Origin of the sequence: Phaeobacter sp. NW0010-22 (assembly GCF_040365955.1) — a bacterium.
GTDB lineage: Bacteria > Pseudomonadota > Alphaproteobacteria > Rhodobacterales > Rhodobacteraceae > OMPR01.
This window is the reverse complement of the sequence record NZ_BAABWT010000003.1, coordinates 284,490-339,559: the sequence shown is the minus strand read 5'-3', so window position 1 is coordinate 339,559 and position 55,070 is coordinate 284,490. Positions and strand designations below refer to the sequence as shown.

Here is a 55,070-nt window from a genome sequence, read left to right as displayed (position 1 = left end):
CTTTCAAAACGTCTGCAATCAGATCGACGGTTTTCAACGACTCCGTGGCAATTGTCGCGGATCCCGGCTCAAAGGCAATTTTTGCACGACTTTGGATATCCGCGATCCGGGCTTCGCATTCTTCCGGTGCGATGTCCTTATCGAGCGGCTCTGGTGGGGCCTGATATGTGATCGAAAGCGCGTAATTCTGCGCTTCACCCAGCTTTTCTGACAGGTGGCGTGCAATTTCGGATTTCGCATCCTTTTGTTCGCTCACACCGCGCAAGCTGACCTTGTCCGGTGTCACCGTCAGGGCGCCATTCTTGAGAAAGGATAAGGCTTCCAACCCCGCAAGGACCCGTACGGGCCATTCGCTGGGCAAATCAGGGGTCAGGCGTGTCGCAGTGTACACCGAACTTGATCCAAAAGCAGCCTTTGCATAGCTGTCGACCATCCGGCGTAGGTTTTCGTCACCCAAGCGACCACGCAATTGAACCAGCCCTTCGGGGCTGCGGGTGGCTGTGAATTCCGGGGGGCCGATGGAATCTTTTGTCTCAGGTTCCGGTAAAACCGGGTGCAGAGCAAAAACATCTGGGAGCGCTGTTTCCAATTCGCCAATCACGCGATCAAAAAGCGCTGGATCTGTGCCTTGGGCCGCGATGAGAGTGATATCGGCGTCTGATATGGTTACGGAGCCCACTTTTAGCTCGGATAACGCCTGAATGCTCAATTCAGATGCGCGTGCCCAGTTCGGGGAAGGGACGCCCATTCCCACAGTGCACTCTGCGTTGCCTTCCAGACCAGCAGCGTGGGCCGCATTGAGAATGCGTTTTTTTGCAGTGTCATCCTGCGCCGAACAGGCATCAAAATGAGGGCCCGTCTCATCTAGGATAAAGCGCAGCGTAAAGGGGGTAATCACCGGGCGAGGGGCCGCAATGTCCAACCCTATCCGAAGACTGGGTGGCGCCATTTTGGTCAATTCCTGTTCCAGCTTTTCCTTTTGCGCGCGACTATCCGAGATCGCAATCACGGCGACTCGTCCAGCGCTCACCGATACTTTTGAGCGGGGCAGCACTCGAAGGGCCGCCATGGCGTAGCTCATAGCATCGTCCCAGCCCGTAGGTTTGGGATAGTCCGCCATCTCTAACAAGTCGGTGACTTTGTGGGCTTTATCCAAATCCCGCAGGGCGCGGATGATAGCGTCGCGATCAACGCTGCTTGGAATAAGGCCAATGATGGAGACACCAGAGTCATTGCGCAGAATTTCGGCTGAGAACCGAGGCGCAGCAAGATCCGCTGTGGGTGTGATTTTCATCTGGTCGATGACGCGGGATGGATCCACTTCGCCGCCAATCACGCTAAGGGCATTAAAGCGGGTGGCTTCATCTTTGGCGGTGCCGCTTACAATGACACGCAGCCCATCTGCCTGAACCTCGGCCCAGGCGTGGCCTTGTTCATCGAGCGTCCGGCGGACTGCAATTTCAGAGTTTTCTTCTACTGCAGTAACAGCAAAGCTGGCAGCAACAAGAGAGACTCCTGCAGCCAGTAGAAAGGTCAAGGCGACCACAATCGAAAGAGGGATGCGCATATTTCAGTTCTATTTCGTATGGTCTTTAAGTGTCGTCATACATTCCCCGCCCTTCGGACGCAATCATGCCAGCAGTGCAGCACAAAAGAAGATAAGCGGAATAAAGCCAGTGTCGCGGTTTACCCTGAAGAGTTGCAGCAGCTTAGCGTTGTCTTCGATATCTAATCCTCGAAGCTGCCACGTCATATGCCAGCCCATTGCCCAGGGCCCTACCAAGGCCAGACCCAGAGCCAGAAAAGAAGCGTCGGGCAGCCCGGCTTCGATCACGGCCAGTCCCATTAAGGACACGGTTGCAACCAGAAAGTACTTCATCCAGCGCGCGGTATCCTGTCCAAACAGGCGGGCTGTAGATTTGACACCAATCAGGGCATCATCTTCGGTGTCCTGGTGCGCATAGATCGTGTCATAGAACAACGTCCAGGCGATGCCTGCGGCGTATAGAAACAACGCCGGTGCGCCCAATGATCCGCTGTGCGCGGTCCAGGCCAAAAGCGCGCCCCAATTAAAGGCCAGGCCCAAGAAAACCTGTGGCCACCACGTGAACCGTTTAGCAAAGGGATAAACGGCGACGGGCAAAAGCGAGAGGACACCAAGAGCGATTGCGGCCTGATTGAAGGTTAACAAAATTGCCAAACCCAGCAGGGCCTGCAAAATCATCCATGCCAAGGCTTGGCGCACGCTTACTTGCCCAGACGGTATCGGCCGTGATCGTGTGCGCTCGACCTGACCATCAAAGTCGCGATCCGTGATGTCATTCCATGTACATCCAGCGCCACGCATCAGCCACGCCCCGAGCGCACAGCCAACCGCGATCCACAGATCAAACAGGCTCGGATTTTGGTCATCCAAGATTGCCAGCGCAAGCCCCCACCAACAGGGGATGAGCAGCAGCCACGTCCCAATTGGTCGGTCTGCACGGCTCAGGCGCAGGTAGGGGCGTGAAAACGCTGGGGCATATTGGTCGACCCAGTTGTCTTGTGGTGCGTCAGAGACCTGACCATCTGGTGTTGGGGCATTGCCTTGCATATGTAGGCTTTCATGAGTGCAAAGATCAGACTGTATGTAGAGCACCCGCTAGGGGATGGGCAATCGGTTCCTTTGGATCGCGATCAGGCGCATTACCTTTTTGGCGTGATGCGGATGACCGTGGGAGGACAGGTGTTGCTGTTCAACGGTCGAGATGGTGAATGGCTGGCCGATGTGGCCGAGGCTGGCAAACGGGGCGGGGTACTGGTGTGTGTGAAACAGACCAAACCGCTGCAGATGCCGCCGGACCTTTGGTTGCTGTTTGCGCCAATCAAAAAAACCCGAACAGATTTCATTGTTGAAAAGGCCACCGAAATGGGGGCCGCACGGATTTTGCCGGTCCATACTGCCTATACCAACTCAGAACGTATCCGACAGGACCGGCTTCAGGCTCACGCGGTTGAGGCCGCCGAACAATGTGGTGGCACCTATGTTCCCGAGGTTGCGGCGTTGCAAAAGCTGGACCGTGTGTTGGATCAATGGCCCGATGGGCGGCAATTGATGTTCTGCGACGAAGCCGAGGTTGGCGCGGCAAAACAATTGGCGGAACAAACACCGGGGCAACCTTGGGCGATTCTGATTGGGCCCGAGGGCGGGTTCTCAGACGCTGAACGCAAACGGTTGTGGGCGCAGCCCTTTGCCCATGTCGTCAGCTTGGGGCCGCGGATTTTGCGAGCTGACACGGCTGCTGTGGCCGCCATGACGGTATGGCAGCAGGCCTTGGGGGATTGGGGATGATCCGCGAAGCGACGCAAGACGACGCGGTGGCGATTGATGCATTTCTGGCGGAACACGCTGCCAGCTCGATGTTTTTGCGCAGCAACCTCGCGTCTCAGGGTGTTGGGATTAGCGACCACCCGCTTTCGTCTCGGATCTTTCTTCGGGAGGTGGAAGGCATTGTTGGTGTCTTTGGTGTGACCAAGGGCGGATACTTGATGGTGCAAATGCCCGACCTCACCAGCGACGCTGCCACTGCGTTTGCACGTTCGATTTCCGGGTCCACGGTATTGGGTATGACAGGACCAACCGCGCAGGTTGAAACGACGTTGGTAGCTTTGGGGTTGGACAACGGTGAATTTCGGTTGAACCACGATGAGCCGCTGTACCGGTTAGAGCTGTCACAAATGTCGGCACAAACCGTGGACTGTCGCCCGATGGAGCCGAGCGATGTGCCCCTGTTGGAGGGATGGTTTGCGCAGTATCTGACGGATACCAATCAAGCCAGCGCGGAAGAGGCCAAAAAAATCGCACCGGCGCGCGCGAGATCAGACCTTGAAACCGGGCGTGTGCGTCTCTTGATGAAGCAGGGAAAAGCTGTTGCCATGGCCTCTTTGAATGCCATTGTGTCTGATCATGTGCAGGTCGGTGGGGTATATGTTCCTTCTGACATGCGTGGGCGTGGATATGGGCGAGATGTGACACTGGGTTTGTTACAGGAAGCCAAAGGAAATGGGAAAAAAGTGGCGGTGTTGTTTGCCAACAACCCACCGGCTGCTCGCGCATATGAGGCGATCGGGTTTGAGCAGGTTGGTTGGTATCGGATCGCGCTACTTGGTCAACCACAGGAGATACGTTCATGAGTTTCATCCGACCCGAAGCCCGAGCTGAATTATGGCGCTGGCGCGAGGTTCTGGCTGGCATCGGATTGGCCCTGCTTGGGTTAAGCTGGATCTCTGGCCCTGGTGGATTGCTGGGCGGTATTGGCTGGGCTGTTGTGGTGATTGCCTCCGTCGTGGTTGTGGTTGGCGTGCAACGTGCCCGCTTTCGCACCGGTAGTGGCGGCCCCGGTATCGTTTTGGTGGACGAGCGGCAGATCACTTATTACGGCCCGTTGACTGGGGGGGTGATCGCGACCGAGAACCTTGAGAAACTGACGTTGGATCCAACCGCGAAGCCTGCGCATTGGATTTTGGATCAACACGGTCAACCGCCGCTGCATATTCCAATCACTGCCGAGGGCGCGGATGATCTGTTTGACGTGTTTTCCACGTTGCCCGGTCTGCAAACACAGCGGATGCTTGCAGAATTGACAGGAACAGGTGGGTTGCCGGTGGTGATTTGGGAACGAAATACTATGGAACGCCCGCCCCACATGCGCTTGCACTAGAAAGTGAAAGACAACGTTTTCCCATGGACAACGTGGATAAGAACACGCAAGCGTGAAAATCTGGTCAGACTTTGAGCTGACCATCCATTGACACCCAGCATGAATCTGCCCACTTCTCGGCATATAATGCATGCAGCGAATGACGGAGCGCGCCCTATGTCCATTCCTCAGTCCGGCGGTGGGCCGATTGAACGCCATGAACAACTGGCCGAGTATTTGGCCGATGGATGTAAGCCAAAAGAAGAGTGGCGCATCGGAACCGAGCACGAAAAGTTCGGGTATTGCAAAGACACGCACAAGGCACTGCCGTTTGAAGGCAAACGGTCGATTGTTGCGGTTCTCGAAGGTCTGCGTGACCGGCACGGTTGGTCCGAAGTGCGCGAAGGCGCGCATCTGATCGGGTTGGAAAAAGACGGGGCCAATGTCTCGCTAGAACCTGGTGGCGCGCTGGAACTGTCCGGCGCCCCGTTAGAAACGATTCACGAAACCTGCGACGAGGTGAACATTCACCTGCGTGAGGTCAAAGATATCGCTGATGAGATCGGCGTTGGCTTTATTGGTCTTGGTGCTGCACCGATCTGGAAACATGACGAAGTACCACTGATGCCCAAGGGCCGGTACACGCTGATGAACGATTACATGGAAAAAGTTGGCACAATGGGCCGTTCCATGATGCGTCGGACGTGTACCGTTCAGGTAAACCTCGATTTCGGGTCCGAGGCCGACATGGTGCAGAAGTTGCGCGTTGCTTTGGCTTTGCAGCCTGTTGCGACGGCGCTATTTGCCAATTCGCCGTTCTTTGAAGGCAAGCCAAACGGACATAAAAGCTGGCGCAGCCGGATTTGGCGGGATTTGGACGACGCGCGCACAGGAATGTTGCCCTTTGTGTTCGAAGAAGGGTTTGGCTTTGAACGATACGTTCAATATGCGCTCGATGTGCCGATGTATTTCGTCTACCGCGACGGGCAGTACATCAACGCGCTGGGCATGTCGTTCCGCGACTTCCTGAAAGGGAAACTGCCAGCTTTGCCCGGCGAGACACCAACGCTTAGCGATTGGGCGGATCATCTCACCACAGCATTCCCCGAAGCGCGTATTAAAAAGTACATGGAAATGCGCGGCGCGGATGGGGGTCCGTGGCGTCGTTTGTGTGCTTTGCCTGCTTTCTGGGTTGGGCTGATGTATGATCAGTCTTCGCTGGATGCGGCTTGGGATCTGGTTAAAGGTTGGGATGCTGAAACCCGCGAAGGGTTGCGGGTGGCTGCCAGCGAAACGGCCCTGCAGGCGCAGGTCGGCAATATCAAAATGCATGATCTTGCCCGCGAGGTGGTGGCGATTTCTGAAGCGGGCCTAAAGGCGCGTGCCAAAGAAGGTGCCGGTGGTTTGGTTCCGGATGAAACCCATTTCCTGAATGCGCTGAAAGACAGTCTGGACAGCGGAAAAGTGCCGGCTGATGAATTGTTGGAGCGTTACCACGGCGATTGGAACGGGGATCTAAGCAAGATCTACGGCGATTACAGCTATTAATCTGGGCTGGTTTCGCTCGCCTTAGAAAAACCTCTCGCGCCGCATGCCGGCGCGGAGGGAATTCAGTTCTTCGACCCGATTTTGGGTTCGGTTCCGGCCCGAATGCGCGAAATATTTGCGCTGTGACGCCAATAGACCAGCAGGGTCAAAACGATCCCCAGTATCAGATTGGTGCCATACCCTAAGCCAACGGCCCAAAGCGTTGAGCCTGCCGCCGCACACAAAGCTCCCATTGACGAAATACGCGACAGGGCGGCCCCAACGAGCCATGTCAGGCAACACGCGACGCCAACTGGCCAAGCAAGCGCCAACCAAATGCCAAGGAACGTGGCAACACCTTTGCCGCCTTTGAACCCAAGCCAAACCGGAAAGCAGTGACCGACAAATGCGGCCAGCGCGGCAATTTGAACAGCGTCTTCACCTGCGAACGCGCGCGCAACTAAGACGGCCGCTGCGCCTTTGCCACCATCAAACAACAGTGTCAGCGCAGCCGCTGATTTATTGCCAGTGCGTAAGACGTTGGTTGCGCCGATATTGCCAGACCCAATGTCACGCAGATTGCCAAGCCCCATGACTTTGGCAAGGATCATGCCGAAGGGAATCGAGCCCAGCCCGTAGCCGATAACGGCCCAAAGGATCAGTTGGGCAGATGTAGAGTCAAAAGGCGGCATCAGGCTCTCCGATAGATTTCATGTCCGGCAACATATGTTGCCTGCACTCTACCTTGCATCCGCTGACCATCAAAAGGTGTGTTCTGCGATTTGGATTTTAAAGTGGCGCGGTCCAGAATAAAGGGCACATCAGGATCAAACAGAACCAGATCAGCAGGGGCGCCAGCGGACAGCCGTCCACTGTTTAGACCAAGGCGATTTGCAGGATTTAGCGACATGGCGCGGAACAAGGTTGGCAAATCCAATTGGTCAGAGTGGTAAAGACGCAGCGCAGCTGGCAGCAGCGTTTCCATTGCAACCGCCCCGGCTGCGGCCTCTTCAAACGGTAGACGCTTGCTTTCTTCGTCCTGTGGGGTGTGCATCGAACTGATGATGTCGATCAGGCCCGTTCGCACGGCTTCAATAACGGCCTGTCGGTCGTCTTCGGATCGCAGTGGTGGTTTAACCTTGAAGAAGGTGCGATAGTCGGAAACGTCCAGCTCATTCAACGTCAGGTGATGAATCGATGTCCCGGCGGTAATGTCGAGCCCGTTGTTTTTGGCACGTTCCAACGCTGGCAAGGCACGGGCTGTCGTGATTTGATCGGCGTGGTAACGGGCACTGGTCATTTCCAGCAGAGCGATATCGCGATCCAATCCCATGCGTTCGGCCATCGGTGACACAGCAGGAAGCCCACGCAGGGCGGCAAATTTGCCACTGGTGGCGGCAGTACCCGCGCTCAGGATCGGTTCTTGTGGATGGGCCATAACCAGCGCCCCACAGGACCGTGCGTAGGTCAGCGCGCGTGTGAATACCTTGGTGTTGCTGATAACGTGATCGCAATCGGTAAAGGCCACTGCGCCTGCATCCATCAGGAACCCGATTTCTGTCATTTCGCTGCCTTCGCGCCCTTTGGTTAACGCCGCCATCGGCAGAACATTGACTGGGGCTTCGGCTTGGGCCCGACGGGTCACGAATTCTAGCGTTTCAGGATTGTCGATTGTGGGCGTGGTGTCTGGGCGCGTGACCATCGTCGTAACGCCACCAGCGGCTGCAGCGGCCCCGGCAGACTTATAGCTTTCTTTGTGCCGTTCACCGGGTTCGCAAACCTTGACGCCAATGTCGACGATGCCGGGGGCCAGGCATTTCCCCCGACAGTCAATGATGGTGTCGATGGACGGCGGTATATCCGATCCTTGCCTTTGGATGATGCCATCGCGCACGTGTAGCCATCCAAGCGTGTCGGTATTGGCTTCGGGATCAATAAGGCGGGCATTTGTAAAGAGGAGGTCGCTCATGTCAGTGCCCTTTCGATGGCGGTTTTGGTCGCGGCTGGATCAGCTTGGTATTTTATCAGATGCTTATCACCGGATTTTGTGATGATCTGTACAAAGCTGCCAATGGTTTTGACCGCTTCGATTTGAGACAATTGTATCGTGCGTGGGCCGGGACCTATCAGGGCACCTTCTTTGACTTCCCAAACGGCTGATAACTCTTCACTGGCGAGATACCAGCCGCGGATCGCGATTGCGGCCAATCCTGCGGGCGCACCTGTCCAGACGTATGGGTTGCCAACGATCCAAAGAATAGCCATCGCCCCCCCCATCCCAAGGGCTGCGAGCCATGTATGGGATCGGATATAGGCAGCACGGTCTGCGGTGAAACGGGTCATAGGGCCACCTTTAACACTGCCAGTATGATCAAGGTCATGATCACCGCAAACAGGCCAAATCCGATGCGCCGGGCGTCTGATCGGATCTGGCGCGGTGATTTGCGCTGTGCTGAATAAGGTTGGGCGCTTTTGGTGGGGATGTGTTGCGCGGTCCAATCGGTGCCGTCTTCGGTATAGACGCCGACCAGTAAAACGTTTGGGTTGGGGCGCAACTGCATGGATTGACCGTCAAAGGCTTTGCTGCGCAGGAGCATGACCCACCCTGTGAGGGCGTCCAACTTTGCGATGTCCAATTGATCTAGCGAGAGGCCGCACCCTTCGGTCAGGTATCCAACCAATCCTAGATCCTGTAGGTCAGTGAGGGGAAAGATTTCGACTTGATCTGGGTCCAAGCCACAGACACCCAAAATTTGAGCGGCAGCACCGGGTTCACGTAGAAACCGCGCCTCTTCTGGTCGCATATCCAGTGAAAACAAACGCAGAACCGCGTGTTCACCTGCGGCAACGACCAGCGGATCAGTCATGTTGACCCCTATGATTTCGGGCCAGCAGTTCCATCGCGGCCATACGGACGGCAACGCCCATTTCGACCTGTTCCTGAATGACCGAGCGGTTTATGTCATCGGCAAGCTGGCCGTCGATTTCAACGCCCCGGTTCATCGGGCCGGGGTGCATGACAATCGCATCGGCTTTGGCCAATGAGAGTTTCGCTTCATCCAGACCGTACCGATGGTAGTATTCACGCTCGGATGGGATGAAACCACCGTCCATCCGTTCCTTTTGGAGGCGTAGCATCATCACCACGTCGACGTCTTTCAGGCCTTCGTGCATGTCGTCATAAATTTCAGCCCCGAAATCAGCGAACTGGCTAGGCACCAAAGTGGGTGGTCCAACCAATCGGATGCGATTTTCCATCTTGCCCAACAGGATCAAATTTGAACGGGCCACGCGAGAGTGAGCAACATCTCCGCAAATCGCGATGTTCAGCCGGTGCAGGCGTCCCTTTGCCCGGCGAATGGTAAGCGCATCAAGCAATGCCTGCGTCGGGTGCTCGTGTTTTCCATCCCCGGCGTTCAACACGGCGCAGTTCACTTTTTGCGCCAACAGATCAACCGCGCCCGAATGGGGATGCCGCACCACCAGCAAATCCGGGTGCATCGCGTTCAGTGTCATAGCCGTGTCAATCAGGGTTTCGCCCTTTTTGATCGAGCTGGCCTGCATGGCCATATTCATTACATCCGCGCCCAGTCTCTTGCCGGCCAACTCGAAAGATGCCTGTGTCCGGGTCGAGTTTTCGAAGAACATATTAATTTGGGTCATGCCTGACAGAACATCGGCATGCTTGGTCGATTGTCGGTTCAGATCGACATAGGTTTCCGCCAGATCCAGAATGGCGGTAATATCGCTGGGGGAAAGATGCTCGATGCCAAGAAGGTGACGGTGGGCAAAACTCATGGCGCAGCTCCGATCTGACAATTTTCCCGCTTATAGAAAGGTCCCGCCAAAGGGGCAATATGTTGTGGCAGGGTTAATCACCCTCTTGTTTGGGCGGTGTTGGAAGACATGTTCCGTCAGATTGACAGGTGAACCCCAATTCGCAAAGGGGGCCGCCCTGACAGCGTGTCGCCCCGATCGAGGAACATGCCCCATCCTTCAGGCATAGCTGACCTGGTTTGCACCATTTTCCATATCCGCAATCCACAGCATTTTGCGGAACACACCCGCGGATCAGCGAGCATTTGAAACCAGGACGGCATTGCGACCCGGTTTCGCACAAGAACTCACCCGGTCTGGTACAGCCTCCGTTGGGCAGACAGGTTGTTCCTACGGGGCAGGCGGAGCCATTCCGACAATCAGTGCGGGCCTTTGGGATGCAGGCCCCGGTCGCCGAGCACTTTGTTCCGGGCGGGCAAACAAGACCACTGGTGCATTTGCTAGCGCCGTGTGCCTCACACCGTGTGCCCCCGTCGCTACAGTACTGACCAACGGGGCAGGAGCGCCCGCCGCCGCAGTAGGTGCCCCCTAGCGGGATACAGTATCCATCCCAAGAACACCGCTCACTGAGGGCGCAACATCCACTCGCCCCGCATTGGTGGGTGCCAACAGGGCATTGAGTGTGAAATCCTACACGAATTTCGCCAGCAAAGGATTGGGCCGTAAAGAAAAGGGCCATCAGTCCGCTAGCAAGAAGGCAAATGAAGCTACGCATGGGTTTTGATCCGGTTTTTTGCATCGTCGGTGCCAGATACGATCCTGGCAAGTGCCAATCCGCTTTCCCTCACCGCAGGGCAGGATAAAGTGGGCGCCATGGAATCGGCCATCGACTATTATACCGCGCGGGCACTGCTGGATTGGCAGATAGAGCTGGGCGTCACTGAAACCATCGGCGATAGCCCGGTGGATCGATATGCGTTGCCCGATACCACAGCCAAGCCAAAACAAGCTGAACCGGGTGTGATCCCGATAAAACCAGCGGCAGAAGATCCGGCTGCGGTTGCGCAGAAACTCGCACTCAAAGCTGGATCACTGGAAGATCTCAAAGCGGCAATGGCCGATTTTGAGTTGTGTGAGTTGAAAAAGGGCGCACGCAATCTGGTGTTTGGGGGCGGCAACCCGGCGGCTAAAGTGATGATCATCGGTGAGGCCCCGGGGCGAGAAGAGGATCGAGCCGGTCGACCATTTGTGGGGTCCGCAGGCAGTTTGTTGGACAAGATGCTTGCCGCGATCAATCTGGATCGGGAAACGTCCGTCTATATAACGACCGTTTTGCCATGGCGACCGCCACAGAACCGAGACCCGCGGCCCGATGAAATCGGGATGCTCAAACCATTCCTTGAGCGACATATCGAACTGGTGCAGCCCGACGTGTTGGTTTTGATGGGGAATATCAGCTGTCAGGCCATTCTGGGCAAACGAGGGATTACCCGATTGCGTGGGAAGTGGGAGCAGGCGCTGAAGCGCCCTGTATTGCCAATGCTTTCACCAGAACAATTGTTGCGGCAACCACAGGCGAAACGACAGGCTTGGGCGGACCTCTTGGAATTACAAGCAAAGCTGAAAACTGGAACCTGAACCATGTCACGCATCGACGAATCCAAACCCTTTATCCCAGTCCGCATTGCCGTTTTGACGGTGTCTGATACGCGTGCCGTTGCAGATGATAAATCGGGCAAGACGCTGGTGGATCGGATCGAAAAGGCCGGTCACACCGTTGCTGCTCGCAAAATCTTACGCGATGAGCGGGCTGAGATTGCAGACCAATTGCAGGCTTGGGTAGCGGATTCTGAAATTGATGTGGTGATTTCCACTGGCGGCACCGGATTGACGGGGCGGGATGTGACCGTCGAGGCCCATCGCGATGTCTATGAAAAGGAAATGGATGCATTTGGCACCATCTTTACTTTTATTTCGATGGAAAAGATCGGCACGTCTGCGGTGCAGTCCCGAGCCACAGGCGGTGTTGCCGGAGGAACCTACCTGTTTGCACTGCCCGGCAGCCCCGGGGCTTGCAAGGATGCTTGGGATGGCATTCTGGAGAAACAGCTCGATTACCGGCATCGTCCTTGTAATTTTGTCGAGATTTTTCCGCGATTGGACGAACATCAGCGACGGAAGTAATCTGACCAGACGTTGAACCCAAAGTGACCGCCTTGTGGCTTGGCATTTCATGGTGCCCGGCTACATTGAAGGTACGGCAGCTTAATGCGACCAGAAAAGGGAATTGAATGCGGTTTCTCCGGCAGAGCCTTGTAGGCGTGTTTTTGGCGTCTTTGACGCTTGCGCTGTTAATTTATGCCGGACAATTGGTTCTAGGCGCCGTTCAAACCCGATTGGCCGACGAAAAGCGAGCTCCGCAGGCCCGTGAACGCATTTTTGCAGTGAATGTTCTAACGGCAGAACTGGCTACGATCACACCAATTTTGGAAGCATTCGGTCAGGTCAGTAGCCGACGCACGCTGGAACTGCGCGCGGCGGCGGGGGGGCGGATCATTGCCTTGGCCGAGACGTTTGAAGAGGGAGGATCAGTCAAAGAGGGCGATGTATTGGTTCGAATTGATCCCGCAGATGCGCAATCAGCTCTGGATCGCGCCAATTCAGATTTTCTGGACGCCAAAGCCGAAGAACGAGACGCAGGACGTGCATTGATCCTTGCCGGTGATGAATTGCAAGCGGCTGTAGATCAGTCCGATTTGCGTGCGCGCGCCCTGAAGCGACAGATTGATTTGCAAGATCGTGGGGTTGGAACAGCTGCGGCAGCAGAAACGGCAGAATTGGCGCTGGCATCGGCCCGACAGGCAGTCTTGGCGCGGCGTATCGCGGTGGCTCAGGCTGAATCTCGGGTTGATCAAACCATCACGCGTTTAGCACGGGCTCAAATCGCGTTGGATGCCGCTGAACGTGATGTTCAGGAAACCACTGTGACGGCAGGTTTCAGTGGGACACTCGGATCGGTAAACCTAGTCGAAGGGCGCTTGGTATCAGCCAACGAAAAATTGGCCGAATTGGTCGACCCCATGTCGCTTGAGGTCGCGTTTCGGGTGTCGACTGCGCAATATGCGCGGTTGCTGGATGAAACAGGACAGTTGATCCCAGCGCCAGTTATTGTCGCTTTGGATGTCACCGGTGCGGATCTACGAGCTACGGGTGTAATTAGCCGCGATGCAGCCGCTGCAGGGGATGGCCAATCGGGTCGTCTGATTTTCGCGCGCCTCTCTGATGCGCCGGGGTTTAAACCCGGCGATTTTGTCACGGTTTTGGTGGATGAACCGCCTTTGTCCGGTGTCGTTCGATTACCGGCTTCTTCGCTGGATGCGACGCATTCGGTTCTTATCTTGGGCGAGGAGGAGCGGTTGGAAAGCCTGAATGTGGAGTTGGTGCGCCGGCAAGGGGATGAAGTTTTGTTGCGCGGCGTTGGTTTGGCGGGGCGCGAAGTGATCGTTGGGCGCACACCATTGCTTGGGGCGGGTATCCGTGTGCGCCCATTGCGCGACGGGCCGCAAACCCAAGCCCAGCCCGAAGCGGCGATGTTGGAACTGACGGACGAGCGACGGGCTAAATTGGTTGCTTTCGTGGAAGGCAACAAAAAGATGCCCGAAGCGATGAAAGCCCGTGTTCTGGAAAAATTGACCGAGGCAAAAGTGCCTATGAAACTGGTCAAACGCATTGAATCTCGGATGGGGGGATAAGGCCCCATGATGCGCGAGATCCCAAGTGCTGCGGGCGGTATTCTAAGTTATTTTACACGTCACCGAACGGCGGCGAACCTGTTGTTGGTTGTCTTGGTGGTGCTGGGAACCGCTTCGATCCCGAACATGCGTGCGCAGTTTTTTCCGGATGTCATCGTTGAAAACGTCAGCGTTGGGGTGGTTTGGGACGGTGCAGGCCCCGAAGACGTAGACAGCGCGATTGTACAGGTTCTTGAACCTGCTTTATTAGCTGTGGACGGGGTGGAAAGTACGGAGTCCACCTCACGCGAAGGGACGGCCTCGATCAAGCTTGAGTTTGAACCGGGTTGGGACATGTCTCGAGCTGGTGATGACGTGCAATCTGCTGTGGATGGGGTGACCACCTTGCCTGCGGATGCAGAGGATCCAACCGTTCGGCGCGGGGTCTGGCGCGACAGGGTAACGGATGTTGTCGTCACCGGTCCGATCGGGCCAGAGCAACTGGGCCTGTTCGCGGATGAGTTTATTACTCGGCTGTTTGCCGAAGGGGTGACGCGTACTTCGATAAGAGGGGTGGCCGCGCCTCAGACCATTGTCGAAGTGCCATCTGCTCAGCTGATTGCGAATGATATCGGGATGTCCGACATTGCTTCGGCAATCGCCGCCGAGGTGAATGCGGATCCAGCCGGGGATGTGTCGGGGGCAAATGCCCGTGTCCGCACGGGCGTAGCCAAACGCACACCGGAAGAGATTGAACAGATTGTATTGCGATCCAATGCAGATGGTTCAAAATTGACGATTGGGGATGTGGCGACCATTCGGGTCGAAGGGGTCAACCGCAACCGCAGTTATTTTGTCGGTGAAGACCCGGCAATGTCGATACGCATTGACCGGTCGACTCAAGGGGATGCGATCAAGATTCAGGCCGCGGTGCAAAAGGTTGCAGATGAAATGCAACTCAGCTTGCCACATGGCGTAACACTGGAGCTGATCAGAACGCGAGCGGCGGCGATCACCGGACGTCTGGACATTCTGGTCGACAATGGCCTGATGGGGTTGGTGTTTGTCGTTGCATTGCTGTTCTTGTTCCTGAACGCGCGCATTGCATTTTGGGTCGCCGCAGGGATCCCGGCGGCGATGTTTGCGGCCATAGCGCTCATGTATGTTGCAGGTCTGACGATCAATATGATCTCGCTGTTTGGTCTGATCATTACGTTGGGCATTGTTGTCGATGATGCGATTGTGGTCGGCGAACACGCAGATTTCAGGGCGCGGCGTCTGGGGGAGCATCCGGTTGTGGCGTCAGAGCGCGCCGCGCAGCGGATGGCGATGCCTGTCTTTGCGGCCACGCTCACGACCGTGATTGCCTTTTTCGGGCTGATCTCGATTGGCGGTCGGTTTGGCGATTTGATCCGGGATATCCCGTTCACAGTCATTGTCGTTCTGATTGCATCGCTGGTCGAATGTTTCCTGATTTTGCCCAACCACATGTCCCACGCCATTGCGCATTCGACCAAAGAGCATTGGTATGATTTGCCGAACCGGGTCGTGAACCGGGGGTTCCGCTGGGTGCGGGATCATCTTTTCCGCCCGCTTATGGGATGGGTCGTGTGGGGGCGCTATGTGGTTTTCGCCAGTGCATTGGTCATCCTAGCAAGTCAGGCGGCACTTTTCATTCAGGGAGATGTGAAGTGGCGATTCTTTAATGCCCCCGAACGCGGCTCTGTGACGGGGAATTTCGCGATGGTCGAAGGGGCCACACGTGCAGATACCCTAGAGATGATGCGGGAGATGCAACGCGCGACCGAGGCATTAGGCGCCCAATACGAAGAGGAATATGGGCGCAACCCACTGGATTATGTCATGGCCGAAGTTGGCGGCAATGCAGGCTGGGGGTTGTCTGGCGTAGATACCAAGGAAAAGGATCTTCTGGGCGGTATTTCTATTGAGTTGATTGACGCAGATCTGCGGCCCTATTCCAGCTTTGCTTTTGTGGGCGAGTTGCAAGACATGGTCGTGCGTCATCCAATGGCTGAGATTGTCACCTTTCGAGGATGGCGGTCTGGACCCGGTGGCGATGCTTTGGATGTGCAATTTTATGGGGCAGATGTTGCCACGCTGAAGGCGGCGTCGGAGGATCTGCAAACTGCGGTTTTACGGTATCCCGAAGTGTCAGCGGTTGAGGACAACCTAGCCTACGACAAAGAAGAGGTTATCCTGGATTTGACTGCTCAGGGGCAGTCTCTGGGCTTCACGATCGAAACATTGGGCCGTGCGCTGCGCGCCCGGTTGAACGGGATCGAGGCTGCGACGTATCCTGAGGGTCCGCGCAGTGCTGAAATTCGGGTTGAGTTACCTGATGGGGAGTTAACCGCGGACTTCCTTGAACGCACTCTGTTGCGATCTCCACAAGGTGTTTACGTGCCGCTTGCGGATATCGTGTCGGTTACCCAACGCACAGGATTTTCAACGGTGCGACGCGAAAACGGTGTTCGCCTGATTTCTGTCACTGGTGATATTTCCGAGGACGATCCCGCCCGCGCCAGCGAAATTACCGAAGCTCTGCGAGCAGAAATTCTGCCTAAAATTGCCAGCGAAAGACAAGTTGAATGGCGCATGTCTGGCCTCAGTGAACAAGAGGATGATTTCCTCAATGATGCGCGTACGGGTTTGATTTTGTGCCTGACCGGAATCTATCTGGTGTTGGCGTGGGTATTTGCCAGTTGGACGCGCCCGCTGGTGGTCATGGCAATCATTCCGTTTGGATTGGTTGGCACCATTTGGGGACATTACGTTTGGTCTGTCCCGCTCAGCATGTTCACGGTCGTGGGATTGCTGGGCATGACCGGCATCATAATCAACGATTCAATTGTTCTGGTCACCACGATTGACGAATACGCAGAAGAACGCGGTTTGGTCCCATCTATCATTGATGGGACTGCCGACCGCTTGCGACCTGTGATGCTGACAACTTTGACAACGGTTTTGGGTCTTGCTCCACTGCTTTATGAAAGTTCGCAGCAGGCTCAGTTTTTGAAACCAACCGTGATCACGCTGGTTTACGGATTGGGTTTTGGCATGGGCTTGGTGTTGTTGGTTGTCCCGGCCCTGATCGCAATTCAGCGCGACGTTTCACGCCCTCTGACTGCTCTGCGCCGGGCCATCCGTAGTCCTGACCGGGGTATCCGCGCGATTGCTTTTGGAGCGTCTATTGCCGTTGTTGGATGGCTTGCTGCGACAGTGGCTTGGGCGGCATTTTTTGGGCACTTGCCTGAAACCATTCTGGCTGCCCTACCGCAACTTGCAGATATGGATGCGATGCGCGCTGGCTTGATTGCGTTTGTGATTGGAGCACTGGCTATTGTGTTCGTGATCTATCTGCTGGCCGTGATGTTTTATTGGCGCGCGTTTTCAAGGGCTAAAGGCGTGTAAGGGCCAGTTCCATCAGGTCGATGACCCGCGCACTCATCGGAAGGGTGTTTGCGCGGACTTCTTCAATAGGGAACCATTTTGCATCGCTGACGTCATCCGCAGCAAAGGGGGTGCCTTTAACGAAGGTGCAGGCAACGCCAACCAACAGGTAATGGGTGGTGACTTGCCCCCGAACATCCGTGCGCAAAAGATCATAGTTGGTTAGGTAATCGACAGGATCGGCTTGCACACCGGTTTCTTCGTGCAATTCACGTGCCGCCGCAGCCAATGCGGTTTCTCCCCATTCCACATGTCCGCCGGGAAACCCCCACATGCCTGCATCGGGTTGTTTCTTGCGCTTCGCCAGAAGAACGTTGCCGTCATGGATGACAACAGCAATCGCGCCAAGAAGTGGGGTCTGTGACATGGATCGCTTTTACCTTAGCTGGGGGTGCAGCCTAGAATGTCGACAGCGTGTTTACTGCCCAGCACGGTGATGCGCATTTCAGAACGGTCCAGTGCAAAGGTGCCACCAGAATTGTTAACCAGCTCTGAGGTCGCAATCAAAGTATTCCCTTGCCGTCGGGTCTGCGCCTCGGACGCCCAGAGTTGCGGGTTGCCGGGTTCGAACACCAAAACCTCGGGCCCACCAGCAGAGGGCATTGCAATGCGGGCTTCGATCTTCAAGCCATCGGCCGTGGGGGATAGGCGGCAGGTCGCAGACTTAACCCCGGCTTCGCGCTTGGAATAGGGGCGCTGTGCCATCGCTGCCGCAATCGCTGGGTTGCGGGCAGCAGTGGCATCCAATCGGTGATCGAAATCCAGATTTCCGGGTACACAGACATCCTTGCAAACACCAAAGGCAACTTCGCCGCGCAACCGGACCGGTTCACCTGATCGTTTCGGTGTGATTTCAACTGGCAGTACAAGTTGGTTTTTATATCCGATAGAGCGCAACCCGTTTTGGTCAAAGACATGAGGGGCTGGCCAAGTAATCGAGACTTCGCCAACGTTCTGAGATTTGCTCCAATCGATTTCAGGCGGAATGCCTGCATCACCGGGTGCGCGCCAATAGGTCTTCCACCCCTCCGACAGGGTAAGGCGAATTGCACCCATATAGGTTCCGCGTTTGGTGACGCCGCCATCCAGAACATCAAGCTGCACCAGATCATCCATGCCCCCAGCAAAAGCCGAAGTTGAGAACGCAGCACACAGGGCGAGGGCGGTAGAGGTCATCTTGAACATATCTCATAGATGCGTTGCCAATTCCGAAATGCCAAGTCACGTTGACGTCACACCGGCGTTTTTCGCTATTTTTGGATGTGTTCCCTTGCGCATGTGGCAGGGCAGCGCCATTCTTAAAAGGAGCTAGAAGGACTGTACGAAAATGATGGATCTGACCGGTAAACTGCTGATCGCCATGCCCGGCATGGAGGACCCACGGTTTGATCATTCGGTAATCTATATGTGTAGTCACACCGCAGACGGTGCCATGGGGCTGATTGTCAACAAACCGGCGGATCTGCCTTTGTCTGCCTTGCTGAACCAACTTGATATTTCGTGCGACAATCCCGATGTCGGCGCGTTGCCAGTGCGATTTGGAGGACCGGTGGAAACCGCTCGCGGGTTTGTGCTGCACTCAGCAGAGTACGAGGCAAGCCTGCATTCAACAGATATCGCAGATGGGTTTCGAATGACCGCGACGTTGGATATTCTTGAAGATATCGCCAATGGCGAAGGGCCCAAGCAGGAGCTGCTGATGCTGGGCTATTCTGGGTGGGGGCCGGGACAGTTGGAAGGCGAGATTGCCCAGAATGGTTGGTTAACCACAGACGCCGATGCGCATCTGATTTTTGCTGTGCCGGACCATCAGAAATGGGAGGCGGCCCTGAAAACCTTGGGTGTGGACGCTTTGACCCTCTCTGCCAGCGCAGGTCACGCTTGACCGTTTCCTACTGATCCCGTGGCGCAGCCGCGCGGCTGAGGCGGTCATTTATTGCGGCGCCCAGCCCATGCATTGGAATCGGAGCCACTGCAATGGGGCGCCCGGTTTTGTCCAGGAGGTGCAGGGCAGAAAACAGGTGCGCTGCGGCCTCGTTCACATCGCCAGCCACAGAGAGGTTGAGGTCACAATCCATGTCCCCGAACCCTAGCAGAATTTCATCCCCCTGCGGCGTTGATACATTTAACCGAACTGCCGAATCCGGGGCGTAATGGGATAAGAGTTGCCCCGGTGCGCTCAGGGCCTCACCTTGTTGATGCACGTGCAATTCTTGATTTAGTGCGGCTTCGATTTCTTCACGAGCCAATCCACCGGGGCGCAGTAACGTCGGATCACCGGCAAGACCAAGAATGGTGGATTCTAGACCCACGTTGCAGATGCCATCGTCAAGAATGGCTGCAATGCGGCCGTTTAACCCTTCGCGAACATGCTGTGCGGTTGTCGGGCTGATCCGACCTGACGGGTTGGCCGAGGGGGCAGCGACCGGACCATCAAACGATCGCAGCAGCTGTTGTGCCGCCGGGTGGGCAGGCATTCGAACGGCCAATGTGTCTAAGCCAGCGGTTACAAGTGATGAAATTCCGTGATCAGGCTTGAGCGGCATTACCAGTGTCAGCGGCCCCGGCCAGAACGCTTGCGCCAGGCGCTCGGCTGCATCGTTCCAGTGAACATGGCGGCGCGCGGCTTCTGGGCTGGCGACGTGTGCGATCAAGGGATTAAAGCTGGGCCGTCCTTTGGCTGCATAGATTTGCGCAACCGCATCGTCATTACGTGCATCACCGCCCAGACCGTAGACCGTTTCCGTAGGGAACGCGACCAACTCTCCGGCGCGCAGCAATTTTGCGGCCTCATGGATCCCGTCCAAATCGGCGGTCAGATACAAAGTGTCTTTACGGTTCATGGTGGGTGACGCGGCGTTTCGGTTGCTTGCAGGATCGGTCTGGAGTGGTAATCGTCCAAGCCCTGTTCAATACCGGTGCATTGCGTGGATGCCAAGCCCACTCGCACCTTCAGCTTTTCGAGGGAGCCCATGCCGTATCGCGCACCAGTCACCGATTATGAATTTCTGTTCCGCCATGTGATCGGCTTTGATCAGGTCGCCGGAACCGAGCGATTTGCCGAAGCTTCTGAGGATATGGTCGCTGCCATTTTAACTGAAGCGGGCAAGATGTCTGAAGAGGTGATGTCGCCCCTGCAACGTCCCGGTGATCTGGAACCCGCCCGTTTGGAAAACGGCATCGTGCGCACGTCGCCCGGTTTTGCTGACGGATGGAACGCCATTGCCGAAGGCGGTTGGATCGGGATGAGCGGGAATCCGGAATATGGCGGTATGGGTCTGCCGATGACGGTTGCGACCTCTGTCAATGAGATGATGAGCGCGGCCTGCCTGTCCCTGCAATTGGCTCCATTGATGAGCCAGGGTCAGATCGAAGCGATGGAACATCATGCCAGCGATGCAATCAAGGATCTGTACCTGCCAAAATTGATGTCGGGGGAATGGTCTGGCACTATGAATCTGACTGAGCCACAAGCGGGTTCAGATGTTGGCGCCTTGTCATCAAAGGCCGTACCAAATGGTGACGGTACCTTTTCGGTGACAGGACAAAAGATCTACATCAGCTGGGGTGATAACGATTTCGCCAAGAATATTTGCCATTTGGTGCTGGCGCGTCTTCCTGATGGGGTGCCCGGAACCAAGGGTATCAGTCTGTTTGTTGTGCCGCGTAACCTGCCAGATGACCGAGGTGATGCGGGGGTTGCAAACAGTCTCAAGGTTGTTTCGCTGGAACACAAAATGGGTCTTCATGGGTCCCCCACTTGCGTGATGCAGTTTGACGGAGCCACGGGGTGGCTGGTCGGTAAAGAACACGGCGGGATGGCCGCAATGTTCACCATGATGAACAACGCGCGTCTGGGTGTTGGTGGGCAGGGTGTCGGTGTGGCCGAAGGGGCTTATCAGCAGGCGTTAACCTATGCGTTGGAACGCAAGCAGGGCAAATCAGCGGGGGGATCGATCGCGGATCATGCCGATGTGCGCCGGATGTTGCTGAGCATGAAAGCAGACGTTTTTGCGGCGCGCGCCATTCTGTTGTCCTGTGCCGTTGCTATCGACATGCAAACAGCCACGGCAGATGCGGATTGGGCCGCACGGGCGGCGTTTCTGACCCCGATTGCCAAAGCGTTTGGCACGGACACTGGAATAGCGGTCGCAGATACCGGTGTGCAGGTTCACGGTGGCATGGGTTTCATCGAAGAAACGGGTGCTGCGCAGTATTATCGGGATGTACGTGTCACCGCGATTTACGAGGGGACCAATGGCATTCAGGCTATGGATCTGGTCGCCCGAAAAATGATGGACGGCGGTGACGCTGCTGCGCGCCTGTTGGATGAAATCGAAGACCACGCTGAACATGCGCGCGCGACATTACCCGAACTGGCCGAATCCGTTTGGGAAGCGACGGAAACTCTGCGTGAGGCAACCGAGTGGTTGGTGGACCAAAAAGATATGAACGCGCGGTTTGCAGGGGCGGTGCCCTATTTGCGCGCCTTTGCGCGTGTACTTGGTGGGCATTATCATTTAGTGGCGGCCTTGGCTGATCCGGATGGGCCACGGGAAAAACTGGCGCGGTTCTATATTAACGCTTTGCTGCCGGAACATGCTGGCCTGTTGGCGCAATCACAAAATGGCGCTGGGGATCTCTATGCGCTTAACCTAGAAGAGTTGGCAGAATAATGGACGGAGCACAAACCTTGGCGATGCGTCACCCATGGGACACCCCTCCGGAGCCGGGCGAAGCGATAAAAGTCGCTGAAGGCGTGTTGTGGATGCGCCTTCCATTGCCGATGAAGTTGGATCATGTGAACGTTTACGCGCTGGATGACGGCGATGGCTGGACGGTGATTGACACTGGTTTTTCGTCCAAGAAATCGCGCGGGATCTGGGAACAGCTCATGGCGGGGCCACTGGCGGGCAAACCGATCAAACGAGTTGTCGTAACGCATCATCATCCGGACCACATGGGGCTGGCAGGTTGGTTTCAATCCGAGTTTGGGGTTGAACTGGTGACGACACGCACCGCATGGTTGTTCTCGCGGATGTTGACGTTGGACGTGCAAGAAAGCTGGCCCGAAGAAACGCTGGAATACTACCGCCAGTCAGGCATGGCCCCTGATATCTTGGCCAAACGTATTGCGGACCGTCCCTTTAATTTCTCCGATATGGTTTATCCGATGCCCTTGGGGTTCACTCGGATCAAGCAGAACGACGTGATCCGCATGGGCGGGCGCGATTGGGATGTGCATATGGGCAACGGCCACGCGCCTGAACATGCAACCTTCTGGAGTCGGGACGACAATTTGGTCATCACGGGCGATCAAATTCTGTCCTCTATCAGCCCCAACATCGGTGTGTACGCCACCGAGCCTTTGGCCGATCCACTGGCCGAGTGGTTGGAGGCCTGCGAACGTCTGGCTCCACTCGCGCGAGAGGATCATCTGGCATTGGGTGGACACAAGCTGCCGTTTACCGGGCTGCCGATGCGGATGCGTCAGCTGATTGACAATCATCATGGCGCGCTCAAGCGGTTGGTCAAACATTTGGACACGCCAAAATCCGCTGCCGAGTGTTTTGCCCCCCTGTTCAAGCGAAACATCGGCGAAGGTGAATATGGGCTGGCCCTGGTTGAAGCTGTTGCGCATGTGAACCATCTTTATCATACCAACGAGGTGACTCGAACGCGCCGCGAAGACGGAGCTTGGGTCTATCAACGAAAAGGGTAGGTTTGGTATGGACGATAAGATTGAAACCAGTGCTGAAGCCGCCGAAGCGGCGGCTTTACCGCGCTGTCATGAGGTGCACGCCGATCCGGATTGCGCCAAATTGGAAGACTTACCAGAGCCGCTGAAAAAGCCGGTAGAAAACAAAAGCCCGGCCCAATGGGCTTATGAACGCCTAATCCTTTATATCCAGAACTTTGAAAAGCAACTGGATTCAACGCAAGAAGTTGCTATGGGATTTACAGGCGGCGACGCCGGTGTTCTGCGGATCGAAGGGATGGGGTATTTCGATCCTGATATCGTGACCTTCTATGGCAGTGACAACAGCGGTGCACGCACCCAGCTGGTGCAGCACGTGAGCCAGTTGAACGTGATGCTGCGCGCGCTCCCGAAGCCTGCCGAAGAAGGCCCAGCCACGCGCATCGGCTTCCGATTGGCTGCAGATCTAGAAGACAACTAGCCCATCACGGCACCCTTGCATTTCAACACCTTACCGCGTTCAATACGCGGTAATTTCAGGAGTTGAACCGTGTCGCATTTTTCAACGATTACCCGCGCGTTTGCGGATGCTTGGGCCCGTCGTCGGGTTTTTGTCCCGCTGTACTTGTCCGTTCGCCTATTGTTGCTGGCTTTGGTCGCGCCGGGCGTGGCTGGCGCAATCAATCTGGCGGTTTCTCTGTCGGATCAACCGGCACTGACGGATCAGGACATTGCCTTTTTCATCCTGTCGCCATTGGGTTTTCTGGCCACACTGACGGTTCTCAGCTTGTTTCTGGTGGCCGAGGTGCTCAGCTTTTCTGTGATGGCAGCAAGTCTGCGGTACCAAGACAGTGATCTGTGGCAAACGGCGCGTTATGCCTTTGCTCTAGTGGTTGGCCGATTGCGCCACCTTCTGCTTTTTGCGGTCCACTTTGTGTTGCGGGTCTTAGCTTTGATGTTGCCGTTTGTTCTGATCGCAGGGGCGATCGCGTGGTGGGCTCTGACAGAGTACGACATCAACTATTACCTGACCTTTCACCCACCTGAATTCATGGTTGCCGTGGGTCTGATCGTTGTTGTGGTTTTGGCCATGGCAGCGGTTTTGCTCCCCCGATTGTCTGGGTGGGCGTTGGCGTTGCACCTTGTGTTGTTCGAAAATGTTGCTCCAAACAATGCGTTTAGGGAAAGCACGCGCCAGATGGCAGGTAAGCGGACGCGGCTGAAAATCGAACTGGCGCTGTGGCTTTTGATGCGGGTGGCACTGGCGGCTGCTATTGCTGTCTGTGTGACCGGACTGATCGCGATTATTCCGGTAAGCGACGAGGGTGGATTGCGATTAGCTTTGACCTTGTCCCTTTCATGTGTGGCGTTGGGGGCTTTGGCGGGGTTGGTGCTAAGCGCGACCGCATTGGGGGCTTTGGCCGCTTTGCTGGATGGGTTTTTCGAAGGCAAAACGCCATCCCCCCAAACGGTCTCTGGGCAGGGCAATTTCAAAGCGCGGCTGTTCTTGGTGCTGGGGGCCACCGCCGTGGCCGTCGTTGCTGGAATTTGGATGAGCAGTGGTTTGCTAGAGCAGGTGCAAGCCGAAGACAGCGTCGAAATCATCGCCCATCGAGGGGCGGCTGGACTACGACCTGAAAACACAATGGCCTCAATTCAAAAAGCGATTGAGGATCAGGCAGATTGGGTTGAAATCGACGTTCAGGAAACTGCAGATGATATAGTTGTTGTGATGCATGACAGTGATTTCATGAAGTTGGCGGGCGTCAATCTAACGATCTGGGATGCCACGATGGAAGATCTGGCAGAAATCGACATCGGCAGTTGGTTTGACCCTGCTTATGCTGACGAACGCACGCCGACTTTGCGGGCCGTGCTGGAGGCGGCGAAAGACAGAGCCAAGGTGCTGATTGAGCTGAAATATTATGGCCATGATGTTGATCTTGAAAACCGGGTGATTGCATTGGTCGAAGAGTTGGGGATGCAAGATCAGGTCGCGACCATGTCCCTAAAGTACCCTGCCGTCTTAAAAATGAAAGAACTGCGTCCTGATTGGCGCTCTGGTGTTTTGGCTGCCACGGCTGTTGGAAATCTAGCAGGTTTGGATGGCGATTTTCTGGCAGTGAACGCGAATATGGCCACGCCGGGGCTGATCCGCTCGGTTCAGGAAACGGGTAAGGAGCTGTATGTTTGGACGGTGAATGATCCGCTCAAAATGTCCAAGATGATTTCGATGGGTGTCGATGGTCTGATCACCGATGAGCCCGCCTTGGTTCACGAGGTTCTTTCAGTGCGGGCGCAACTCAGCCCGGCTGAAAGGTTGCTATTGTGGATGACCGAAGAGCTGGGGCTGGAAATCGATGCAAAGGAATACCGCGATGATAACCCCTAACGGTTTCGCTGCGGTCTTGTGTTTGCTGCCGTTGACTGGACAGGCCCAAGATATGCAAAGCCTTGTTGAAATGCCCGGACACCGTGCGCTGATCGAGGTAGGTAACCAGTCAGACCTGAAGCCTTTTGTGACCGATGGGTGCTCTGGCGGATTGTCTTACAGCTGGACGTTGGTCGCTGATACGTTTCCCGACTTTGCCGAGGCGCACAACCAACTGCCGCCTTGGGAAAACTGCTGTGTGATCCATGACCGCGCCTACCATAACATGGCTGGCGCAGAGACCGCGCAGGCCAGTTATGACGCCCGGGTGGTTGCAGACGAAGCTTTGCAATCCTGTGTCGTAGATACGGGTTCATTGCGGGTTGTGGAATTGGCTGAGTTGTACGGAGCATCCCAACAGCAGGTGCTGGGGGCTTATGAAACCATCGCCGGGGCCATGTATCTTGCAGTGCGTTTCGGGGGCGGACCCTGTTCCGGATTGCCATGGCGATGGGGCTATGGGTATCCGGAATGTAGCGTCTTTGGCGCTTCTTCCGGTGATGATAGCCCTGCGCGCGAATGACGTGGTGACAGCCGCTTTCGAATCCAGTATCCACCTTTCAAACTTCGCGAATAGGAATAGTCTTATGGCAGACCATAAACACGGTGAGATGGACATCACTGAACAGACCGCAACTTATAACGGTTTCATCAAATTCACGACACGCACGGCTTATGTGCTGGTCGGCTTAGCCGTCTTTCTGGCGATTTTTGCCTCCTAAGATCGGGATATTCCAGTGCGTCGAATTCTGTGTGCTTGCGCGATTGCGCTGACTGTTGCTGGTTGTGCAAAGCCGGGACCTCAAGCGGATCAAGCGTCTATTGATGCGGTTGCGTTTCGCGACCCTGGTCCAGCCTACCTGACGCTTTATACCATGGTGAACAACCGTTCGGGAGAAGGTGGGCATACATCGCTTATGGTGAACGCCAGCCAACGGGTTATTTTTGACCCGGCCGGTTCGTTCTATGCAGACATCGTTCCTGAGCGGAACGATGTGCATTATGGGATCACCCCAGCGATCGAAAAGGCTTACCGGGGCGCGCATGCGCGCAGCACGTTCCACGTCGTTCGCCAAAAGATCGAAGTCACTCCCGAACAGGCACAGATTGCTCTGCAGTTGGTTCAGGAAGCCGGTCCAGTACCAGGCGCCTATTGTGCGAACGCCACGTCACGTGTTTTGCAAGGAATTCCCGGATTTTCGGGAATAAAGACCACGTTTTTTCCGGTGAATTTGCAAAACCAGTTCGAGAAGATTCCTGGTGTTGTGACGGACAAATACTATGAAGATGACAGTGACGATCTTCAAAAAGCTCTGACTGAGGGCAATACCAACCTGAACGCGCCGGCCTAACCCGGCACGTTCTGTTCCAAAGTTTATCCTAACAGATACAGCAATCCATAGAGCGTTATCGCCCCAGATCCGATGGCGGCGAGCACGTTCTTTGTGATCAACCCCACAACAAGTGCAACGGCGGCGGCGCTCATCCGGGGGATGTCGGCTTCTCCGTTGGTGGCGGCAGGCCAGACAACCAGCGGCGCAATCAAGGCTGGTAGAATCGCGACGGCTGTGTAGCGCAAATGGCGCAGCAGCCACGCTGGCATAGGGCGATCACCCACAAAACCAAGAAACACGAACCGCAGGCCGAAGCTGCCAAAAGCCATGCCAACAATGATGATCCAGATGGTGGTATCGTCAATCTGGTTCATGTCTTGGCTCCTTTACGCTCGAACAAAAGCTCCGCCTGTGCTCCAGCCATCATGCCCGCGCAGCCTGCGATCAACAGACCTAGGTTGAAAGGCACTGTTGTGGTCAGCAATGAGACTATGATCGCAACCAAGGCGGCGATAACATGTGGTGCGGTGCGCATCATCGGACCGACCATGGAGAGAAAAGTGATCGGCAGGGCAAAATCCAAGGCCCAGCTGTCAGGAATTTGTGTCCCAACGACGGCACCCATGTAGGTAGCGATGTACCAAAGGGGCGCAATGGGCGACACGGTGCCAAAGAAATATGCCATCTTTTGCTGAATGGTCAGGTCAGGTTCTTGTTCGAAACGGACCGTGCAACAGGCATAGGATTGATCAACCACAAAATAGGCCGCAAAGGCGCGTTGCCACATCGGGGCCGCGCCCAGATGCGGGGTTATAGCAGCTGAATACATCGCCATGCGCAGGTTCACAGCAAGGGCTGAGGCCAAGACGATCATCGTTGGAGTATTTTCTTGCAGTAACTGAAGAGCGGCAAACTGTGCGGCCCCTGCAAAGACGGTCGCCGTAAACGTCATGGTCTGATAAATGTCGAGACCAGCTTCGGTTGCCAAGACACCAAAAAGTGTCCCGAACGGGATAGCGACAAATACAAATGGCGACCCGTCGCGAAAGCCTTTCCAATAGTAGGAATTCGATGTGGTGAATGCCATGAGGAAATCCTAAGTTAAGCTCGACAGGGGTAACGGGCTTTGGGAAGGGTTGCAATTGGCGAGAGCAGAGAATGTGACGGGCTACATCATTGCCCCGGACCCCGGCGCGGCACGATTAACGCGTGCTGTCGAAGGGCGCGATCAAAATGGCGATTTAATCCAGATTTCAGTGGTCGAAGAGCGCCCGTTGACCATTTTTCTTAATGCACAGGAAATCGTTACAGCGATGACCATCGGGGATTACCCTGAATATCTGGCGCTCGGGTTCTTGCGTAATCAGGGCATGTTGCTTGTGGATGATGAGATCACCGGTGTGGACTATGATGATGATCTTGAGATTGTTGTGGTCCGCACGGCTCGCCAGACGTCATACGAAGAGAAGCTGAAGAAAAAGACGCGGACCTCGGGCTGTGCTGTGGGAACGGTTTTTGGCGACATGATGGAAGGGTTGGAGGATGTCTCACTACCAGCCGTGTCAGTGCGCACCTCATGGCTTTATGATCTTGCGTCACAGATCAACCGAACGCCTTCGCTCTATCTGGAAGCTGGCGCTATCCACGGGACGGTGCTGTGTCGCGAAGACCGCCCACTTGTCTATATGGAAGACGTTGGGCGCCACAATGCGGTTGACAAAATCGCCGGGTGGATGATGTCCGAAAAGGAAACGGCCGAAGATAAGATACTCTATACAACGGGTCGTTTGACGTCTGAAATGGTGATCAAAACGGCGATGATGGGCATTCCTGTGCTTGCGTCTCGGTCGGGCTTTACCGCTTGGGGCGTTGAAATCGCGCGCGAAGTTGGGCTGACACTGATCGGGCGGATGCGTGGTCAGCGGTTTGTGTGCCTGGCGGGCGAGGATCGTCTGGTACGAGATGTGGATCCATCGACAATCAGAGTCGAAGACAAGAAACATCGACGTAAAAGCGCCGGGGAATAATATGATGAAACAACCACTTGGTGTCATTCTGGCAGGTGGGTTGGCCACTCGTATGGGCGGGGGCGACAAGGGAAAGCTGAAGCTGGCAGGTCAATCCTTGCTGCGCCACGTGATTGATCGGTTGGAGCCGCAGGTGGCCGGGTTGGCGTTGAATGCAAACGGAGATCCAACGCGGTTTTCCGATCTGGGCCTGCCTGTGATTGCAGACAGCATCGAAGGGTTCGCAGGCCCCCTGGCTGGGGTGCTGGCGGGGCTCGATTGGGCCGCGGATCAGGGGGCGGGTTGCATTGTAACAGCTGCGGCGGATACACCGTTCTTCCCGTGCGATTTGGTGCCCCAATTGCTGCTCGCGACCGAAGGAATGGAAGCACGTTTGGCGCTGGCAACAACGCCAAGATCGGGCGAAGAGCTGAAATCAGGTGGCAACAAAAAGATAAATCGGCATCCGACGTTTGGAATCTGGCCAGTCGCACTGCGGGATGACTTGCGCGCGGCCTTGCACGATGGATTGCGCAAAGTTGTATTGTGGACGGATAAGCACGATGGGCGCGAAGCCTTGTTCCCAGTCGGAGATATCGATCCATTTTTTAACGTAAACACGCCTGCTGACTTGGAGTATGCTGAGGCTTTGATCAGATGAAAGTGTTTGGCGTCACCGGGTGGAAAAATGCGGGCAAAACCGGGCTTATGGAACGGCTGGTGACAGACATCACAGGTCGCGGTTTTTCTGTCTCAACCATCAAACATTCCCACCACAGCGCAGATGTTGATCACGCGGGGACAGACAGTCACCGCCACCGCGTTGCTGGTGCAAACGAGGTGGTTTTGGCTTCGTCGTTGCGTGTTGCGATCATGCAGGAATTACGTGATGCATCAGAGCCCCCGTTGCGTGAACTACTAACCCGTTTACGGCCCGTCGATCTGGTTTTGATCGAAGGATATAAACGTGAAGCACATCCGAAGATCGAAGCCTATCGCGCCGCTGTTGGGCATGATTTACGCGCACCTGATGACGAGACAATTCAGGCCGTTGCAAGTGATATTCCCTTAGATCTGGATCGACCAGTATTCGATTTGAACGATACCGGCGCGATTGCCGACTTTATTTTGGCTCAGGTCGGGTTGTGACGGGGTTCGACACCTTTGCGATGGTGGATTGGTCTGGTGGCAATGATACCGGTCCGCGCCCCTGCAAAGATGCGATTTGGATCTGTGTGGTACGGAATGGGAAGGTGGAATCGCCGGTCTATTTGCGCAATCGCGTGCTGGCCGAAGAGTGGCTCGCGAACTTGATCGCTGCCGAACAGCATGCAGGGCGGCGTCTGTGCATTGGGTTTGATTTTCCGTTTGGCTATCCAGTGGGATTTGCCCGTGCTCTGACCGGCACTGACGACCCATTGGCGGTTTGGGATTGGTTCGAAGCCCACATTCAAGATTCGCCCAAGACCAATAACCGCTTTGATCTGGCGGGGGAAATTAACCAGCGGTTTGGTGGGGAGGGGCCGTTTTGGACCAATGCCTTAAAGCGCGATATCGCAGGTTTGCCCCGCACCAAAGCGACCTATCAAAACCCGTTCCCTGATCGCCGCGCTGTTGAGCACCTCGCAAAGGGGAGCTTTACTTGCTGGCAATTGGCGGGCGCAGGTGCAGTTGGCAGCCAGGTGATGATGGGGATGGCAATTCTGGCACGGTTGCGCCGGCGGTTTGCCGATCAAATCGCAGTTTGGCCGTTTCAGCCGCTGGAAAAGCCGGTCGCTTTTGTCGAGATCTGGCCGTCGTTGACCGTTGGGTCAGCGCCTGATGGAATGATCAAAGACGCGTGGCAGGTGCAACAAGTGGCCTTGGGGCTGGCGCGGTGGCCAGCAGTTAAGTTAACAATGCAATTGGATATAGAGGCGCCTGAGGAGGGGTGGATTTTGGGAATTGAGCAGGAAAATCGTACGATTTCACCCCCACCGCTGCGCAATGACTGCTTTGCCTTGCCGGCCGGCATAGCGTGGACCCCAGTGGATGAGGCTTTGGATTTGCTGCGGCAACGACTAAACCCCGTGACCGGCGAAGATCGCCAGGCAGTGGCAAAGTCGATGGGCCGCGTCTTAGCTGAAGATGTTGTCGCGCGTCGCTCTAATCCACCGCATCCTAATACAGCGGTAGACGGCTATGGGTTTGCCGGAGCATTTCCAGACGGAGAGCATGTCTTACCATTGGTCAGTGGGCGGGCTGCGGCTGGTGCTCCGTTCGATGGACAAGTCCCCAAGGGATCAGCAATTCGGATCTTGACCGGAGCGGTCCTGCCGCAAGGTGTGGATACCGTGATCTTGCAAGAAGATGTGACCGTGCAATCAGATCGAATTGCGTTTCGCGGTCCCCTGAAAGCAGGGGCAAATACGCGCAAAGCGGGCGAGGATATAGTCGGGGGAGATACTGCGTTGAAAGCAGGGCGGGTTCTGACCCCTGCGGATTTGGCACTGTTATCGGCCATTGGGGTGTCAGAGGTGGCGGTGCGCAAGCCACTGCGCGTGGCCGTGATCTCTACCGGAGATGAATTGATCGAGCCGGGGGCTGAGCCCGCTTTGGGACAGATCTTTGACGCCAACCGCCCGATGCTGCTGGCTATGGTGGACCGGTTTGGCTTTACGCCGATTGATATGGGCTGTGTGGCGGATGATCGGGAGGCGCTGCGAGCGGCGCTGGATCAGGCCGCGCAGAAAGCCGATGTGATTTTGACCAGTGGCGGTGCCTCGGCCGGGGATGAGGATCATGTGTCCTCTCTGTTGACGGATGCGGGGGCGATGCAAAGGTGGCGTATTGCGGTTAAACCTGGGCGGCCCTTAGCGTTGGGGATGTGGAAGAATGTGCCGGTTTTTGGCTTGCCGGGTAATCCCGTTGCCGCATTGGTGTGTACTTTGGTCTTTGCACGCCCTGCGATGAAAGTGTTGGCAGGGTCCGAATGGCGTGAGCCGCAGGGTTACAATTTGCCCGCGGCATTCTCGAAACGTAAGAAGCCCGGTCGTCGTGAATATCTGCGGGCACGTTTACGCGATGGTCAGGTCGAAGCCTTTGCTTCAGAAGGGTCCGGGCGGATCAGTGGCCTGAGCTGGGCCGAAGGATTGGTCGAACTCGAAGACGGTGCGCGCGATATTCAGCCCGGTGATCCTGTGCGGTTTATCCCCTATGACAGTTTCGGTCTCTGACAGATGGGCATCACGATCAGTCAGGGATTTAGCGAGGCAGAGAAAAGCCATGTTGCGCAGCTCTTTTGGCAAGCGTTTTCCGCCAAATTGGGTCGGATCATGGGCCCGGACGCCCGTGCTTTGCAGTTTTTCAACGGATGTTTAAACCCCAATTTTGCCCTAGTGGCGCGCGATGAACAGGGGCAGTTGTTAGGTGTCGCTGGTTTCCGGACTGACGCAGGTGGATTGGTTGACGGGTCTCTGCAAGATATGGCGCGGGTTTACGGTTGGGTCGGGGGGATATGGCGGGGGTTGTTGCTTAGTTTGCTGGAACGCAAGGTTCAGCCCGATGTTTTTCAGATGGATGGCCTGTTCGTAGACGCCAGTGCGCGCGGGCTTGGGGTCGGAACCGCGTTGCTCGAGGCGGTGTTCCAAGAGGCCCACCAGCGTCAGTTGGACTGTGTGCAACTGGATGTGATCGACATCAACCCGCGGGCGCGTGCCTTGTACGAACGTGTTGGATTTGTCCCCATCAGCGAAGAAGAGACCGGTCCCTTGGTTCATATCTTTGGGTTCAGTAAGGCAACGCGGATGGAAAAGACGCTGGGCGTTTCCATCCGACCTTAGTCAAAGGTGCCGGCGACCCGGCCCAGCAACATAAAGGCGCGGGCTGTTCTGGTATCGCTGAGGGCTGAAATTTCTTCGTCACTGGCTTCGGGTTCGAATTCAGTGAACATCTGATCAAAGCGGCGCAGAAAATGGTGGGCGGCGTCGCGAAAAATCGGATCTTGTTTCATGCGCCCTGCGGTCAGCGCAAGTGAGGAACGATCCCGAACTCCCCCCAAGGCAGCCACGGCACGCCCGCGTGTCCCTTGGGCAAACTGGCGCCAGACTTCTGGGCGGGACAGATCAGGGCGCAAGTCGTCCATATAAATGCCGTCTTGACTGAGCAGCGTCAGGATATCTTGCGCGGCCTGAATCAATTGCGCGGCCTTGCGATCCTTGAGGGCCCTTCGCAGGGCTGAAAACCCATCAATATCTTCGGCGGTTTCAGGAAAGTTCAGCGCGCGAATAAAGTCGTCGCTGGGCAGGGGAGGAGACAGTGTCTCGGCAGGGGTACCCAGTTCCAAAGAACCCTGATCTCCATTTACATCGGCGGCTTGTTCCGTTTGGGAGGCTGGGCGAACAGGTTCTCGGCGCTTGGTCGAAAACGTTGCCAGAGTTGTTTCCGTCTTGCGGGCCGTTTCAGCGATTTCGTCCAGCTTTTTGGCCACCGAAGGTTCTTGTCCAATGGTGGCCCGTTGTTGCTGCGTCACATAGGCGTGGCGAATGGCGTCGATTGCTGCCTGCAAACGGTGGCTTTCCTCACGCATAACACGACTGGATCGGGCGGCTGTTGCAGCCACCCAGATCATGGCGACAGGCATGAAAACGGCCAGCATTGTAACCAGAAATCCAACCCCAATCGCCGCAGGTTGCTGCGGTGGACTCACGAAGAAATAGGCCAAGGCCCCACCCAGCCACAAAACGCTGAGCAGGATGGCGACGATTTCAATCCCGGTCACCATTTGCCGCTTTGGTTGGTCATAGACCCCAAACGGTGTTGGCTGGGCTGGGTCGTGATCTGGCTTGGGGCCGGACATAGGCAACGCTCCGGTCAGGAGTACGCGATTGTAAGCACTTCGTAAGAGCGTACACCACCCGGGGTGCGAACCTCAACGCTGTCGCCTTCGTCTTTTCCGATTAGAGCACGTGCGATGGGGGATTTCATGTTGAGAAGGCCCTTTTCAACATTGGCTTCCATTTCACCAACGATTTTCCAAGTTTTCTCTTCATCCGTGTCTTCGTCAACCAAGGTAACGGTGGCACCGAATTTGATCGTCCCGGATAGGTTGGCCGGATTAATTACTTCTGCCAACGACAAAGCGCCCTCAAGCTCTTTGATGCGTCCCTCGATAAAGCTCTGCTTTTCACGGGCTGAATGATACTCAGCATTCTCTTTCAAATCGCCAAGTTCGCGCGCCGTGGCGATCGCCTCGATGATAGCCGGGCGTTCGACGGATTTCAGCTGTTTCAGCTCGACTTCAAGGTTCTTGAAGCCCGTGGGGGTCATTGGAATCTTGTCCATGTGTTTTGATCCACGTAAATAAGTGTCGCCCCGCCGCGCGATGCGCCGGGGCGACTGTTTGGGTTATCGTTTACCTGACCCAAACAAGGGGTAAATAGCAAGAGGGGACACGTGTCGCCCTATGCGGATTGTGGCTTAATCGTATGCAACAACTTCAAATTCGATTCCGTTGTCATCATCAAAATAGAATCTGCGGCCGGGTTCATAATCACCGTGATTAACTGGGGTAAACCCCGCAGCGATGACGCGGGCCTCGGCGGCATCAATGTCGCTGACCACAATTCCCACATGGTTCAACCCACCCAAAACATCATAGCTACTTTCTTGTGAAGGTCGCACCGACTTGGGTTTGTAAAGCGCCAGGTAGCTGTCCTTTGATCCGATGTGGACGGTATATCCCCCGGCTTTGGCCTCTCCCTCCCAACGGATGTTCCAGCCAAAGACGTTTTGCATCCAAGCTGCGGTTGCGTGGGGGTCGGCGACGGTGAAATTGCTGTGTTCTAGAGTTGCTGTCATGTGACCTGCTCCTTGTATTTGACGGCTGTCGCGACTCACTGTAATTTCTAAACCTAACTTTAGGTCAAGGAATTATGAGGTGCGGTATGGCGATTTCTGAAGGATTGGCGATAGGGGCGCTGGCGAGCCGTACAGGATTGGCCGTTTCGGCGATCCGATACTACGAAGCACAGGGATTGATCAGCCCGTGGCGCAACGCGGGCGGCCAGCGCCGCTATCAGCGAGCGGATATCCGGCGGCTGAGCTTTGTTATGATTGCGCAGCAGTTTGGGCTGTCGCTACCTGAAATCCGCGAGGTGTTGTCGGGACTACCGGGGCAACGCACACCGACACGAGAAGACTGGACCCGGATCAGCGAAAAGCTACGAACTCATTTGGATCAGCGAATCAACACATTGCTGCGTTTGCGCGATAATTTGGACGGTTGCATCGGATGTGGATGTTTAAGTTTACCCAACTGCGCGCTGTATAATCCTGCAGATCGCGCAAAAAAGGGCGGAAGCGGCCCAAGGTACCTCATGGGCGACACACCTGAGGCCTAATCGCCGCGCCGCAGCATCGTGACGCTCAGTTTTGTTTGACCTTGCCCCGTTGCAAAGGGTAATCACCCACGAAACATTATTGCGCCCAATGGGGCCACTAGCGACAAGATAGCCAAGGAGCACCTCGATGGCCGAGATCGAACGCGAAGCGATGGAATATGACGTAGTGATCGTCGGTGCAGGCCCTGCGGGTTTGTCGGCGGCCATCCGTTTGAAACAACTGGATGCAGACCTAGACGTTGTCGTTCTGGAAAAGGGCTCCGAAGTTGGCGCGCACATCCTGTCTGGTGCGGTTCTGGACCCCTGCGGTCTGGACGCGCTGATCCCTGACTGGAAAGAAAAAGGCGCGCCGCTGACCGTTCCAGTGAAAGAAGACAACTTTTACATGCTGGGCGAAGCGGGTAAAATCCGCATCCCTAACTTCCCCATGCCGCCGCTGATGCACAACCACGGCAATTATATCGTGTCGATGGGGAACGTCTGCCGCTGGATGGCCGAACAAGCCGAAGAGCTGGGCGTGGAAATCTTCCCCGGTATGGCCTGTTCCGAGCTGGTCTATGGCGACAGCGGCGAAGTCAAAGGTGTGGTTGCCGGTGTCTTTGGATTGGAAGCAGATGGATCTTATGGTCCGGGGACCGAGCCGGGCATGGAGCTGCATGGCAAATACGTCTTCTTGTCCGAAGGCGTTCGTGGGTCGTTGGCCAAAGAAGTTATTGGCAAATACGACCTTCAAAAGGGTAAAGAGCCGCAGAAATTCGGTCTTGGCATGAAAGAGATTTGGGAAATCGATCCGGCCAAGCACAAAGAAGGCACCGTGACCCACACGATGGGCTGGCCTTTGGGTGGCAATGCGGGCGGTGGTTCGTTCATCTATCACCTCGACAACAACCAAGTTTACGTCGGTTTCGTGGTTCACTTGAACTACAAAAACCCCAACCTGTTCCCCTACATGGAATTCCAGCGCTTCAAGCACCATCCCATCGTTGCGGACCTGCTCGAAGGCGGCAAACGTGTGGCCTATGGCGCACGTGCAATCACCGAGGGTGGGTATCAATCGATGCCCAAAATGGTCGCGCCTGGCGTGGCGTTGCTGGGCTGTTCGGTTGGCATGGTCAACGTGCCGCGTATCAAGGGCAACCACAACGCGATGCTGTCCGGCAAAGCTGCAGCCGAGGCGGCGTTTGACGCCATCAAAGCCGAGCGTGCAGGTGATGAGCTGACGTCTTACGAAACCGAAGTGCGCGAAGGTGCAATTGGCCAAGACCTGAAAAAAGTTCGCAACGTCAAGCCGATGTGGTCCAAGTGGGGCATGCTGCCATCCTTGGCGCTGGGTGGTCTGGACATGTGGACCAACACATTGGGCTTTTCGCTATTTGGCACCTTGGGGCACGGTAAAAACGACGCGGAATCGACCGAAGAAGCATCCAAGCACAAAACGATCGATTATCCAAAACCCGATGGCAAGCTGTCCTTTGACCGCCTGACCAACGTCAGCTTTGCGATGACCAACCATGAAGAAAGCCAGCCGTGCCACTTGCACCTGAGCGATCCGAGTGTGCCGATTAATGTCAATCTGCCCAAGTATGCCGAACCCGCGCAGCGTTATTGCCCAGCTGGTGTGTACGAGATCGTGGAAAAAGACGGCACGCCTGAGTTCGTGGTGAACTTCCAGAACTGCGTGCATTGCAAAACATGTGATATCAAAGATCCAAGCCAGAACATCACTTGGGTCACACCTCAGGGTGGTGATGGCCCGAACTATCCGAACATGTAAGCAAGAATCCGGCAATGGCGCGCTCGTGAAGGGTGTGCCATTGCCTCTTTGCCACTGACGCCCTAGCTTATTCAAAAGCAGATGAGAAAAGGCAGGCAGTTTGGTGTTTTCCCTAGTCCAACGCGCGGCAGTCGCCGCAATTGCAGTTACTTTGGCCTTGCCCACGACTGGGTCGGCACAATCGGGTGCAGGAGCGTATCTAGCGGGCCGACAAGCTGCCTATGACAGCGATTTTGCTGCCGCCGCGCTCTATTACGCGCGCGTTCTGGGGATGGATCCCAGAAATCCAAAATTGATGGAAGATTTGGCCGTTGCACAGCTGTCGTCCGGACAGGTGCTGCGTGCTTTGCCGGTCGCGCAAAAAATCGAATCCGAGGGATTGCGTAGTCAAGTGGCGCATCTGATTGTTGTAGCAAATCTTTTTGCCGACAAACAATACGACACGGTGCTCGCGCGCGATCTTGAAACGCGTGGGGTTGGGCCGCTGGTCGATGGCTTGTTGATCGGGTGGGCACACATGGGGGCCGGATCCGTTGCCAAAGCTTTGGCGCAGTTTGACATCGTTGCCGATCAAAACGGGCTACGGGGCTTTGCGATGTATCACAAGGCCTTGGCGTTGGCTTCTGTCGGAGACTACGAAGGGGCGGAGGCCCTGTTTGCTGCTGATGACGGGGCACTAACTACCATCTCGCGTCGAGCCGTGCTGGCGCGGGTGGAAATCCTGTCGCAGTTGGATCAAAACGACCGCGCGCGCGAAATCATGGCAGATGTATTTGTAGGGCGTTCAGATCCGGCCCTGATTTCGGTCACTGATCGTCTGGCCGCAGGTGAAAAACTCCCGTTTTCACAGGTTCGGTCGGTTCAAGATGGCGCGGCAGAGGTGTTTTTCTCGATCGGGGCGGCGTTGAACAACGAAGCAGCAGACGACTACACGCTGCTTTATGCACGGGCTGCGAATTTCCTGCGCCCCGACCACATTGATGCTTTGCTGTTGAGCGCTGAGTTGCTCGACAATTTGGGGCAATACGAACTGGCCGTCGCCAGCTATCGCCAAGTGCCACGGGATAGTCTGGACCATCACGCCGCTGAATTGGGACGCGCTGAAGCTCTGCGTCGCGCGGCCAAACCTGACGCCGCCGTCGAAGTGTTGCAACAATTGTCGCTTGAATATCCTTTGATGGCTTCGGTGCATTCTGCACTTGGGGATCTGTTGCGGCAGCAAGAGGAATATCAAGGCGCGGTGAATGCTTATGATAAGGCGCTGAACCTCACGGAAGAGGGCGCCCCGGCGCAGTGGTTCCTGCACTATGCGCGTGGAATCAGCCATGAGCGGTTGAAAAATTGGGACAAAAGCGAAGCGGACCTCCGACAGGCTTTAGAACTGAACCCTGAACAACCACAGGTCTTGAACTATCTGGGCTATTCGATGGTTGAAAAGCAGATCAATCTGGACGAAGCGCTTGAGATGATTGAGCGGGCAGTCGCTGCGCGTCCTGATAGCGGGTACATTGTTGATAGCCTTGGCTGGGTATTGTTCCGGCTCGGGCGGTATTCAGAGGCCGTTGCGCATATGGAAAAAGCGGTGGAACTGATGCCCGTTGATCCGGTGGTAAATGACCATCTGGGTGATGTATACTGGGCTGTCGGACGTATCCGTGAGGCTGAGTTCCAATGGAGCCGCGCTCTGTCGTTTGTGAAGCCTGAAGACACCGATGGGGAGGCAGATCCAGAACGCATTCGGCGCAAGCTTGACGTGGGTTTGGACACTGTTTTGGCTGACGAAGGTGCCGAGCCCTTAAAGGTTGCCAATGACGGTTGAGGTCTTTGCACCCGCCAAAATCAATCTGACTTTGCATGTGACCGGCCAACGATCCGATGGGTATCACCTGTTGGATTCCTTGGTGGTTTTTGCTGATGCCGGAGATCGCATTACCATGACCAAAGTTGCCGAAACGCGGCTTGAGGTATCTGGCCCGTGCGCAGCCGGGGTACCAACAGATGCGCGTAATTTGGTTGTGAAAGCGGCGCAACTTTTGGGCGTGGCTGCACACATCCATCTGCAAAAAAACTTACCTGCTGCTGCGGGGATCGGTGGGGGGTCTTCGGATGCGGCTGCGACTCTGTCGGGGTTGTGCCAGCTCTATGGCGTGCCATTGCCCACGCCGGACGCGGTGCTGTCTCTGGGGGCAGATGTCCCGCTTTGCCTAAAGCGTGGGTTGGTCAGGATGGAGGGTATCGGCGAGCAGTTGAGCACGCTTGGGCCTCCGCCAGATATGCACCTTGTGATGGTCAATCCTCGGGTCGAGGTTCCAACGCCAACGGTATTCAAAGCCTTAAGTTGCAAAGAAAATCCAGCGATGAATTGGCCCATGAATCCAACAGATTGGGTGTCATGGGTGGCAAGGCAACGCAATGACTTGGAGGCACCTGCCGTGTCGGCAGAACCTGTTATCGCAGATGTTCTGGATATGCTGCGCGCGCAGCCGGGATGCCAATTGGCTCGCATGTCAGGGTCGGGTGCGACTTGTTTTGCAATTATGGAAAATGCCCAAGCACAGCAAAACGCAGTGGCACACATAAAAACGGCCCATCCAGAATGGTGGGCCGTCGCATGTAAAGCTTTGACCGGTAATCAGTTCAGTCGCGAAACCACATAATCGGCAAGTTCGCTAAGCATCGTGCGGATTTCTCCGTCGGGCAGGGACTCCAAAGACGATTTCGCTTTGGCTGCCCAGGCATTGGCATCGGCGCGTGTTGCATCGAACGTGCCGTACTTGTTCATCAACTCCAATGCGTGCTCTAGATCGCCGTCTTCCTGACGTCCCTTTTCGATGGTGCGCTCCCAGAAGGTGCGTTCTTCGGCTGTGGCTTGCGCGACCGCTTTGATCACAGGCAGGGTTAGCTTGCGTTCACGGAAGTCATCGCCGACGTTCTTGCCGGTTTCTTTTACATCTCCCTGATAATCCAACAGGTCATCAGCAATCTGAAAGGCGATTCCCAAGGCGTCACCATAGTCAAACAGGGCCTGTACTTGTGATTCTGGTGCCTTTGCAATGACACCGCCCACTTGCATCGCAGCCGAAAACAGAGCTGCGGTCTTACCGCGTACAATCTGCAGATAGACAGCTTCGTCTGTGCGAAGATCTTGCGCCGCGGTCATTTGTAGAACTTCCCCTTCGGCAATTGTCGCCGAGGCATTGGCCAGAATATCCAACACGCGCAGACTGCCGGTTTCCACCATCAATTGAAAACTGCGGGAAAACAGATAATCGCCAACCAATACCGAGGATTTATTGTCCCATAACAGGTTCGCCGTTGGGCGCCCCCGGCGTTGACCGCTTTCGTCCACAACATCATCGTGAAGCAGTGTTGCGGTGTGAATGAACTCCACCGTCGCGGCGAGCCGCACATGGTGTTCGCCCTGATATCCACACAAGCGCGCGGCGGCCAAGGTCAGCATGGGGCGCAGACGCTTCCCGCCTGCTTCTACCAAATGGGCGGTCACTTCGGGGATACGCGGCGCGTGTTCCGAGGCCATCCGTGTCCGGATCAGCTCATTTACAGCGGTCATTTCCCCATCAAGGGTGGCTGCCAAACGCTCATGCGGTTTTGAGATCGTGCTGCTGTCCATCACACTCCTGATACAAGGGTCGACATTTGCCTCCCCTTGCCCTTACATCCGTCTTTATGAAGGAACTTTTGCGCAGCACCGATCCGACCGTCATGGCCTTTGCATCCGCCCTTCTTGAGGGCGAGGATATAGACTGCTTTCAGATGGACGTAAATATGAGCATCCTCGAAGGTGGCATCGGATTGTTTCCGCGCCGCATGATGGTGCGTGTAGATGATTATGATCGCGCATTGATTGTGATGCGGGATAACGAAATCCCGTTGGGCAAGTGACCCGATTCCAACCTGATGAGCTGACCCGGAATGGGTTCCTGGGTGGGCGTATTCAATTGTGGCAACCGCGCCATGGATACCGGGCGGGTGTGGATCCCGTGCTGTTGGCCGCTGCAGTTCCTGCAAAGACAGGTCAATCGGTGTTAGAGCTTGGTTGCGGGGCAGGGGCGGCGATCTTGACCCTGCATGGTCGCGTTTCCGGCCTGCATTTGCAGGGGGTTGAGCTGCAGCCTGCATACGCTGATCTGGGGCGGCGAAACGGGGCTGAAAATGATGCTAATCTGACGGTAACCTGTTGTGATCTGACATCTCTGCCGCCAGAGCTGCGACAGATGCAATTTGACCATGTGATTGCTAACCCGCCCTACTATCGTGCTGGTGCGCACAGCGGTGCAGTTGATGCGGGGCGACGCACGGCTTTGGGTGAGGAAACACCGCTTGCCCTTTGGGTTGAGGTGGCCGCGCGTCGGCTTGCCCCCAAGGGGTATCTGCACATGATCCAAAGAACGGACCGCTTGCCCGATATTCTGATGGCCTGCGAGGGGCATTTGGGGTCCGTCGAAGTGCTGCCCCTGTCCGCGCGTTTGGGTCGTGCTTCGGATCTGGTGATTCTTCGTGCGCGCAAAGGGGGGAAAGCGGCATTTCGTCTGCACGCCCCACTGATTTTACACGAAGGGGCACGGCATGAGAAAGACGGCGAAAGCTATCGTGCTGAGATTCGGGCGGTTTTACGCGATGGGGCCGCTATACCTTGGCCTGAATCGGAGTAAGCAAGGTTCAGCGCATATGTCGATTTCGTGACAAAATTCGTGCGCCTGCGGCGTGACAGTCGCTTTTGATTATGCTCAACTTGTCGAGCATCTAATTCAGAGGAGGACTGCCATGAGCCTGAGCTCACACCTGACAGAACTGAAAAGAAAGCACGAGAACCTCAGTAGCGAAGTGGAACAAGCGCAGCGTTCCCCGAGTATTGATGACCTGCATTTGGTGAATCTGAAGAAGCAAAAGCTCAAACTAAAGGAAGAGATTGAGCGACTGTCCGTTTAAGTAGGCAGTATAGCCCGCGCAGCAATTGATGCTTTGCCGGTACTCACAAAGGTCGTGATCGCCAAACCTTAGGGTAGGGTGGCGATCCCGGCCAACCCCAATGTGACAATAGATTTAAGTTTGGTCGCATAGGATGACGTGCCAGAGATCTGAGATACCTCGCTGGCTGTAACAGTCCCCCAAAAAAGTCATTGCGCAAATCCCGAGGGCCCAACCCTCGCCATCTGGTATCGCCGGTGCGGAAGGGGTTCAAAGCGGCGGAATATCTTCGACAGGGATGATCGTCAGCGAATCCGTCACGTAATCCGTTTTTGTGATTTCGGATAGAATCCAATCTCGAAAAGCTTTGATTTGTGGGCGGTTTTCGGTGCCGAGCGTGCAAATGAAGCGGAAATGCGCCTTGGTTTCCAGCGCAAGGGGGTAAGGGGCAACTAACTTGCCTTCGTGTAGGTCTTTGACAACCATCGCGCGTCGCCCCAATGCGACTCCTGCACCCGCACCTGCTGCATCAACTGCATGGTCCGCCTGACTAAAGTGAGAGCCATGCGTAGGGGTGAAATCAAGACCCGCAGCACGAAACCAGGTGGTCCAATCGCAGGGTGGGTCCAGAAAATCGACCGAATGATCAAAGATCAGAGGGGCATCTCGCAAGCTGTCTGGTGTTGGATACCGGGTCGCCATTTCGGGGCTCATGACCGGCGTGATCCATTCCCGGCGCAGAGGGAGGGCATACAGCCCCTCATCAGGCCCATACCCAAACCGGACGGCAACATCGACTTCGTCCCTAGCAAAATCCATCAAGCGCAAGGTGGCCGAGAACCGTAGATCAATCTCAGGAAAACTGCGCGCGAATTCGTAAAGGCGTGGTGCGAGCCATTTGGCCGTAAAGGCCGGGCCAGCCGTCACGTTGAGGGTCGTATTGTCCTGTAATCGGCGTGCAGATTGCCACGCTGCAGCCAGCGTTTGAAACCCTTCGGCGGCTCCGGGTGCTAACACGCGCCCGGCCTCTGTCAGTTCAACGGCTCGGTTCAACCGATGAAACAATGGCGCGCCCAAATGTTCTTCTAGAGATTTGATCTGAAACGATAGGGCGGCAGGGGTGACATTTAACTCAGCAGCAGCTTTTGCAAACGACATGTGCCGCGCTGCGGAGTCAAAGGCGCGTAAAGCGGTCAGCGGAGGGAGGCGAAGAGACATTTCAGTTAAGTAATACTTTATTGAGGCCATGAAAAGTCTCGTTTGTAGCTTTGCATACGTACGGCCATATTGAGCTTAAGGCAAAAATAAGTAATCTGATGAAGGAGCGTGAGATGATTGAAGCAACTACTAATCCTGCCGCACAGCGTGCATTCAAACGGGCCCATCAGGAACGCGCCGTGTTTGTCAAAACAGCATGGCATTGGCTATTCGGTTCCCGCTGATCGCAGCGCGCGCGTTCTTACGGGATACGAAAAGGGGCCGATCCTGCAAAAGGATCGGCCCCAACTCTTTGCGTCTGCGTCAGTTGATTAGACGAAGAACTGAGCACCGTTCGCCGAGATGGTCGAACCGTTAATGAAGCCTGAGTCGTCTGATGCGAGGAAGGCAACGCAGCGTGCGATTTCTTCGGGCTCACCCAAACGGCCAGTTGGGATCTGAGCGATGATCGAATCACGCACTTTTTCTGGTACGGCCATAACCATATCGGTGCCGATGTAGCCGGGGCAGATTGCATTGGCAGTGATGCCGGCGCGCGCGCCTTCTTGTGCCAACGATTTCACGATACCAAGATCACCGGCTTTGGTCGCAGCATAGTTCACCTGAGCGAACTGACCTTTCTGACCATTGATCGAGCTGATCACGATGATACGGCCGAACTTACGCTCGCGCATGCCGGGCCAGATCGGGTGTACGGTATTGAAAACACCAGTCAGGTTGGTGTCGATGACCTGATGCCACTGCTCGGGTGTCATTTTGTGGAAAGGGGCGTCACGGGTGATGCCGGCGTTTGCCACAACAACGTCGATCGGGCCGATTTCTGCTTCGACTTTTGCGATTCCTGCAGCGGATTCTTCGTAGTTCGCAACGTTCCATTTGTAGGTGGCGATGCCGGTTTCTGCGGTGAAGCTGGCGGCGGCTTCGTCATTGCCTGCGTATGTGGCTGCAACGTTGTATCCTTCGGCCTTTAGGGCCTTGGAAATTGCGGCGCCGATGCCGCGGGAACCGCCGGTGACGAGTGCTGTACGTGCCATGTGAGGAATCCTCCAATTGATATTTGGCTTGGTAATGCTGTTACCTATTCCGACAGAGATACGCAATATTCTTTCGTGGTGAAATATCCATGGCAGAACGGAATTATTGTCGCATATATCTTAAGGTTTTGTTTTTGAAAAATAAAAGGGCGCTCACTGGCGCCCTTTGTATGTCCAATTGGCGAGGGGCTTAGTCCCGCTCCACGCAAAGGGCTACGCCCATGCCGCCACCGATGCAGAGGGTTGCGAGACCCTTCTTAGCGTCCCGGCGTTTCATTTCGAACAACAGGGTATTCAGAACCCGGCAGCCCGAGGCGCCAATGGGGTGGCCGATGGCGATTGCGCCGCCGTTCACGTTTACGATTGCGGGATCCCAGCCCATGTCTTTGTTCACGGCGCAGGCCTGAGCAGCAAAGGCTTCGTTTGCTTCGACCAAATCCAGATCTTCGGCTTTCCAACCGGCTTTTTCCAGAGCTTTGCGCGATGCATAGATCGGGCCAACGCCCATGATGGATGGGTCCAGACCGGCTGTGGCGTAAGACGCGATGCGTCCCAATGGCTCGATGCCGCGCTTTTCGGCATTGTCTGCAGACATCAACAGGGTGGCTGCGGCGCCATCGTTCAGGCCAGATGCGTTTGCAGCAGTGACCGAGCCGTCTTTGGTAAAGGCGGGACGCAGCTTTTGCATGGCAGCCATGGTTGCACCGTGACGGATGTATTCGTCTTTATCCATCACGATATCGCCCTTGCGGGTTTTGATGATGAACGGCACGATTTCGTCTGCGAACTTGCCAGCCAGCTGTGCGGCTTCGGCTTTGTTTTGTGACGCAACAGCGAACTCGTCCTGCATCTCGCGGCTGATCTGCCACTTTTCAGCGACGTTTTCAGCGGTCTGACCCATATGGTAGCCGTTGAATGCATCCCAGAGACCGTCGCGGATCATTGTGTCGATGTATTTCATGTCGCCCATTTTATGGCCAGCGCGCAGGTTTGCGGCGTGGGGGCTCAGCGTCATGTTTTCCTGACCACCGGCTGCAACGATATCCGCGTCACCCAAGGCGATGTGCTGTGCGCCCAATGCAACGGCGCGCAAACCAGAACCACACACTTGGTTGATGCTCCAGGCGGCGCTTTCCTGTGGTAGGCCAGCGTTGATGTGTGCCTGGCGCGCTGGGTTTTGGCCCTGTGCTGCGGTCAGAACCTGACCCAAAATGGTCTCGCTGACTTCGCCTTTTTCGATTCCGGCGCGTTCAACAACGGCCTCAAGAACCGCCGTACCCAAATCATGTGCAGGTGTGTTGGCGAACGAACCGCCAAAGCTGCCGACACCAGTCCGCGCGGCGGAAGCAATTACTACGTTGGTCATATGATCCAATCCTTTGCCGTCATATTTCTGGGGAAACTTGGCGGTTCAAGGCGGGAGAGTCGACCCCAAACCGCGTCCGGTGTTTCCCGGCTCTTGCAAGCGATGACATAACGTAATGCTGCACTTGCAGCAACAGACAGCTTGTCTCATGTGACGCAAACGGGGATTTTTGCGCAATATTCGTACTTAAGCGATCGCTTGCGCGGTGTCTTTTTGCTTCCAAGGGGGGGTTACTGATGGTGCGCCAAACAGATACCCTTGCAAGCAATCGATGCCAATTGAGACCAGAAATTCAGCTTCGGGCACGGTTTCAACCGATTCGGCGGTCACGAGCATGTCGAACTCTTTCGCAACAGCGACAAGAGCCCGCACTAGCGATTGGTTCTCGCGGTTTGTGTCGATGCCGCGGATGAATTGACCATCAATCTTGGCGGCGTCGAAAAAGAAGTCTCGGAAGTGGCGAAAGCTGATTGACCCCGCCCCAAAGTCATCCAGAGCAAACGCGATTCCGCGATCCTGCAAACGGTCCATGAAATCGATTACCAATTCAGGAACGGTCATGGCCGACGTTTCCGATATTTCGAGGATTAATCGTTCGCCCAAGGTTTCATCTTGTTTCAGAAAGCGATCCAGCACCCGCATCCACCGTTGATACCCTATAGAACGTGCTGACATATTGATGGATAGCCTGAGCGTTGGATTACGCACCATCGTGCGCAGCCCAATTTCTAGGGCGATCGCATCCATTTGACGGCCGACTTCGGTGTTTTCCACCACCTGAATGAAGTCTCGGGCCGGTATCACCCGACCGGTTTCATCCAAAACGCGAATGAACCCCTCATAAAAGGCGGTGTTGTGCGGCGGTGTCGCCTGCATCACGGGTTGATAGGCCAATCGGCATTGTTTGTGTTTGACCGCTTCGGTTGCCATTTGCAGAGTGCTGCGGTCGCGACCTGAGACTGCCACATTCAACGGATTTTCCGCGCCCACCTGAACATCTGACATCATCTTACGCTTTTGCAACATCTCAATCCCTTTGGTTCAGCGCGAGTTTATCGACCTGCCCAGAGTTTGCCAAAATCGTAAAGCGTCGATTAAACCTCGTATTTTAAGGGTATTTGAAAGACACTGGCCGCTCAAAGTGTGGGGACTTAAGATGCAGCGATGTAGCTGGGCAGGCACAGAAGAAATTTATCTGCAATATCATGATACTGAATGGGGTGTGCCCAAGTATGACAGCCGTGTCCTTTGGGAAAAGCTGGTGCTGGATGGGTTTCAGGCAGGCTTGAGTTGGATCACAATCCTGAAAAAGCGAGATAATTTTCGCACGGCCTTTCGGGGATTTGATCCCAACATCATTGCACATTGGGGCGAAGCTGAGGTGTCTACCCTATTGGAAAACCCCGGCATCATCCGTCACCGGGGCAAAATCGAGGCAACAATCACCAATGCAAAAGCCTGGCAGCGGATCGAAGAAGCCGGTGGGTTTGACAGGTTTTTGTGGGACTACGTCGGGGGTGCGCCGATCCAGAACAGGTTCAAGGCACAGGCCGATGTTCCTACCTCTAGCGCCCTGTCTGAACAGATCGCCAAAGATCTGAAAAAGGCGGGTTTCAAATTTTGCGGTCCTACGATCGTCTACGCTTTCATGGAGGCGATGGGGCTGCTCAACAATCATCTGGTGACCTGCCCCCGTCACGCGGACGTGGCCAAGTTGACGCGCGCCCTATAGTTAGCGAAAGCCAGGTGTGCCTGCGTCCGATGGGGTCCGGGCCAAATGTTTCGCTTTGATCGTTTCAGAGGTGTCCCGGCTGCCGTCGTGGCTATAACCCGGCGGGGCAAACGCATAGGCAAGGCGCTGCCGGATCGTAAGCCCCGGTTGAACAACGTCTTTCCACAATCCAATCCACTCGTGAAAGGCCACGCGCAGGGGGTTGAACGTGCCGATGTTGTGAACCAGCCCATAGTCGACCTTGTCATTGTCTTGTTCTGGCACAAAGGTTCCGAACATTTTGTCCCAGATGATGAACACCCCGGCATAGTTACAGTCCAGATACCGCGCATTGCGACCATGGTGGGCACGGTGATGGCTGGGGGTGTTCATGACAGCTTCGAACCAACGGGGCATCTTGTTGATCGCCTCTGTGTGAATCCAGAACTGGTAAATTAGGTTTAACCCACCGACGAACAACACGATTGCGGGATGAAACCCCAACAGGATCAACGGCGCACGCACGATCATCATTAACGTGAAGGTCCCGGTCCAAGTCTGCCTTAGGGCCGTTGTCAGATTATAGTGCTGACTAGAATGGTGATTGACGTGGCTGGCCCAAACCCAGCGCACGCGGTGACCAAACCGGTGCACCCAATAGTACCGCAGATCATCTAACACAAAGCACAGGAGTATTACCCAAACTGACGTACCCAGATCCAATGGGGTGATCCGCCAAAGAAACAGGAAGAACCCATAAGCCAGAAACCCCAATAAAATCCCCGAGGCGACGCTGCCAGCACCCATCACCAGCGAAGTTACCGCGTCTCGTGTCTCATAGCGACCGCCACGCCCCTTAATGGCGATCCACAAGAACTCACCCAGAATGGCAACAATGAAAAACGGTACTGCCAACTGGGTTGGATCGGGGAAATACAAGCTATCAGTCATGACCGCTCCATCAAGTTTTTCCAGGTCTTGCATTCTTCGGGGCTGAGATGCAGCAGGGCTTGAGGCGCAGCAAAATCGTGGAAATAGATTTGAAACCCTTCGGGTCGGTCTACTAAGTCATAATCCAACAAATGCCGCCCAACAGTATCCGCGCCATGTGACCACAATAAACCCAGACCGGTTTCCGTCTGAACCAAGGCCGAATGCCCGTCCAAACTAACTATGACACCTTGAACAAAATCGTCTGGAAACTGACGCAACCACTCAGCGGTTACATCCTCTTCCGTTTGCATCACTCTACGGTTGGAACGCCCTGACAAATGCAACAGCAAGGCTGTGACGCTGATGCCGCCTACGACAAGGATCAGTAAGATTTCAAGTGGCATGGTCTCCTCCGTGGTCCGGGATTTGAGCCGGGCCAGACAGTTTTGTCAAAGGTGGCGTGACGTCAGCGTCACCTTTGACTTGCCGTGCCGTTTATCGCGCTCAGCGAGGAAGAGAGTCCTGACCCGTTTCCAGCGCCTTTCCAACGGGAGTAAAGCAATGGATAGACCTGCGCATTAGTTGATGGTGTAGGTCCCGGCATCCTTGCCTTTGCTCGTGTCTCGGGTGAACAGGGTTTTGTTGCCGTTGATCTCAACCAGCTGACAATTGGTGCCCAGCTCTTTGCCCCCAATAACGCCATTGCGGCACCAATATTTGCCGCTCCATTTCCAAGTCCCGCTATAGGAAATTTTGCCAAACTTCCCGGTTTGGGTACCGTCCGAATTGATGACGGTCCAATTGCCTTTGTTGCTGGTTAGCTTGCGGCCGACGATGGTATGGCGGAACTATTTTTCTTTCTTAACGGCCTTGAACCCGGCCAATGCCGTTGTCGCAGCCAGGCCCAACAGCAGCGGAAGAGCTATGAATGCAATACGATTCATTAGATCACCGAAAAATGGGCATACACAAAATGGACATCCACACAGCTGTGGATGCCAGTGCGACCAAGTTTAGGCCCAGATCCTTTTCAGAAACAGTTTTGCAGTTTTGTTTATTTTAAAAGCTCCTGAATGATCGCTTTGGCGCTATCCGAATTCCACTCGGCATCCCCACGCAAGCGTGCGATCTCTTGCCCTTCGGGGTTCAGCAAAACAGTGATGGGCAATCCCAGAACGGCCATTTCACGCGCCACTGCCTGTTTGGGATCCTGATGTCGGGGTAGATTGTCGATGCCATTTTCAGCAAAGAACTTTTTGATCCCGGACGGAGAGTTGCGCCCAGTCGCCAGCGTGACGACCTGAAACTGATCGCTGCCCAGCTCGGCCTGTAATTCTGACAGTTGTGGCATTTCTTTACGGCAGGGGGCGCACCAAGTTGCCCAGAAATTGAGCAGCACATACTGGCCCTGATAATCTGCCAGTGTCCCTGTTCCGGCCCCATCTGCCAGTTGGAACGCGTTTGCCGACACCGGTTTGGGATCGCTGTGGAACACCAGCTTTTTCATGTCGCCCTCACGCAGGGCTTCTAGCGTGGTTTTGTCCAGATCAGCCGCTAAGGCGCCTGAGACATTTGCGCCTGACACAAGGGCAGTATAGACGAGCGCGAGCAACAGTTTCTTCATGTCCCCTCCAAAAGGGTTTATCCGATGACCGACAAGACCTCGAACCAGATGTGGGGCGGCCGCTTTGCCGCCGGACCGGACGCGATCATGGAGGCAATTAATGCTTCGATCGGGTTCGACAAGCGGATGGCTGCACAAGACATCGCAGGCTCTAGGGCCCATGCGGCAATGTTGGCCGCTACAGGCGTTATCAGCGATAACGATGCTGAAGCCATTCGTGAAGGCCTCCTCACAGTCTTGTCAGAGATCGACAGCGGAACTTTTCAGTTCTCGACCGCCCTCGAAGACATTCACATGAACGTCGAAGCACGCCTGAAAGAGGTGATTGGCGAGCCTGCGGGCCGTTTGCACACAGGCCGGTCGCGAAATGATCAGGTTGCGACTGATTTCAAACTCTGGGTGCGTGTTCAATTTGATGCCGCCGAGGCAGGCCTGATTGCGCTGATCAACGCGCTTTTGTCGCAGGCCGAAGCGGGCGCCGCTTGGGTTATGCCAGGCTTTACCCACCTGCAAACAGCGCAACCCGTGACATGGGGCCACCACATGATGGCCTATGTCGAAATGTTTGGCCGCGATCTGTCCCGCGTCCGGGATGCCCGCGCGCGCATGAACGAATCGCCTTTGGGCGCTGCGGCTCTGGCAGGCACTTCGTTCCCCATCGACCGCCACATGACTGCCGAGGCGCTGGGCTTTGATCGCCCCGCCGCCAACTCACTGGACGCCGTGTCGGATCGGGATTTCGCGTTGGAATTCCTGTCGACCGCTTCGATCTGCGCCGTGCACCTGTCTCGTTTCGCTGAAGAGCTGGTGATCTGGTCCTCTGCTCAGTTCCGTTTTGTGACCCTGTCTGACCGGTTCTCGACCGGCTCGTCGATTATGCCGCAAAAGAAAAACCCTGACGCAGCAGAGCTGATCCGCGCCAAAGTGGGCCGGATTTACGGCGCCAACACCGCCTTGATGATGGTGATGAAGGGGCTGCCACTCGCCTATTCCAAGGACATGCAGGAAGACAAAGAACAGGTTTTTGACGCAGCCGACAACTGGATGCTGGCACTCGCCGCGATGGAGGGCATGGTCAAAGACATGACCGCCAATCGCGACAGCCTTGCCGCTGCTGCCGGTTCTGGGTTCTCGACCGCGACCGATCTGGCCGACTGGTTGGTGCGCGTGCTGGGCCTGCCGTTTCGTGATGCCCACCACATCACCGGATCTCTGGTTGCTATGGCCGAATCCAAGGACTGCGATCTTCCTGATCTGACACTTGCCGACATGCAGTCGGTGCATGGTGACATTACCGATGATGTCTTTGGTGTCCTTGGGGTTGATAATTCGGTAAACTCACGCATGTCATATGGTGGCACCGCCCCGAAACAGGTCCGTGCCCAAGTTGAACGTTGGAAAGCGACCCTGTCATGACCCCGATCCGCGCCCTAGCTTTGTTGGCTTTTACCGCCTTAGCGGCCTGTGGCGCGGATGGCGAACCGGTGCAGCCCTCCTTGAATGCAAATGTGGGCGTGTCTGGCAACGGAACCAATGTTGGTGGCGCTGTTGGCCTGCACCGGGGACCGTTTAACCTGTACCTTGGGTTCTAAGCGTCCAAAGGTCTGCTTGGACCCCATTTCAACAAGCTCGCAGATAGGTGCGGAGCCTAAGAAAATTCCGGTCGATTGGCATGTCATGTCAACCGGGTAGCTGCGTGCCGGGGACGCCTGTTAGGCTGCCGGCACTGCAATCTAGTGCAACGCGTCTGGATTTGAGCTTTCGAAGCTCTCCTCCCGCACGCGTACGAGTTGCAAGTCTTCAGCTGCGCCAATCGCCACAATACGAGGGCTCCCGGTAACAAACTCGAAATCTAAAAACCAAATATCTGGTCTATAGAAATGTGCAAGCTGCGGTTCGTTCTCGGGCATAGAGGTGTGATCCAGCTTCGAGTAATGGCTAATCCGATACAATGTTTTGGCGAGAAAAGTGACACTATCAAATTTGGATTCAGGATTCGGGACGAGCCATGTATCTTGTCACTATATCCTCGGGATAATCCCAACCCGTTCCAGCTTGCATGTTTGCAGCTTCTTTAATGGCCGTGAATGAGGGCCAGTCTGTGGAAGTGGCGGCCATTGATCCGACCGTTTCCCAGATGTCGATTCAGCCGCAAAATTTCTTTAACAGTTTCGATTTCGGGAAGTGTGGGGGTGCCGGAAATTCAGTTAAGTTCGGTGCGACCATTCCTTTTGATTTTTTCGGTGTCGGAGCTGTTGTGTCGCGCCCTTAAGGCGCTCCTATCTAAAATGATGCGAATTGATGGCAAGTGGGTATAGTGGGTCATCAGTACACAGAATTATTTCTACGATCAGGGAGACGCCCCTGAAATCACACTTGGAACAACAACCAAGCCGTTGTTGCCCCAACATTAGAACCGATTTTGCCGAGCCAGTTTGAAAGGCACAGATATGTTAAGATCAAACCTATTAATACCTGTAGCTATTTGCGCACTAGCGGGGCAAGCCATAGCCCAAGACACGATTGGTACGGATAGCCTTCCATCGGTTTCCTCTGAGCGCCCATATTCACCCAATGCAGACCGTGACTTCCCTACAATGGCCCTGTTTGGTGACACGCATGTACATTCTGCCTTATCGGCGGATGCAGGCGGCGGCGGTACAACTTTGATGCCGCGCGATATGTATCGTTTTGCACGTGGCGGCCAAGTCAATTCGAACACCGGTCAGCCTGTAAAGCTGCCCCGTCCATTCGATTTTTATATGTTGACGGAGCACACAGATGGCATGGGTGTAATCACCGACATCATGCGGGGTGCGCCCAACATTATGGCCGATGAACAAGGTAAAATGTTTCACGACGAATTTGCCAAAGGTGGGGATGCAGCTAAACAGGCCAGTATCGACCTGATTGCCCAGTTCAGCCAGGGGACCCTCAGCGAGGCATTGCTGTATCAGCCCGGCTCGGCAGGGTATGACAACACCTGGAAGGATTTGGTGCAGGCCGCTGAGGAATTTAATGAACCCCACGTGTTTACCGCGATGATCGCTTATGAATGGACGTCGCTGGTCGCAGGGAACAACCTACACAGAAACGTCATCTTCCGCGATGGTCCTAAGCGTGCATTGCAGGTGTCACCGTTTTTGATGGCGCCCCCTAAGGGCAGCCCAGATCCCCGCGACCTGTGGAAATGGATGCAAACCTATGAGGATAAAACGGGCGGCGATGTGTTGGCTATTCCGCACAATCCGAATCTGTCCAATGGCATCATGTTCGCACCGAATGATACATTTCGCGATGGCGCCGAGTTTGATCCCGAGTATCTGAAAACTCGCGCGCAGTGGGAAAAGCTGGTTGAGATAGGCCAGACCAAAGGCGACAGCGAAACCCATCCCCTTTTGTCACCAACAGATGAATTTGCAGACTACGAAAGTTGGGATTGGGCAAATCTGGATGTATCCGAGGCCAAAACCCCCGAGATGCTGCCCTTTGAGTATGTACGTTCTGTGTTGCAAAAAGGATTGGCCTTTGAACAAGGCAAAGGAACGAACCCATTCAAGTTGGGCTTTGTCGGCGGATCAGACATCCACACGGGCCTGACGACGCAGGATGATGATAACTTTTTTGGCGCGTTCACTTGGATGGAGCCCTCTGCGACGCGCGCCACCTCAGTTGCCAAAGGGAATGATGATCTTGGGATCGACTATAAGGGTTGGCAATATGCCACTCCGGGACCTACGGCGGTCTGGGCAACTGAAAATACGCGTGCAGGTGTGTTTGACGCTTTGGAACGACGGGAAGTTTATGCCACAACCGGCCCCCGGATTACGGTTCGTTTCTTTGGCGGGGATTACACGGCTGGGGACCTCAAGAACCGTGATCTTGCGCGGATTGGCTATGCGAATGGTGTGCCGATGGGCGGAGATCTGAAAGCCACTGATACCGCCCCCGCTTTTTTGGTTTATGCGCTGCGCGATCCCATCGGGGCAAATCTGGATAGGATTCAGATCATCAAAGGTTGGACACTGTCAGACGGCAGTACACAAGAAAAAGTCTATGACGTGGTTTGGTCCGGGGATCGTTTGCCCGGCGCAGATGGCAAGCTCCCGCCTGTCGGCAATACTGTTGATCTAAACATTCCAAGTTGGACCAACGATATCGGTAAGGCAGATTTGGCTACGGTGTGGGTCGATCCAGATTTCGACCCCTCACAACATGCCTTTTACTATGCTCGTGTCATTGAAATCCCAACCCCAAGGTGGACAGCCTATGACGCAGTCAAATTTGACGTCGACATGCCTGTAGAAGTTAAACTCATTACTCAGGAACGTGCTTACACATCCCCCATTTGGTACAGCCCAAAAGGATAAGTCATATGAAAAGTCTTATTATTTCTATCGCAGTTGTTGCGCTGGCCACGACTGCTGTTGCCGAGGATAAAATCCCTCGGAATGCCTATTTCGGCGAGACCCATGTGCACACCGCGCTGTCGCTGGATGCATTTATTGGCGGTGCGCGCCTTATGCCGTCAGACAGCCTGCGATTTGCCAAGGGGGCGTCGGTCATCGTCGATGGGCGTCACAAGCAACTGAGCCGCCCTTTGGATTTTGCTGCGGTCAGCGACCATGTGGAATATTTGGGAGAAATGTATTCGACCATTTTCCCGGACGCCCCCGGGCATTTGCAGGATGATTTAGAGCAATTGCGTACCTTGGAGACTCTGGAGGACAAACAACAGTGGTTCTACAAATATGTGGTGTCCAACAACCGCGGTGATAATCCGTCCCATCCCCCATTCTATCAAGGTCCGGATACTACGAAATCAGGTTGGCAGATCATCAAAGATGCTGCCGAAGAGCATAATGACCCCGGCACCTTTACCGCCTTCGTGGCCTTTGAATGGTCCGCCGCACCTGGTGGCGGTAACATGCACCGCAACGTGATTTTCCGGGATGATGTGGCGCCCGAGCTGCCATACTCGAGCTATGACAGCAACAAAGTCGAAGACTTGTGGGACTGGCTTCAGAAGACAGCGGATGCAGGATCGACCTTGTTGGCCATTCCACATAACTCGAATGCTTCGAAACAGTTGATGTTTCCGGACACTGACAGTTTTGGCAAAGAGCTGACCACCAGTTGGGCAGAGCGCCGCCAGATGTGGGAGCCCTTGATCGAGATGATGCAAATCAAAGGTAATTCGGAAGTCCACGAAGCGTTCTGGCAGGCGGATGAATTTGCAGACTTTGAAAATGCCAATTCCATTCAGAAAAACTCAAACCGCTATTTCCACAAACGTGATTTTGTGCGGGAGGGCCTGAAAATTGGCCTCGCGAAAGAACAAGAATTGGGTGTGAACCCCTTCATGTATGGCTTTATCGGAGGTACCGACAACCACAATGGCCTGACCAGTGATGTGGCCGAGAATGATTTTACCGGTGGTCACGGCC

Annotated in this window: 56 protein-coding genes (2 of these 56 cut by a window edge); 33 read left to right on the top strand and 23 right to left on the bottom strand. The window is 55.3% G+C overall.

Going from position 1 to position 55,070, the window contains the following annotated elements:
- Together ABWV33_RS08530 and ubiA are read right to left on the bottom strand one after the other, a co-directional pair.
- Positions 1–1,567: the 5' portion of an OmpA family protein gene (locus ABWV33_RS08530; protein WP_353330059.1), read on the bottom strand. It extends 386 nt beyond the left edge of the window; 1,567 of the gene's 1,953 nt are visible here — the first part of the coding sequence; it begins with the start codon at positions 1,565–1,567; its stop codon lies beyond the left edge, outside the window.
- 63 nt (positions 1,568–1,630) lie between these two features.
- Complete coding sequence (gene ubiA, locus ABWV33_RS08525; protein ID WP_353330057.1) at positions 1,631–2,593, bottom strand: 4-hydroxybenzoate octaprenyltransferase; 963 nt, start codon at positions 2,591–2,593, stop codon at positions 1,631–1,633.
- A 12-nt stretch (positions 2,594–2,605) separates the two neighbouring features.
- Here ubiA and ABWV33_RS08520 point away from each other — a divergent pair, with 12 nt between their 5' ends.
- The 4 genes from ABWV33_RS08520 to ABWV33_RS08505 all read left to right on the top strand — a co-directional run bounded on the left by ABWV33_RS08520 (position 2,606) and on the right by ABWV33_RS08505 (position 6,227).
- Entirely contained in the window at positions 2,606–3,331 is a 726-nt protein-coding gene (locus tag ABWV33_RS08520; protein WP_353330055.1) for a 16S rRNA (uracil(1498)-N(3))-methyltransferase, read from the top strand.
- A complete protein-coding gene (locus tag ABWV33_RS08515) occupies positions 3,328–4,173 on the top strand; it encodes a GNAT family N-acetyltransferase (protein ID WP_353330053.1) in 846 nt (281 codons plus the stop codon). The genes ABWV33_RS08520 and ABWV33_RS08515 overlap by 4 nt, the downstream gene beginning before the upstream one ends.
- Positions 4,170–4,700 (top strand): hypothetical protein, encoded by a 531-nt coding sequence (locus tag ABWV33_RS08510; protein ID WP_353330051.1) that lies wholly within the window; start codon positions 4,170–4,172, stop codon positions 4,698–4,700. Before ABWV33_RS08515 ends, ABWV33_RS08510 begins: the two co-directional genes overlap by 4 nt.
- Before the next feature lie 156 nt (positions 4,701–4,856).
- On the top strand, positions 4,857–6,227 hold the full coding sequence (locus ABWV33_RS08505) for a glutamate--cysteine ligase (RefSeq protein ID WP_121998307.1): 1,371 nt from the start codon (positions 4,857–4,859) through the stop codon (positions 6,225–6,227).
- A 62-nt stretch (positions 6,228–6,289) separates the two neighbouring features.
- Here the strand turns inward: ABWV33_RS08505 and plsY are convergent, their stop codons facing one another.
- Genes plsY through ABWV33_RS08480 form a run of 5 tightly spaced genes read right to left on the bottom strand, consistent with a single transcriptional unit; the run spans position 6,290 to position 10,004 of the window.
- The gene (gene plsY, locus ABWV33_RS08500; RefSeq protein WP_353330049.1) at positions 6,290–6,898 is read right to left on the bottom strand and encodes a glycerol-3-phosphate 1-O-acyltransferase PlsY; all 609 of its coding nucleotides are present in this window, start codon (positions 6,896–6,898) and stop codon (positions 6,290–6,292) included.
- Positions 6,898–8,175 carry a dihydroorotase gene (gene pyrC, locus ABWV33_RS08495; protein WP_353330047.1) on the bottom strand — a complete coding sequence of 426 codons (1,278 nt, stop codon included), beginning with the start codon at positions 8,173–8,175 and terminating at the stop codon, positions 6,898–6,900. Before pyrC ends, plsY begins: the two co-directional genes overlap by 1 nt.
- A complete protein-coding gene (locus ABWV33_RS08490) occupies positions 8,172–8,549 on the bottom strand; it encodes a hypothetical protein (protein WP_113825493.1) in 378 nt (125 codons plus the stop codon). The genes pyrC and ABWV33_RS08490 overlap by 4 nt, the downstream gene beginning before the upstream one ends.
- Positions 8,546–9,073: a hypothetical protein gene (locus tag ABWV33_RS08485; protein WP_353330044.1), complete on the bottom strand. Its 528-nt coding sequence runs from the start codon at positions 9,071–9,073 to the stop codon at positions 8,546–8,548. Before ABWV33_RS08485 ends, ABWV33_RS08490 begins: the two co-directional genes overlap by 4 nt.
- On the bottom strand, positions 9,066–10,004 hold the full coding sequence (locus ABWV33_RS08480) for an aspartate carbamoyltransferase catalytic subunit (protein ID WP_121998311.1): 939 nt from the start codon (positions 10,002–10,004) through the stop codon (positions 9,066–9,068). The genes ABWV33_RS08485 and ABWV33_RS08480 overlap by 8 nt, the downstream gene beginning before the upstream one ends.
- Before the next feature lie 852 nt (positions 10,005–10,856).
- Between ABWV33_RS08480 and ABWV33_RS08475 the strand changes: the two genes are divergently transcribed.
- From ABWV33_RS08475 to ABWV33_RS08460, 4 genes are all read left to right on the top strand, one after another.
- Positions 10,857–11,621, top strand: coding sequence for a uracil-DNA glycosylase (locus tag ABWV33_RS08475; protein ID WP_353330042.1), 765 nt, complete (start codon positions 10,857–10,859; stop codon positions 11,619–11,621).
- Positions 11,622–11,624: 3 nt separating this feature from the next.
- Positions 11,625–12,167 (top strand): molybdenum cofactor biosynthesis protein B, encoded by a 543-nt coding sequence (gene moaB, locus ABWV33_RS08470; RefSeq protein ID WP_353330040.1) that lies wholly within the window; start codon positions 11,625–11,627, stop codon positions 12,165–12,167.
- Between the two features lie 107 nt (positions 12,168–12,274).
- Positions 12,275–13,735: an efflux RND transporter periplasmic adaptor subunit gene (locus tag ABWV33_RS08465; RefSeq protein WP_113825488.1), complete on the top strand. Its 1,461-nt coding sequence runs from the start codon at positions 12,275–12,277 to the stop codon at positions 13,733–13,735.
- A 6-nt stretch (positions 13,736–13,741) separates the two neighbouring features.
- A complete protein-coding gene (locus ABWV33_RS08460) occupies positions 13,742–17,146 on the top strand; it encodes an efflux RND transporter permease subunit (RefSeq protein ID WP_353330038.1) in 3,405 nt (1,134 codons plus the stop codon).
- Here the strand turns inward: ABWV33_RS08460 and ABWV33_RS08455 are convergent.
- Together ABWV33_RS08455 and ABWV33_RS08450 are read right to left on the bottom strand one after the other, a co-directional pair.
- Positions 17,133–17,552 (bottom strand): NUDIX hydrolase, encoded by a 420-nt coding sequence (locus ABWV33_RS08455; protein WP_353330036.1) that lies wholly within the window; start codon positions 17,550–17,552, stop codon positions 17,133–17,135. The two genes, ABWV33_RS08460 and ABWV33_RS08455, sit on opposite strands and share 14 nt — an antisense overlap.
- A 14-nt stretch (positions 17,553–17,566) precedes the next feature.
- A complete protein-coding gene (locus ABWV33_RS08450) occupies positions 17,567–18,370 on the bottom strand; it encodes a protein-disulfide reductase DsbD domain-containing protein (RefSeq protein WP_113825485.1) in 804 nt (267 codons plus the stop codon).
- 145 nt (positions 18,371–18,515) lie between these two features.
- Between ABWV33_RS08450 and ABWV33_RS08445 the strand changes: the two genes are divergently transcribed.
- On the top strand, positions 18,516–19,070 hold the full coding sequence (locus ABWV33_RS08445) for a YqgE/AlgH family protein (RefSeq protein ID WP_353330305.1): 555 nt from the start codon (positions 18,516–18,518) through the stop codon (positions 19,068–19,070).
- Between the two features lie 7 nt (positions 19,071–19,077).
- Here ABWV33_RS08445 and ABWV33_RS08440 read toward each other — a convergent pair whose 3' ends face one another.
- Positions 19,078–20,028: an L-threonylcarbamoyladenylate synthase gene (locus ABWV33_RS08440; RefSeq protein WP_353330034.1), complete on the bottom strand. Its 951-nt coding sequence runs from the start codon at positions 20,026–20,028 to the stop codon at positions 19,078–19,080.
- A gap of 129 nt (positions 20,029–20,157) precedes the next feature.
- On the opposite strand from ABWV33_RS08440, the gene ABWV33_RS08435 reads away from it, so the two are divergent.
- The 7 genes from ABWV33_RS08435 (at position 20,158) to ABWV33_RS08405 (ending at position 26,666) form a co-directional block, all read left to right on the top strand.
- Positions 20,158–21,861, top strand: a complete 1,704-nt coding sequence (locus ABWV33_RS08435; protein ID WP_353330032.1) for an acyl-CoA dehydrogenase — start codon at positions 20,158–20,160, stop codon at positions 21,859–21,861.
- Positions 21,861–22,907, top strand: coding sequence for an MBL fold metallo-hydrolase (locus tag ABWV33_RS08430; RefSeq protein WP_353330030.1), 1,047 nt, complete (start codon positions 21,861–21,863; stop codon positions 22,905–22,907). Before ABWV33_RS08435 ends, ABWV33_RS08430 begins: the two co-directional genes overlap by 1 nt.
- A 7-nt stretch (positions 22,908–22,914) precedes the next feature.
- Entirely contained in the window at positions 22,915–23,364 is a 450-nt protein-coding gene (locus tag ABWV33_RS08425; RefSeq protein WP_113825481.1) for a DUF6173 family protein, read from the top strand.
- Positions 23,365–23,433: 69 nt separating this feature from the next.
- Entirely contained in the window at positions 23,434–25,275 is a 1,842-nt protein-coding gene (locus tag ABWV33_RS08420; RefSeq protein ID WP_353330027.1) for a glycerophosphodiester phosphodiesterase family protein, read from the top strand.
- The gene (locus ABWV33_RS08415; RefSeq protein WP_353330025.1) at positions 25,262–25,837 is read left to right on the top strand and encodes a hypothetical protein; all 576 of its coding nucleotides are present in this window, start codon (positions 25,262–25,264) and stop codon (positions 25,835–25,837) included. The genes ABWV33_RS08420 and ABWV33_RS08415 overlap by 14 nt, the downstream gene beginning before the upstream one ends.
- Positions 25,838–25,901: 64 nt before the next feature.
- Positions 25,902–26,036, top strand: a complete 135-nt coding sequence (locus ABWV33_RS08410) for an aa3-type cytochrome c oxidase subunit IV (RefSeq protein ID WP_113825478.1) — start codon at positions 25,902–25,904, stop codon at positions 26,034–26,036.
- A 15-nt stretch (positions 26,037–26,051) separates the two neighbouring features.
- Positions 26,052–26,666: a hypothetical protein gene (locus tag ABWV33_RS08405; protein WP_113825477.1), complete on the top strand. Its 615-nt coding sequence runs from the start codon at positions 26,052–26,054 to the stop codon at positions 26,664–26,666.
- A 23-nt stretch (positions 26,667–26,689) separates the two neighbouring features.
- On the opposite strand, the gene ABWV33_RS08400 is transcribed toward ABWV33_RS08405, so the two are convergent.
- Positions 26,690–27,022 carry an AzlD domain-containing protein gene (locus tag ABWV33_RS08400; RefSeq protein ID WP_113825476.1) on the bottom strand — a complete coding sequence of 111 codons (333 nt, stop codon included), beginning with the start codon at positions 27,020–27,022 and terminating at the stop codon, positions 26,690–26,692.
- Positions 27,019–27,735, bottom strand: a complete 717-nt coding sequence (locus ABWV33_RS08395; RefSeq protein ID WP_113825475.1) for an AzlC family ABC transporter permease — start codon at positions 27,733–27,735, stop codon at positions 27,019–27,021. The genes ABWV33_RS08400 and ABWV33_RS08395 overlap by 4 nt, the downstream gene beginning before the upstream one ends.
- A 49-nt stretch (positions 27,736–27,784) precedes the next feature.
- Between ABWV33_RS08395 and ABWV33_RS08390 the strand changes: the two genes are divergently transcribed.
- The 5 genes from ABWV33_RS08390 to ABWV33_RS08370 are packed head-to-tail and all read left to right on the top strand — an operon-like array spanning position 27,785 to position 32,475.
- Complete coding sequence (locus tag ABWV33_RS08390; protein ID WP_353330022.1) at positions 27,785–28,675, top strand: formate dehydrogenase accessory sulfurtransferase FdhD; 891 nt, start codon at positions 27,785–27,787, stop codon at positions 28,673–28,675.
- 4 nt (positions 28,676–28,679) lie between these two features.
- Complete coding sequence (gene mobA / locus ABWV33_RS08385) at positions 28,680–29,315, top strand: molybdenum cofactor guanylyltransferase MobA (RefSeq protein WP_353330020.1); 636 nt, start codon at positions 28,680–28,682, stop codon at positions 29,313–29,315.
- On the top strand, positions 29,312–29,803 hold the full coding sequence (mobB, locus tag ABWV33_RS08380) for a molybdopterin-guanine dinucleotide biosynthesis protein B (protein ID WP_353330018.1): 492 nt from the start codon (positions 29,312–29,314) through the stop codon (positions 29,801–29,803). The genes mobA and mobB overlap by 4 nt, the downstream gene beginning before the upstream one ends.
- Positions 29,800–31,869, top strand: coding sequence for a molybdopterin-binding protein (locus ABWV33_RS08375; protein WP_353330016.1), 2,070 nt, complete (start codon positions 29,800–29,802; stop codon positions 31,867–31,869). Before mobB ends, ABWV33_RS08375 begins: the two co-directional genes overlap by 4 nt.
- Before the next feature lie 3 nt (positions 31,870–31,872).
- Positions 31,873–32,475 (top strand): GNAT family N-acetyltransferase, encoded by a 603-nt coding sequence (locus tag ABWV33_RS08370; RefSeq protein ID WP_353330014.1) that lies wholly within the window; start codon positions 31,873–31,875, stop codon positions 32,473–32,475.
- Here the strand turns inward: ABWV33_RS08370 and ABWV33_RS08365 are convergent.
- The 3 genes from ABWV33_RS08365 to ABWV33_RS08355 all read right to left on the bottom strand — a co-directional run bounded on the left by ABWV33_RS08365 (position 32,472) and on the right by ABWV33_RS08355 (position 34,492).
- A complete protein-coding gene (locus ABWV33_RS08365; protein WP_353330012.1) occupies positions 32,472–33,491 on the bottom strand; it encodes a hypothetical protein in 1,020 nt (339 codons plus the stop codon). The genes ABWV33_RS08370 and ABWV33_RS08365 overlap by 4 nt on opposite strands.
- Positions 33,492–33,505: 14 nt before the next feature.
- On the bottom strand, positions 33,506–33,976 hold the full coding sequence (gene greA, locus ABWV33_RS08360; protein ID WP_113825470.1) for a transcription elongation factor GreA: 471 nt from the start codon (positions 33,974–33,976) through the stop codon (positions 33,506–33,508).
- Positions 33,977–34,111: 135 nt separating this feature from the next.
- Positions 34,112–34,492 (bottom strand): VOC family protein, encoded by a 381-nt coding sequence (locus ABWV33_RS08355; protein WP_353330010.1) that lies wholly within the window; start codon positions 34,490–34,492, stop codon positions 34,112–34,114.
- Positions 34,493–34,578: 86 nt separating this feature from the next.
- Here ABWV33_RS08355 and soxR point away from each other — a divergent pair, with 86 nt between their 5' ends.
- The 4 genes from soxR to ABWV33_RS08335 all read left to right on the top strand — a co-directional run bounded on the left by soxR (position 34,579) and on the right by ABWV33_RS08335 (position 39,465).
- Entirely contained in the window at positions 34,579–35,034 is a 456-nt protein-coding gene (gene soxR / locus ABWV33_RS08350) for a redox-sensitive transcriptional activator SoxR (protein ID WP_113825468.1), read from the top strand.
- 127 nt (positions 35,035–35,161) lie between these two features.
- Complete coding sequence (locus ABWV33_RS08345) at positions 35,162–36,808, top strand: electron transfer flavoprotein-ubiquinone oxidoreductase (protein ID WP_121998324.1); 1,647 nt, start codon at positions 35,162–35,164, stop codon at positions 36,806–36,808.
- A gap of 103 nt (positions 36,809–36,911) precedes the next feature.
- Positions 36,912–38,627: a tetratricopeptide repeat protein gene (locus tag ABWV33_RS08340; RefSeq protein WP_502930902.1), complete on the top strand. Its 1,716-nt coding sequence runs from the start codon at positions 36,912–36,914 to the stop codon at positions 38,625–38,627.
- Positions 38,617–39,465, top strand: coding sequence for a 4-(cytidine 5'-diphospho)-2-C-methyl-D-erythritol kinase (locus ABWV33_RS08335; RefSeq protein WP_353330007.1), 849 nt, complete (start codon positions 38,617–38,619; stop codon positions 39,463–39,465). The genes ABWV33_RS08340 and ABWV33_RS08335 overlap by 11 nt, the downstream gene beginning before the upstream one ends.
- Here the strand turns inward: ABWV33_RS08335 and ABWV33_RS08330 are convergent.
- On the bottom strand, positions 39,441–40,439 hold the full coding sequence (locus ABWV33_RS08330) for a polyprenyl synthetase family protein (protein WP_353330005.1): 999 nt from the start codon (positions 40,437–40,439) through the stop codon (positions 39,441–39,443). The genes ABWV33_RS08335 and ABWV33_RS08330 overlap by 25 nt on opposite strands.
- 56 nt (positions 40,440–40,495) lie before the next feature.
- On the opposite strand from ABWV33_RS08330, the gene ABWV33_RS08325 reads away from it, so the two are divergent.
- The 3 genes from ABWV33_RS08325 (at position 40,496) to ABWV33_RS08315 (ending at position 41,758) form a co-directional block, all read left to right on the top strand.
- Entirely contained in the window at positions 40,496–40,711 is a 216-nt protein-coding gene (locus ABWV33_RS08325; protein ID WP_113825549.1) for a putative signal transducing protein, read from the top strand.
- Entirely contained in the window at positions 40,708–41,481 is a 774-nt protein-coding gene (locus tag ABWV33_RS08320) for a tRNA1(Val) (adenine(37)-N6)-methyltransferase (protein WP_353330003.1), read from the top strand. The genes ABWV33_RS08325 and ABWV33_RS08320 overlap by 4 nt, the downstream gene beginning before the upstream one ends.
- Positions 41,482–41,593: 112 nt before the next feature.
- Complete coding sequence (locus ABWV33_RS08315; RefSeq protein ID WP_113825463.1) at positions 41,594–41,758, top strand: YdcH family protein; 165 nt, start codon at positions 41,594–41,596, stop codon at positions 41,756–41,758.
- Between the two features lie 249 nt (positions 41,759–42,007).
- Here ABWV33_RS08315 and gcvA read toward each other — a convergent pair whose 3' ends face one another.
- The 4 genes from gcvA to ABWV33_RS08295 all read right to left on the bottom strand — a co-directional run bounded on the left by gcvA (position 42,008) and on the right by ABWV33_RS08295 (position 46,381).
- Complete coding sequence (gene gcvA / locus ABWV33_RS08310) at positions 42,008–42,955, bottom strand: transcriptional regulator GcvA (RefSeq protein ID WP_353330301.1); 948 nt, start codon at positions 42,953–42,955, stop codon at positions 42,008–42,010.
- Positions 42,956–43,266: 311 nt separating this feature from the next.
- Entirely contained in the window at positions 43,267–43,989 is a 723-nt protein-coding gene (gene phbB, locus ABWV33_RS08305; RefSeq protein ID WP_113825461.1) for an acetoacetyl-CoA reductase, read from the bottom strand.
- Between the two features lie 190 nt (positions 43,990–44,179).
- A complete protein-coding gene (locus tag ABWV33_RS08300; protein ID WP_113825460.1) occupies positions 44,180–45,355 on the bottom strand; it encodes an acetyl-CoA C-acetyltransferase in 1,176 nt (391 codons plus the stop codon).
- Positions 45,356–45,541: 186 nt separating this feature from the next.
- The gene (locus ABWV33_RS08295; RefSeq protein WP_113825459.1) at positions 45,542–46,381 is read right to left on the bottom strand and encodes an EAL domain-containing protein; all 840 of its coding nucleotides are present in this window, start codon (positions 46,379–46,381) and stop codon (positions 45,542–45,544) included.
- A 130-nt stretch (positions 46,382–46,511) separates the two neighbouring features.
- Between ABWV33_RS08295 and ABWV33_RS08290 the strand changes: the two genes are divergently transcribed.
- Positions 46,512–47,087 carry a DNA-3-methyladenine glycosylase I gene (locus ABWV33_RS08290; protein WP_353330000.1) on the top strand — a complete coding sequence of 192 codons (576 nt, stop codon included), beginning with the start codon at positions 46,512–46,514 and terminating at the stop codon, positions 47,085–47,087.
- Here the strand turns inward: ABWV33_RS08290 and ABWV33_RS08285 are convergent, their stop codons facing one another.
- The 3 genes from ABWV33_RS08285 to ABWV33_RS08275 all read right to left on the bottom strand — a co-directional run bounded on the left by ABWV33_RS08285 (position 47,088) and on the right by ABWV33_RS08275 (position 49,623).
- Positions 47,088–48,017, bottom strand: coding sequence for a sterol desaturase family protein (locus ABWV33_RS08285; RefSeq protein WP_121998330.1), 930 nt, complete (start codon positions 48,015–48,017; stop codon positions 47,088–47,090).
- Positions 48,014–48,403 carry a hypothetical protein gene (locus ABWV33_RS08280; RefSeq protein ID WP_113825456.1) on the bottom strand — a complete coding sequence of 130 codons (390 nt, stop codon included), beginning with the start codon at positions 48,401–48,403 and terminating at the stop codon, positions 48,014–48,016. Before ABWV33_RS08280 ends, ABWV33_RS08285 begins: the two co-directional genes overlap by 4 nt.
- A gap of 650 nt (positions 48,404–49,053) precedes the next feature.
- The gene (locus ABWV33_RS08275) at positions 49,054–49,623 is read right to left on the bottom strand and encodes a TlpA disulfide reductase family protein (RefSeq protein ID WP_353329997.1); all 570 of its coding nucleotides are present in this window, start codon (positions 49,621–49,623) and stop codon (positions 49,054–49,056) included.
- A gap of 24 nt (positions 49,624–49,647) precedes the next feature.
- On the opposite strand from ABWV33_RS08275, the gene argH reads away from it, so the two are divergent.
- The 4 genes from argH to ABWV33_RS08255 all read left to right on the top strand — a co-directional run.
- Positions 49,648–51,039, top strand: a complete 1,392-nt coding sequence (gene argH / locus ABWV33_RS08270; protein WP_353329995.1) for an argininosuccinate lyase — start codon at positions 49,648–49,650, stop codon at positions 51,037–51,039.
- Positions 51,036–51,215: a hypothetical protein gene (locus ABWV33_RS08265; protein WP_113825452.1), complete on the top strand. Its 180-nt coding sequence runs from the start codon at positions 51,036–51,038 to the stop codon at positions 51,213–51,215. Before argH ends, ABWV33_RS08265 begins: the two co-directional genes overlap by 4 nt.
- 1,005 nt (positions 51,216–52,220) lie before the next feature.
- The gene (locus ABWV33_RS08260) at positions 52,221–53,993 is read left to right on the top strand and encodes a DUF3604 domain-containing protein (RefSeq protein ID WP_353329993.1); all 1,773 of its coding nucleotides are present in this window, start codon (positions 52,221–52,223) and stop codon (positions 53,991–53,993) included.
- A gap of 5 nt (positions 53,994–53,998) precedes the next feature.
- Positions 53,999–55,070, top strand: partial view of a DUF3604 domain-containing protein gene (locus ABWV33_RS08255; protein ID WP_353329991.1) — the 5' portion only. 713 nt of this gene lie beyond the right edge of the window; only the first 1,072 of its 1,785 coding nucleotides appear in the window; the start codon lies at positions 53,999–54,001; its stop codon lies off the right edge, out of view.

What these genes read in the sequence shown, in the direction of transcription:
- ubiA (WP_353330057.1), bottom strand. Translation starts at nt 2,593, where the DNA reads ATGCAAGGCAATGCCCCAACACCAGATGGTCAGGTCTCTGACGCACCA.
- ABWV33_RS08520 (WP_353330055.1), top strand. Translation starts at nt 2,606, where the DNA reads ATGAGTGCAAAGATCAGACTGTATGTAGAGCACCCGCTAGGGGATGGG.
- ABWV33_RS08515 (WP_353330053.1), top strand. Translation starts at nt 3,328, where the DNA reads ATGATCCGCGAAGCGACGCAAGACGACGCGGTGGCGATTGATGCATTT.
- ABWV33_RS08510 (WP_353330051.1), top strand. Translation starts at nt 4,170, where the DNA reads ATGAGTTTCATCCGACCCGAAGCCCGAGCTGAATTATGGCGCTGGCGC.
- ABWV33_RS08505 (WP_121998307.1), top strand. Translation starts at nt 4,857, where the DNA reads ATGTCCATTCCTCAGTCCGGCGGTGGGCCGATTGAACGCCATGAACAA.
- plsY (WP_353330049.1), bottom strand. Translation starts at nt 6,898, where the DNA reads ATGCCGCCTTTTGACTCTACATCTGCCCAACTGATCCTTTGGGCCGTT.
- pyrC (WP_353330047.1), bottom strand. Translation starts at nt 8,175, where the DNA reads ATGAGCGACCTCCTCTTTACAAATGCCCGCCTTATTGATCCCGAAGCC.
- ABWV33_RS08490 (WP_113825493.1), bottom strand. Translation starts at nt 8,549, where the DNA reads ATGACCCGTTTCACCGCAGACCGTGCTGCCTATATCCGATCCCATACA.
- ABWV33_RS08485 (WP_353330044.1), bottom strand. Translation starts at nt 9,073, where the DNA reads ATGACTGATCCGCTGGTCGTTGCCGCAGGTGAACACGCGGTTCTGCGT.
- ABWV33_RS08480 (WP_121998311.1), bottom strand. Translation starts at nt 10,004, where the DNA reads ATGAGTTTTGCCCACCGTCACCTTCTTGGCATCGAGCATCTTTCCCCC.
- ABWV33_RS08475 (WP_353330042.1), top strand. Translation starts at nt 10,857, where the DNA reads ATGGAATCGGCCATCGACTATTATACCGCGCGGGCACTGCTGGATTGG.
- moaB (WP_353330040.1), top strand. Translation starts at nt 11,625, where the DNA reads ATGTCACGCATCGACGAATCCAAACCCTTTATCCCAGTCCGCATTGCC.
- ABWV33_RS08465 (WP_113825488.1), top strand. Translation starts at nt 12,275, where the DNA reads ATGCGGTTTCTCCGGCAGAGCCTTGTAGGCGTGTTTTTGGCGTCTTTG.
- ABWV33_RS08460 (WP_353330038.1), top strand. Translation starts at nt 13,742, where the DNA reads ATGATGCGCGAGATCCCAAGTGCTGCGGGCGGTATTCTAAGTTATTTT.
- ABWV33_RS08455 (WP_353330036.1), bottom strand. Translation starts at nt 17,552, where the DNA reads ATGTCACAGACCCCACTTCTTGGCGCGATTGCTGTTGTCATCCATGAC.
- ABWV33_RS08450 (WP_113825485.1), bottom strand. Translation starts at nt 18,370, where the DNA reads ATGTTCAAGATGACCTCTACCGCCCTCGCCCTGTGTGCTGCGTTCTCA.
- ABWV33_RS08445 (WP_353330305.1), top strand. Translation starts at nt 18,516, where the DNA reads ATGGATCTGACCGGTAAACTGCTGATCGCCATGCCCGGCATGGAGGAC.
- ABWV33_RS08440 (WP_353330034.1), bottom strand. Translation starts at nt 20,028, where the DNA reads ATGAACCGTAAAGACACTTTGTATCTGACCGCCGATTTGGACGGGATC.
- ABWV33_RS08435 (WP_353330032.1), top strand. Translation starts at nt 20,158, where the DNA reads ATGCCGTATCGCGCACCAGTCACCGATTATGAATTTCTGTTCCGCCAT.
- ABWV33_RS08430 (WP_353330030.1), top strand. Translation starts at nt 21,861, where the DNA reads ATGGACGGAGCACAAACCTTGGCGATGCGTCACCCATGGGACACCCCT.
- ABWV33_RS08425 (WP_113825481.1), top strand. Translation starts at nt 22,915, where the DNA reads ATGGACGATAAGATTGAAACCAGTGCTGAAGCCGCCGAAGCGGCGGCT.
- ABWV33_RS08415 (WP_353330025.1), top strand. Translation starts at nt 25,262, where the DNA reads ATGATAACCCCTAACGGTTTCGCTGCGGTCTTGTGTTTGCTGCCGTTG.
- ABWV33_RS08410 (WP_113825478.1), top strand. Translation starts at nt 25,902, where the DNA reads ATGGCAGACCATAAACACGGTGAGATGGACATCACTGAACAGACCGCA.
- ABWV33_RS08400 (WP_113825476.1), bottom strand. Translation starts at nt 27,022, where the DNA reads ATGAACCAGATTGACGATACCACCATCTGGATCATCATTGTTGGCATG.
- ABWV33_RS08395 (WP_113825475.1), bottom strand. Translation starts at nt 27,735, where the DNA reads ATGGCATTCACCACATCGAATTCCTACTATTGGAAAGGCTTTCGCGAC.
- mobA (WP_353330020.1), top strand. Translation starts at nt 28,680, where the DNA reads ATGAAACAACCACTTGGTGTCATTCTGGCAGGTGGGTTGGCCACTCGT.
- mobB (WP_353330018.1), top strand. Translation starts at nt 29,312, where the DNA reads ATGAAAGTGTTTGGCGTCACCGGGTGGAAAAATGCGGGCAAAACCGGG.
- ABWV33_RS08370 (WP_353330014.1), top strand. Translation starts at nt 31,873, where the DNA reads ATGGGCATCACGATCAGTCAGGGATTTAGCGAGGCAGAGAAAAGCCAT.
- ABWV33_RS08365 (WP_353330012.1), bottom strand. Translation starts at nt 33,491, where the DNA reads ATGTCCGGCCCCAAGCCAGATCACGACCCAGCCCAGCCAACACCGTTT.
- greA (WP_113825470.1), bottom strand. Translation starts at nt 33,976, where the DNA reads ATGGACAAGATTCCAATGACCCCCACGGGCTTCAAGAACCTTGAAGTC.
- ABWV33_RS08355 (WP_353330010.1), bottom strand. Translation starts at nt 34,492, where the DNA reads ATGACAGCAACTCTAGAACACAGCAATTTCACCGTCGCCGACCCCCAC.
- soxR (WP_113825468.1), top strand. Translation starts at nt 34,579, where the DNA reads ATGGCGATTTCTGAAGGATTGGCGATAGGGGCGCTGGCGAGCCGTACA.
- ABWV33_RS08345 (WP_121998324.1), top strand. Translation starts at nt 35,162, where the DNA reads ATGGCCGAGATCGAACGCGAAGCGATGGAATATGACGTAGTGATCGTC.
- ABWV33_RS08335 (WP_353330007.1), top strand. Translation starts at nt 38,617, where the DNA reads ATGACGGTTGAGGTCTTTGCACCCGCCAAAATCAATCTGACTTTGCAT.
- ABWV33_RS08330 (WP_353330005.1), bottom strand. Translation starts at nt 40,439, where the DNA reads ATGGACAGCAGCACGATCTCAAAACCGCATGAGCGTTTGGCAGCCACC.
- ABWV33_RS08325 (WP_113825549.1), top strand. Translation starts at nt 40,496, where the DNA reads ATGAAGGAACTTTTGCGCAGCACCGATCCGACCGTCATGGCCTTTGCA.
- ABWV33_RS08315 (WP_113825463.1), top strand. Translation starts at nt 41,594, where the DNA reads ATGAGCCTGAGCTCACACCTGACAGAACTGAAAAGAAAGCACGAGAAC.
- gcvA (WP_353330301.1), bottom strand. Translation starts at nt 42,955, where the DNA reads ATGTCTCTTCGCCTCCCTCCGCTGACCGCTTTACGCGCCTTTGACTCC.
- phbB (WP_113825461.1), bottom strand. Translation starts at nt 43,989, where the DNA reads ATGGCACGTACAGCACTCGTCACCGGCGGTTCCCGCGGCATCGGCGCC.
- ABWV33_RS08300 (WP_113825460.1), bottom strand. Translation starts at nt 45,355, where the DNA reads ATGACCAACGTAGTAATTGCTTCCGCCGCGCGGACTGGTGTCGGCAGC.
- ABWV33_RS08295 (WP_113825459.1), bottom strand. Translation starts at nt 46,381, where the DNA reads ATGTTGCAAAAGCGTAAGATGATGTCAGATGTTCAGGTGGGCGCGGAA.
- ABWV33_RS08290 (WP_353330000.1), top strand. Translation starts at nt 46,512, where the DNA reads ATGCAGCGATGTAGCTGGGCAGGCACAGAAGAAATTTATCTGCAATAT.
- ABWV33_RS08285 (WP_121998330.1), bottom strand. Translation starts at nt 48,017, where the DNA reads ATGACTGATAGCTTGTATTTCCCCGATCCAACCCAGTTGGCAGTACCG.
- ABWV33_RS08280 (WP_113825456.1), bottom strand. Translation starts at nt 48,403, where the DNA reads ATGCCACTTGAAATCTTACTGATCCTTGTCGTAGGCGGCATCAGCGTC.
- ABWV33_RS08275 (WP_353329997.1), bottom strand. Translation starts at nt 49,623, where the DNA reads ATGAAGAAACTGTTGCTCGCGCTCGTCTATACTGCCCTTGTGTCAGGC.
- argH (WP_353329995.1), top strand. Translation starts at nt 49,648, where the DNA reads ATGACCGACAAGACCTCGAACCAGATGTGGGGCGGCCGCTTTGCCGCC.
- ABWV33_RS08265 (WP_113825452.1), top strand. Translation starts at nt 51,036, where the DNA reads ATGACCCCGATCCGCGCCCTAGCTTTGTTGGCTTTTACCGCCTTAGCG.
- ABWV33_RS08260 (WP_353329993.1), top strand. Translation starts at nt 52,221, where the DNA reads ATGGCCCTGTTTGGTGACACGCATGTACATTCTGCCTTATCGGCGGAT.